The organism is Paenibacillus sp. 2RAB27, from assembly GCF_052115445.1.
In the GTDB taxonomy this organism is placed as follows: Bacteria; Bacillota; Bacilli; order Paenibacillales; family NBRC-103111; genus Paenibacillus_E.
In genome coordinates this window covers 1-57,671 of the sequence record NZ_JBFRGR010000015.1, presented here as the reverse complement: position 1 = coordinate 57,671, position 57,671 = coordinate 1, and the positions used below count along the sequence as shown (strand labels likewise).

Annotated in this window: 59 protein-coding genes, 1 tRNA gene, 1 rRNA gene and 1 pseudogene (1 of these 62 running past the window's edge); 16 read left to right on the top strand and 46 right to left on the bottom strand. The window is 44.5% G+C overall.

Annotated elements, in window-relative coordinates:
• From rlmH to AB4114_RS20225, 3 genes and pseudogenes are all read right to left on the bottom strand, one after another.
• Positions 1-121, bottom strand: partial view of a 23S rRNA (pseudouridine(1915)-N(3))-methyltransferase RlmH gene (rlmH, locus tag AB4114_RS20235; protein ID WP_056622595.1) — the 5' portion only. It extends 359 nt beyond the left edge of the window; the window shows 121 of its 480 coding nt (coding positions 1-121); its start codon is at positions 119-121; its stop codon lies off the left edge, out of view.
• Between the two features lie 231 nt (positions 122-352).
• Positions 353-608 (bottom strand): annotated as a pseudogene (locus tag AB4114_RS20230) (SDR family NAD(P)-dependent oxidoreductase); the annotation flags it as partial.
• A 34-nt stretch (positions 609-642) separates the two neighbouring features.
• Complete coding sequence (locus AB4114_RS20225) at positions 643-1,395, bottom strand: SDR family NAD(P)-dependent oxidoreductase (RefSeq protein ID WP_441990060.1); 753 nt, start codon at positions 1,393-1,395, stop codon at positions 643-645.
• Positions 1,396-1,576: 181 nt separating this feature from the next.
• Between AB4114_RS20225 and AB4114_RS20220 the strand changes: the two genes are divergently transcribed.
• On the top strand, positions 1,577-2,221 hold the full coding sequence (locus AB4114_RS20220) for a TetR/AcrR family transcriptional regulator (RefSeq protein WP_441990059.1): 645 nt from the start codon (positions 1,577-1,579) through the stop codon (positions 2,219-2,221).
• Positions 2,222-2,269: 48 nt separating this feature from the next.
• Here the strand turns inward: AB4114_RS20220 and AB4114_RS20215 are convergent, their stop codons facing one another.
• Entirely contained in the window at positions 2,270-3,583 is a 1,314-nt protein-coding gene (locus tag AB4114_RS20215) for a purine/pyrimidine permease (protein WP_441990058.1), read from the bottom strand.
• A 114-nt stretch (positions 3,584-3,697) separates the two neighbouring features.
• Between AB4114_RS20215 and AB4114_RS20210 the strand changes: the two genes are divergently transcribed.
• Positions 3,698-4,573: a LysR family transcriptional regulator gene (locus tag AB4114_RS20210; RefSeq protein ID WP_441990057.1), complete on the top strand. Its 876-nt coding sequence runs from the start codon at positions 3,698-3,700 to the stop codon at positions 4,571-4,573.
• A gap of 96 nt (positions 4,574-4,669) precedes the next feature.
• Here the strand turns inward: AB4114_RS20210 and AB4114_RS20205 are convergent, their stop codons facing one another.
• Positions 4,670-4,837 carry a CxxH/CxxC protein gene (locus AB4114_RS20205; RefSeq protein WP_063795715.1) on the bottom strand — a complete coding sequence of 56 codons (168 nt, stop codon included), beginning with the start codon at positions 4,835-4,837 and terminating at the stop codon, positions 4,670-4,672.
• A gap of 96 nt (positions 4,838-4,933) precedes the next feature.
• Positions 4,934-6,163, bottom strand: coding sequence for a S1C family serine protease (locus AB4114_RS20200; protein WP_441990056.1), 1,230 nt, complete (start codon positions 6,161-6,163; stop codon positions 4,934-4,936).
• 250 nt (positions 6,164-6,413) lie between these two features.
• On the opposite strand from AB4114_RS20200, the gene AB4114_RS20195 reads away from it, so the two are divergent.
• Positions 6,414-6,623 carry a hypothetical protein gene (locus tag AB4114_RS20195; RefSeq protein ID WP_056622608.1) on the top strand — a complete coding sequence of 70 codons (210 nt, stop codon included), beginning with the start codon at positions 6,414-6,416 and terminating at the stop codon, positions 6,621-6,623.
• On the opposite strand, the gene AB4114_RS20190 is transcribed toward AB4114_RS20195, so the two are convergent.
• From AB4114_RS20190 to AB4114_RS20155, 8 genes are all read right to left on the bottom strand, one after another.
• Positions 6,592-7,392 (bottom strand): MBL fold metallo-hydrolase, encoded by an 801-nt coding sequence (locus tag AB4114_RS20190; protein WP_171636271.1) that lies wholly within the window; start codon positions 7,390-7,392, stop codon positions 6,592-6,594. The genes AB4114_RS20195 and AB4114_RS20190 overlap by 32 nt on opposite strands.
• Before the next feature lie 54 nt (positions 7,393-7,446).
• Complete coding sequence (gene yycI, locus AB4114_RS20185; protein WP_441990055.1) at positions 7,447-8,262, bottom strand: two-component system regulatory protein YycI; 816 nt, start codon at positions 8,260-8,262, stop codon at positions 7,447-7,449.
• Positions 8,263-8,292: 30 nt separating this feature from the next.
• Positions 8,293-9,579, bottom strand: coding sequence for a YycH family regulatory protein (locus AB4114_RS20180; protein WP_441990054.1), 1,287 nt, complete (start codon positions 9,577-9,579; stop codon positions 8,293-8,295).
• Positions 9,576-11,411 (bottom strand): cell wall metabolism sensor histidine kinase WalK, encoded by a 1,836-nt coding sequence (gene walK, locus AB4114_RS20175; protein WP_441990053.1) that lies wholly within the window; start codon positions 11,409-11,411, stop codon positions 9,576-9,578. The genes AB4114_RS20180 and walK overlap by 4 nt, the downstream gene beginning before the upstream one ends.
• A 2-nt stretch (positions 11,412-11,413) precedes the next feature.
• Positions 11,414-12,133, bottom strand: coding sequence for a response regulator YycF (gene yycF / locus AB4114_RS20170; protein WP_056622616.1), 720 nt, complete (start codon positions 12,131-12,133; stop codon positions 11,414-11,416).
• Positions 12,134-12,315: 182 nt separating this feature from the next.
• Positions 12,316-13,875: a peptidoglycan DD-metalloendopeptidase family protein gene (locus tag AB4114_RS20165; protein WP_441990052.1), complete on the bottom strand. Its 1,560-nt coding sequence runs from the start codon at positions 13,873-13,875 to the stop codon at positions 12,316-12,318.
• Positions 13,876-14,193: 318 nt separating this feature from the next.
• The gene (locus AB4114_RS20160; protein ID WP_441990051.1) at positions 14,194-14,871 is read right to left on the bottom strand and encodes a hypothetical protein; all 678 of its coding nucleotides are present in this window, start codon (positions 14,869-14,871) and stop codon (positions 14,194-14,196) included.
• A 151-nt stretch (positions 14,872-15,022) separates the two neighbouring features.
• Entirely contained in the window at positions 15,023-16,309 is a 1,287-nt protein-coding gene (locus AB4114_RS20155; RefSeq protein WP_171636278.1) for an adenylosuccinate synthase, read from the bottom strand.
• A gap of 686 nt (positions 16,310-16,995) precedes the next feature.
• Between AB4114_RS20155 and AB4114_RS20150 the strand changes: the two genes are divergently transcribed.
• Both AB4114_RS20150 and AB4114_RS20145 read left to right on the top strand, forming a co-directional pair.
• The gene (locus AB4114_RS20150; RefSeq protein WP_441990050.1) at positions 16,996-17,313 is read left to right on the top strand and encodes a transposase; all 318 of its coding nucleotides are present in this window, start codon (positions 16,996-16,998) and stop codon (positions 17,311-17,313) included.
• A gap of 11 nt (positions 17,314-17,324) precedes the next feature.
• Positions 17,325-18,188, top strand: coding sequence for an IS3 family transposase (locus AB4114_RS20145; RefSeq protein WP_441990153.1), 864 nt, complete (start codon positions 17,325-17,327; stop codon positions 18,186-18,188).
• Positions 18,189-19,101: 913 nt separating this feature from the next.
• On the opposite strand, the gene dnaB is transcribed toward AB4114_RS20145, so the two are convergent.
• The 15 genes from dnaB to rpsF form a co-directional block, all read right to left on the bottom strand.
• Positions 19,102-20,475: a replicative DNA helicase gene (dnaB, locus tag AB4114_RS20140; RefSeq protein WP_056622622.1), complete on the bottom strand. Its 1,374-nt coding sequence runs from the start codon at positions 20,473-20,475 to the stop codon at positions 19,102-19,104.
• Positions 20,476-20,610: 135 nt separating this feature from the next.
• Complete coding sequence (gene rplI / locus AB4114_RS20135) at positions 20,611-21,060, bottom strand: 50S ribosomal protein L9 (RefSeq protein ID WP_056622624.1); 450 nt, start codon at positions 21,058-21,060, stop codon at positions 20,611-20,613.
• Positions 21,057-23,018: a DHH family phosphoesterase gene (locus AB4114_RS20130; RefSeq protein WP_441990049.1), complete on the bottom strand. Its 1,962-nt coding sequence runs from the start codon at positions 23,016-23,018 to the stop codon at positions 21,057-21,059. The genes rplI and AB4114_RS20130 overlap by 4 nt, the downstream gene beginning before the upstream one ends.
• A gap of 18 nt (positions 23,019-23,036) precedes the next feature.
• Entirely contained in the window at positions 23,037-23,951 is a 915-nt protein-coding gene (locus tag AB4114_RS20125; RefSeq protein ID WP_441990048.1) for a DUF2232 domain-containing protein, read from the bottom strand.
• A gap of 6 nt (positions 23,952-23,957) precedes the next feature.
• Positions 23,958-24,269: a MazG-like family protein gene (locus AB4114_RS20120; protein ID WP_441990047.1), complete on the bottom strand. Its 312-nt coding sequence runs from the start codon at positions 24,267-24,269 to the stop codon at positions 23,958-23,960.
• Positions 24,270-24,459: 190 nt separating this feature from the next.
• Entirely contained in the window at positions 24,460-25,200 is a 741-nt protein-coding gene (locus tag AB4114_RS20115; RefSeq protein ID WP_441990046.1) for a tyrosine-protein phosphatase, read from the bottom strand.
• A gap of 36 nt (positions 25,201-25,236) precedes the next feature.
• On the bottom strand, positions 25,237-25,935 hold the full coding sequence (locus AB4114_RS20110; RefSeq protein ID WP_441990045.1) for a GntR family transcriptional regulator: 699 nt from the start codon (positions 25,933-25,935) through the stop codon (positions 25,237-25,239).
• Complete coding sequence (locus tag AB4114_RS20105) at positions 25,935-26,765, bottom strand: carbohydrate ABC transporter permease (protein ID WP_056622638.1); 831 nt, start codon at positions 26,763-26,765, stop codon at positions 25,935-25,937. Before AB4114_RS20105 ends, AB4114_RS20110 begins: the two co-directional genes overlap by 1 nt.
• Positions 26,766-26,777: 12 nt before the next feature.
• Entirely contained in the window at positions 26,778-27,737 is a 960-nt protein-coding gene (locus AB4114_RS20100; RefSeq protein ID WP_441990044.1) for a carbohydrate ABC transporter permease, read from the bottom strand.
• 102 nt (positions 27,738-27,839) lie between these two features.
• Positions 27,840-29,132, bottom strand: a complete 1,293-nt coding sequence (locus tag AB4114_RS20095; RefSeq protein ID WP_441990043.1) for an ABC transporter substrate-binding protein — start codon at positions 29,130-29,132, stop codon at positions 27,840-27,842.
• A gap of 37 nt (positions 29,133-29,169) precedes the next feature.
• Positions 29,170-30,000, bottom strand: a complete 831-nt coding sequence (locus AB4114_RS20090) for a metallophosphoesterase family protein (RefSeq protein ID WP_441990042.1) — start codon at positions 29,998-30,000, stop codon at positions 29,170-29,172.
• Between the two features lies 1 nt (position 30,001).
• Positions 30,002-31,009 carry a metallophosphoesterase family protein gene (locus AB4114_RS20085; protein ID WP_441990041.1) on the bottom strand — a complete coding sequence of 336 codons (1,008 nt, stop codon included), beginning with the start codon at positions 31,007-31,009 and terminating at the stop codon, positions 30,002-30,004.
• A 227-nt stretch (positions 31,010-31,236) separates the two neighbouring features.
• The gene (gene rpsR / locus AB4114_RS20080) at positions 31,237-31,524 is read right to left on the bottom strand and encodes a 30S ribosomal protein S18 (protein WP_028557221.1); all 288 of its coding nucleotides are present in this window, start codon (positions 31,522-31,524) and stop codon (positions 31,237-31,239) included.
• Between the two features lie 25 nt (positions 31,525-31,549).
• The gene (gene ssb, locus AB4114_RS20075) at positions 31,550-32,038 is read right to left on the bottom strand and encodes a single-stranded DNA-binding protein (protein WP_171636291.1); all 489 of its coding nucleotides are present in this window, start codon (positions 32,036-32,038) and stop codon (positions 31,550-31,552) included.
• Positions 32,039-32,072: 34 nt separating this feature from the next.
• The gene (gene rpsF, locus AB4114_RS20070) at positions 32,073-32,360 is read right to left on the bottom strand and encodes a 30S ribosomal protein S6 (protein WP_056622648.1); all 288 of its coding nucleotides are present in this window, start codon (positions 32,358-32,360) and stop codon (positions 32,073-32,075) included.
• Between the two features lie 243 nt (positions 32,361-32,603).
• On the opposite strand from rpsF, the gene AB4114_RS20065 reads away from it, so the two are divergent.
• On the top strand, positions 32,604-32,795 hold the full coding sequence (locus AB4114_RS20065) for a YjzC family protein (protein WP_028557224.1): 192 nt from the start codon (positions 32,604-32,606) through the stop codon (positions 32,793-32,795).
• Between the two features lie 106 nt (positions 32,796-32,901).
• On the opposite strand, the gene AB4114_RS20060 is transcribed toward AB4114_RS20065, so the two are convergent.
• From AB4114_RS20060 to AB4114_RS20040, 5 genes are all read right to left on the bottom strand, one after another.
• Complete coding sequence (locus AB4114_RS20060) at positions 32,902-33,336, bottom strand: hypothetical protein (RefSeq protein ID WP_441990040.1); 435 nt, start codon at positions 33,334-33,336, stop codon at positions 32,902-32,904.
• A 177-nt stretch (positions 33,337-33,513) separates the two neighbouring features.
• Positions 33,514-33,601: transfer RNA gene (locus AB4114_RS20055), tRNA-Ser, on the bottom strand.
• Positions 33,602-33,677: 76 nt separating this feature from the next.
• Positions 33,678-33,893: a DUF951 domain-containing protein gene (locus tag AB4114_RS20050; RefSeq protein ID WP_171636294.1), complete on the bottom strand. Its 216-nt coding sequence runs from the start codon at positions 33,891-33,893 to the stop codon at positions 33,678-33,680.
• A gap of 1 nt (position 33,894) precedes the next feature.
• Positions 33,895-34,749, bottom strand: a complete 855-nt coding sequence (locus AB4114_RS20045; protein ID WP_441990039.1) for a mechanosensitive ion channel family protein — start codon at positions 34,747-34,749, stop codon at positions 33,895-33,897.
• Positions 34,750-34,761: 12 nt separating this feature from the next.
• Positions 34,762-35,004 carry a DUF3343 domain-containing protein gene (locus AB4114_RS20040; RefSeq protein WP_063868179.1) on the bottom strand — a complete coding sequence of 81 codons (243 nt, stop codon included), beginning with the start codon at positions 35,002-35,004 and terminating at the stop codon, positions 34,762-34,764.
• A gap of 96 nt (positions 35,005-35,100) precedes the next feature.
• Here AB4114_RS20040 and yyaC point away from each other — a divergent pair, with 96 nt between their 5' ends.
• Positions 35,101-35,724, top strand: coding sequence for a spore protease YyaC (yyaC, locus tag AB4114_RS20035; protein ID WP_056622658.1), 624 nt, complete (start codon positions 35,101-35,103; stop codon positions 35,722-35,724).
• On the opposite strand, the gene AB4114_RS20030 is transcribed toward yyaC, so the two are convergent.
• From AB4114_RS20030 to rpmH, 12 genes are all read right to left on the bottom strand, one after another.
• A complete protein-coding gene (locus tag AB4114_RS20030) occupies positions 35,699-36,190 on the bottom strand; it encodes a DUF4446 family protein (RefSeq protein WP_441990038.1) in 492 nt (163 codons plus the stop codon). The genes yyaC and AB4114_RS20030 overlap by 26 nt on opposite strands.
• Positions 36,191-36,205: 15 nt before the next feature.
• Positions 36,206-37,366, bottom strand: coding sequence for an aminotransferase class V-fold PLP-dependent enzyme (locus tag AB4114_RS20025; protein ID WP_441990037.1), 1,161 nt, complete (start codon positions 37,364-37,366; stop codon positions 36,206-36,208).
• A gap of 182 nt (positions 37,367-37,548) precedes the next feature.
• Positions 37,549-38,421 carry a ParB/RepB/Spo0J family partition protein gene (locus tag AB4114_RS20020; protein ID WP_056622671.1) on the bottom strand — a complete coding sequence of 291 codons (873 nt, stop codon included), beginning with the start codon at positions 38,419-38,421 and terminating at the stop codon, positions 37,549-37,551.
• Positions 38,418-39,176, bottom strand: coding sequence for a ParA family protein (locus AB4114_RS20015; RefSeq protein WP_056622827.1), 759 nt, complete (start codon positions 39,174-39,176; stop codon positions 38,418-38,420). Before AB4114_RS20015 ends, AB4114_RS20020 begins: the two co-directional genes overlap by 4 nt.
• A 164-nt stretch (positions 39,177-39,340) precedes the next feature.
• The gene (gene noc, locus AB4114_RS20010) at positions 39,341-40,156 is read right to left on the bottom strand and encodes a nucleoid occlusion protein (protein WP_441990036.1); all 816 of its coding nucleotides are present in this window, start codon (positions 40,154-40,156) and stop codon (positions 39,341-39,343) included.
• A 304-nt stretch (positions 40,157-40,460) separates the two neighbouring features.
• Positions 40,461-41,186, bottom strand: a complete 726-nt coding sequence (gene rsmG, locus AB4114_RS20005) for a 16S rRNA (guanine(527)-N(7))-methyltransferase RsmG (protein ID WP_441990035.1) — start codon at positions 41,184-41,186, stop codon at positions 40,461-40,463.
• Positions 41,187-41,190: 4 nt separating this feature from the next.
• Positions 41,191-43,086: a tRNA uridine-5-carboxymethylaminomethyl(34) synthesis enzyme MnmG gene (mnmG, locus tag AB4114_RS20000; protein ID WP_441990034.1), complete on the bottom strand. Its 1,896-nt coding sequence runs from the start codon at positions 43,084-43,086 to the stop codon at positions 41,191-41,193.
• 46 nt (positions 43,087-43,132) lie between these two features.
• Positions 43,133-44,509, bottom strand: coding sequence for a tRNA uridine-5-carboxymethylaminomethyl(34) synthesis GTPase MnmE (gene mnmE, locus AB4114_RS19995; RefSeq protein WP_441990033.1), 1,377 nt, complete (start codon positions 44,507-44,509; stop codon positions 43,133-43,135).
• Between the two features lie 74 nt (positions 44,510-44,583).
• On the bottom strand, positions 44,584-45,201 hold the full coding sequence (jag, locus tag AB4114_RS19990) for an RNA-binding cell elongation regulator Jag/EloR (protein WP_056622682.1): 618 nt from the start codon (positions 45,199-45,201) through the stop codon (positions 44,584-44,586).
• On the bottom strand, positions 45,198-45,971 hold the full coding sequence (gene yidC, locus AB4114_RS19985; RefSeq protein ID WP_246303121.1) for a membrane protein insertase YidC: 774 nt from the start codon (positions 45,969-45,971) through the stop codon (positions 45,198-45,200). The genes jag and yidC overlap by 4 nt, the downstream gene beginning before the upstream one ends.
• A 71-nt stretch (positions 45,972-46,042) precedes the next feature.
• On the bottom strand, positions 46,043-46,402 hold the full coding sequence (gene rnpA, locus AB4114_RS19980; protein ID WP_441990032.1) for a ribonuclease P protein component: 360 nt from the start codon (positions 46,400-46,402) through the stop codon (positions 46,043-46,045).
• 135 nt (positions 46,403-46,537) lie between these two features.
• Positions 46,538-46,672, bottom strand: a complete 135-nt coding sequence (rpmH, locus tag AB4114_RS19975) for a 50S ribosomal protein L34 (protein WP_028557239.1) — start codon at positions 46,670-46,672, stop codon at positions 46,538-46,540.
• 625 nt (positions 46,673-47,297) lie between these two features.
• Between rpmH and dnaA the strand changes: the two genes are divergently transcribed.
• The 9 genes from dnaA to AB4114_RS19930 all read left to right on the top strand — a co-directional run.
• Positions 47,298-48,665, top strand: coding sequence for a chromosomal replication initiator protein DnaA (gene dnaA, locus AB4114_RS19970; RefSeq protein WP_056622690.1), 1,368 nt, complete (start codon positions 47,298-47,300; stop codon positions 48,663-48,665).
• Positions 48,666-48,845: 180 nt separating this feature from the next.
• Positions 48,846-49,988 (top strand): DNA polymerase III subunit beta, encoded by a 1,143-nt coding sequence (gene dnaN, locus AB4114_RS19965; RefSeq protein ID WP_171636310.1) that lies wholly within the window; start codon positions 48,846-48,848, stop codon positions 49,986-49,988.
• A 12-nt stretch (positions 49,989-50,000) separates the two neighbouring features.
• Entirely contained in the window at positions 50,001-50,216 is a 216-nt protein-coding gene (gene yaaA / locus AB4114_RS19960; RefSeq protein WP_056622694.1) for a S4 domain-containing protein YaaA, read from the top strand.
• Positions 50,217-50,243: 27 nt separating this feature from the next.
• Positions 50,244-51,362 (top strand): DNA replication/repair protein RecF, encoded by a 1,119-nt coding sequence (gene recF / locus AB4114_RS19955; RefSeq protein WP_056622696.1) that lies wholly within the window; start codon positions 50,244-50,246, stop codon positions 51,360-51,362.
• A 5-nt stretch (positions 51,363-51,367) separates the two neighbouring features.
• Entirely contained in the window at positions 51,368-51,616 is a 249-nt protein-coding gene (remB, locus tag AB4114_RS19950; RefSeq protein ID WP_173117070.1) for an extracellular matrix regulator RemB, read from the top strand.
• Positions 51,617-51,651: 35 nt separating this feature from the next.
• Positions 51,652-53,568, top strand: a complete 1,917-nt coding sequence (gyrB, locus tag AB4114_RS19945; protein WP_171636314.1) for a DNA topoisomerase (ATP-hydrolyzing) subunit B — start codon at positions 51,652-51,654, stop codon at positions 53,566-53,568.
• 48 nt (positions 53,569-53,616) lie between these two features.
• Positions 53,617-56,109: a DNA gyrase subunit A gene (gyrA, locus tag AB4114_RS19940; RefSeq protein WP_441990031.1), complete on the top strand. Its 2,493-nt coding sequence runs from the start codon at positions 53,617-53,619 to the stop codon at positions 56,107-56,109.
• Positions 56,110-56,190: 81 nt separating this feature from the next.
• Positions 56,191-57,258 carry an HD-GYP domain-containing protein gene (locus AB4114_RS19935; protein WP_441990152.1) on the top strand — a complete coding sequence of 356 codons (1,068 nt, stop codon included), beginning with the start codon at positions 56,191-56,193 and terminating at the stop codon, positions 57,256-57,258.
• A gap of 326 nt (positions 57,259-57,584) precedes the next feature.
• Positions 57,585-57,671: ribosomal RNA gene (locus tag AB4114_RS19930) — 16S ribosomal RNA — on the top strand; the annotation flags it as partial.

Below are 57,671 nucleotides of genomic sequence, written 5' to 3'. Positions count from 1 at the left end.
CATCCGGCACCTCAATCATCTGCATCTTGGCATACGGGCCAAGACGCTTCACATACTCCGCGATCCCATCCACGAGATAGCGCTCTTTTAATTTTCCAACGGTCAGTATCTGTATATGCATAACGTACCCCTTCACTTATCTCAATCATTTTTGTCCCATTCAATCAAATATTCATTCTTTTCTCTCATGTAACCATTCATTCCTCCCATCATACCATTCGATGCATATACGTACCAATAGCTCTCATTCATACCAAAAAGCCCAGAGTTATACCAACTCTAGGCCTTCTTTACTCACTATTTAAATTAAACTTGCGCCAAAAACTGATTAAAGTCCGCTATGCTCGGATTCTGTTAAGGTACTATACTGTGTAACCGTAAAATCGACCGCATGTTTGATCGAGTCCTCATTAGAGGCATCCAAGAATATGCCGACGGCTTCTCCACCCTCGTTAATGATCTTCTCTTGCTGCTTCTTTCGCAGCATCGACATTGAAATCGGTAATAACGAATTTGGCACCTTCTCTGGCCATTAAAGTGGCTGATGATAAGCCAATACCGGAGGCTCCTCCCGTTATTAACGCTACTTTGCCTTCCAGGCGTCTCATATCGAATCCCCCTTCGTTGATCGCATACGAATCTTTATTTAGCTGTAACGCCGCCATCGACAGGCAGTTCAACACCTGTAATATAGGCTGACTCATCAGAAGCCAGGAATAATACAGCTTCGGCTACCTCAGATGCGCGCCCGACTCTTGGCAATGCAGTCTGAGACAAGAACCATTGCAGCATCTGCTTATTATTTACAAATTCAGAGCTCATCGGCGTTTCGATAAAGCCAGGATGAACTGAATTGACACGAATGTGATCCTTGCCAAAATCCACAGCAGCCGCTTTGCTTAGCATGCGGACGCCACCTTTGGAAGCCGTGTACGCACCCGCTCCACTGCTGCCAGTTAGTCCTGCGATAGAGGAAATATTGACGATGGACCCACCCTTATTCACTTGCATATGTGGAATAACGTGCTTCATGCCCAAGAACGTACTCGTCAGGTTAATATTCATGACTTTATTCCATTGTTCAATGGTCGTATCCAGCAATCCAACTGCAAGGGAAATACCCGCATTATTGACCAAGACGTCCACTTTGCCGTAAGTCGCAACAGCTCCCTCGACTACTTTGATCCATTCTTCTTCAGAAACAACATTGTGTGCATAAGCTATGGCTTGACCTCCGGCAGCTTCAATCTCCTTCACAACAGCTTGTACAGCAGCTTCGTTAATGTCTGTTGCTACCACCATAGCCCCTTCTTTGGCAAATAATAGTGCTTCTTCACGGCCCATACCACTGCCTGCTCCGGTAATGATGGCAACTTTATTAGTAAGACGAGTCATTGCGATCTCTCCTTTTATGAAATGAAATTTTTAAATTATTACATAAATGATAGTATTACTATCACTACAATATTTATTATATCACCACGGTATTATGAACTCAACTTCCACTTGCTGAAAGAATACCCAGTCGATATAATACTTGTATTGAAATACCTCAGTTGAAAGGTTAATAACCCTCATGGATCCGAAAGCAAGATACGAGAAAGAACGATTTGACGGCAAGCAGCAACGACTATATCTGATTCTCGACGCAGCTGAGCGTGTATTTACGCTGAAGGGAATCGAAAAAACCACCATGCAGGATATCGCCAGTGACGCGAATATCGGCATCGCAACCTTATTTCGGTATTTTCCCAAAAAAGAAAAACTGATCGTTGCCGTAGCTACCAAATTGCTTGAACCGATGCTTCATCGTTTTCAATATGTCGCTGACCAGCCCCTGTCTTGTCTTGATAAGCTTGAACGTTTATTCGATGCCTTTATCGAAGATCAGAACGATTCGAGCATCAAATTCATGGTCGATTTTGAAAGCTACGCGTCGCACTCACTGGAACCGTTGGAGGGTATTCTCGACTTCAATGCCTTAAACCGGAAGATCTCACGTGAGTATGGCAGGATTATTCAAAATGGCATCGAAGACGGGTCAATTCGATCAGACCTTCCGGTCAAGGAGACCTTGACTACGATCATTAACACGTTCGGTCTCTTTTCCAAAAAACTGTCACTGCAGAAAAACATTCTCCTACTGGAGTCCGATCTGGACAACGAGCAGCAGTTGACTATTCTCAAGAACATTCTGATTGATTACCTGAAAGCTCGATAAACAGAACAAAGAGCCAGTTTCCTCCCTAGAGGAACTTGGCTCTTTCTTTTAGTTCGAAACGATCAATTTCGGGTCCGTCTGCCAGAACCGCTCAAGGGCCATGACCACTACAGTGGCAACTAATAGCCCGTTACCAAACGCATACTGCATGACTACAGGAAGCTCAGGCATTGGTGAAGCCGCGATGAGGGTGAATCCGGCACCGACCAGAATTCCGATTCCCAGAATCGTCAACTGGCGCTGTGTTTGAACGACGCGCGATAAGGAAGAGAATGAGTTACTGGTCATTTGCACGAAAGTCGCTAACGAGACCGCACTAGCTACGGACGTAGGCAGCTGAGCAAGGAAATGAACGATCGAAGGGACAAGAGCAATGGCCGAGAGCGCCACGCAGGCGATGAGGAACGGCATTCTTCTCGTTTGCCCCGTCATTCTGATAAAACTCGCCGTAACCGGAAGCGAAACGACACCGACAGCGGAAAACAAAGCCGAAAGTCCGTGAGATACGCCTGCAATGAGGCTAGCCCGGTTGTAGACATTCTTGCCAGGAAGCTCCTTCCGCGGGACAGCCTGCTGAGCCGCTGTAATAGCGGCAACAAGATTTGAAACAAGGATCAGCGTAAATAGCGCGGCCGTTAGAGCCATGCCTGGATTCAACTGGGGTAATCCCCATGCCCAAATATCGGGAAGCTTGATCCATGCACCGGAAGCCGAGCCAGAAGTAGAGACCCCTCCGACGGCCAATGCTTGAAGCACCCAACCGCCGGTAATCCCTAGCAGTACGGCGTAGTTGCGCGTCCATCCTTTCCCTTTTACATTCAGGAACACCACGCCACCGAACACCGCTAACGAGATCAGAATCGTTCCATAATCTACGGCCCCTTGCCCTGCTTTCAAGCCGAACATGCCTTTCAGAAACACACCACTCAGCTGCAAAGACAAGATGAACAAGAATAAATTCGTCACGAGTGGTGTAAATAGATTAAGGAGTTTATAAAAGAGGCCTGTTATGCCCAGTAAAAACAACAGCACACCGGCCATTAGCAGTCCGCCTTCTAGAACTTGCAGTGCTTCTTTGGCCGTGTGACCTTGGTTCGCGGAGATACCGGCCATCATGACAAACACGCTTACCCATGAACCCGCTGGACCATCCACGATCGGGAATCGATGCCCGAGTGCTGCTTGCAGCATTGAACTAAGTCCAACTACGAAAAATGTACGCTGCATCAACGAGGCAATTTCGTCCTGAGACAAATGAAAAAGACCACCAATTACGATAGGAAGTGCCACGGAACTAGCGGTCATAAAAATAAACCATTGTAGAACATGTAGATACGGATTGGAATGATACTTCCGAAGCATAAAGGCTCCCCCTTTTCTGTCGGTTTCTATGGTATCATATCGTTAAGTATACGAAAAATATCTATATCCTTTGGTTTTCATACTTTTATCGTTTGGAAAGGAATCGTCACTACGATGGATATTCGCCAACTTCGTTATTTCATCGCAATCGCTGAAGAGAAGCAAATTACGGCTGCCGCCCAAAGACTGCACATGACGCAGCCCCCGCTAGGACAACAATTGAAGCTCATGGAGCAAGAGTTGGGTGTCGAGCTCATTCTACGAACAGGTAAAGTCATCGAACTGACCGAAGCCGGACAGGCGTTATATAAACACGCCCTATATTTGACGAAGCTTATAGAGGAAGCCGAGAATGATGTAAAAGAGATCGGCAAGGGTACGCGCGGCAAGTTACGAATAGGCGTTAACACACTGTCCTCGGCCCAACTGCCGCAATTGCTACGTATTTTCAAAACCCGCTACCCAGAGGTTACGTATAAAATACAACAGAATGAATCCGCACAGCTGCTCCGGCTTATTCGAGAACATACCATCGAGCTTGCTATCATCCGGCTCCCGATGGAATTAAGTGATTTTGAAGTCATCCAGCTGCAATCTGAACCTTTTTATTTCGTTACAGCTAAATCCTTCGCGTCGGAATCACAGGCATTCACTTACGCTGATATTCAACGTTATCCGCTCATTTTGCCTAGTACAGAGGGTCTTGGGTTGTATCATAGTATCATCGATCGATTCAACGAACGCGGTTTGCAGCCTAACGTAATCGGGGAATGTTCCGATATGGTCACGCTATTGGACTGGGTATCCTCTGGAGATGCAACAACGATTGTACCCGAGTCCATTATTAAATTGCATCGCGAATATGCGTTCCAAGCTTATGAAATCGCAGATAGTCAGCTCAAATTAGCAACCGGATTAATATGGCTGAAGGATCGCCATGTATCCAAAGCAGCCCAGCATTTTATCGAGCTTATGCAAGAAAACCAATAACATTAGTGTGTTTATTTGGGGCGGTTCCGACTTCCCCTCCCACATACCCCACAACTTATAAATTCTGCACAGAAAAAAGAGGCCCTTAGGCCTCCCTCACACGATAAGAAAACGTGATAATGACTGGCAATGCTCGCAGTGCTCAGGCGGTGCCCAGTGGGCGAAGTGGGTTTTCTGCAAATCCACCACGTCTGGCGCTTCCTCATACTCATCAACAAATTCATCTATGGCTATTTCCACATGATCTTTACAAACGACATGCATGTTTAGTACCTCTCATCCGCAACGGTTCTGTAGATTTCTAATCTATCACTAGTTCTTGCACTAGTTCTTGCACTAGTTCTTGCACTTACACTTCCACTACTTATCCGTCGCCTCAACCAGCGTCAGCACCGTCGTCAGCTTCTTCCCGCCGCGATAGTACACCACGTTGATCTTATCGCCGATTTTCTTTTCATTGTAAAGGTACTTCCTCAGCCCAATCGTGCTCTCAATCTTGCGATCGTCCAGCTGCACGATAACATCCTGAGCCTTCAGTCCCGCTTCTTTCGCAGGGCCAGAGACGTCGAAGACAATAACTCCAGTTTTGACATCCGCAGGCAGCTTTAATACATCCGTCCCCTTAAAAGCTTGCAGCTCCTGCGTCGACACCCCAATCAACGGTCGTTTCACCTTGTGGTCCTTGATGAGACTATCAATAATCGGTGTCACACTATTAATGGGAATCGCAAAGCCTAAACCTTCAACGCCTGTGTCCGAAATCTTCATCGAATTGATGCCGATCACTTTGCCTTCGATATTGACCAGCGGTCCTCCGCTGTTGCCTTGATTAATCGCGGCATCCGTTTGGATGACGTCCATTTCCCAGTCATAGTCGGTACCTTCGCGTGAAAGTGAGACAGGTATCGTCCGCTTCGGTGAAGAAACGATGCCTTGCGTCACGGTTGGTGAGAAGCCAAGGCCTAGCGGATTACCCACGGCTATCGCCATCTCGCCCGCTCTTAGCTTATCGGAATCGCCAAACTCAGCAAGTATTTTCACATCTTTGCCATCTGCCTCTAGTACAGCCAAATCGGTAATCCGATCGCGGCCAACCAACGTAGCTTTGCGATGCTCGCCTTCGAAGTTCACGATTTCGAACTGGTTTCCATTCTCCACAACATGGCTATTCGTCACAATGCGAACTTTATCACCGCTGCGTGCGAACATGACACCTGACCCGATACCAATGCCTGTTTCCTGCCCCGCATCGTCCTTCTTCGAAGAGATGACACTGACTACGGCTGGTTTTATTCTCTCCGTCGCTGCAACAACCGAGTCATTGCTATTCATCGGATGCACATCCGCTTTGGCTACCACAGGAATCGCAAGTGCGTTTCCTGATGAGTTACTTCCTCCAATAGCGTGGACAATTCCTACCATGATGAGCATGCCTAGTGCCCCAATGAGTCCTGCGATGAGGGCTACATACCGTCTTCGACCAGCGAAGCTTGTGAAACTCGTGAAATTCCCTGTCCCTTTGGGACGCCAGACCGGCTCGCGCCTTCTGGACCTTTTGGTCGAATAAAAATCATCATCAAACAAACTCATTTCAGGTCCCTCCTCGCTGACGGGGTTTGAAGCTCACTCGCCTTGCTTTATTTCAATCCATGGATGGGGTCACGAAGACATCACCCTGCGATTGTTTTTTCACAAAATATAGGAATGTTTCGCTCGCTTCTTGCCTACAATAATAGTAAACCAAATCTCTCACCGAATTACTAGAGTGTTACGAAATTTTTCCACATAGGCTTCGATAGAAATTTTTCTCACTAGACCTTATTTAAAGGAGAATGCCACTATGAACCGTATTCCATCCCATTTTGAAGAAATTAATATGATCGGCAAGCTTGCTGACCTTAAGGAAAGCCACTATCACCAATCGCTCGTTCTCTCATCTCTTATTCAGGTCTTGATTGATAAAGGTCTTATTACCGCGCAAGAAATCCAGCTCAAGTCCCAGGAACTCGACGCTGCACTTACTCCGAATCCAATACATCCCATTTCGTAGAACGGTCAAAATATGTATCCATCAGCCGCAGCTGTTTCGCCTCAGGCGCTCGCTCCTGTACTATGTTATTCACGGTTAGCCTGGCCAAATCCATTAAGTTATGATCACGGCTAAGGTGCGCCATATAGACAGATTTCGTCTTATTCGTCATGATATCACAGAGCGCTTCCCCTGCGGCTTCGTTGGATAAATGTCCCTTGTCTCCGAGAATACGTCGCTTAATGCTCCATGGATAATGCCCCACGCGCAGCATGTCCACATCATGATTGGTTTCGAGAACCAAGGCATCCGAATCCGAGATCTTTTCTTTCACTTTTTCGCTCATATACCCGAGATCCGTTACGACACTTAATTTCTGTTCGCCTTCATAAAAGACGTAACCCACCGGCTCCGCCGCATCATGAGATATCCCGAAGGATTCCACCTTCAATGAGCCGAACTCCTCTACGCCGCCTGTATCCATCACACGCTTGTTGCCTTCGGCGATCACGCCAATTTGGCGATCTAACTCAACCCACGTCTTTTCATTGGCGTATATCGGCACATCATATTTCCGAGCGAACGCACCGAGTCCCTTAATATGATCAGAATGCTCGTGCGTGACGAGAATACCGTCAATACTACTCGCGGCGAGCTCCCGCTCCTTCATGAGCAGCTCCATCTTCTTCGCACTGAAGCCTACGTCAATCAGCAGCTTAACTTCACCGTTATCGACAACTGTTGCATTCCCCGTTGAACCACTTGATAACACCGTAAATCGAATTCCCATCTTCCCTACTCCTCTATGCCTACCTGTGTGCCAGTTGGTTATTCCTTGCTAGTGTTACTTCTTCGGTGTGTTCTTTGCACCTGGAGCTGGAGAACCAGTGGATGTCTCTCCATCAACCTTCAAGCCAAATGGGGTAAGTGCTGCCCCCTTCTCCACCGCGCCATTGAAAGCTTGTAAATAATAAATATCTCCGTTATCAATCGTTATGCGCCAGTGCGGATACATCGGCTGTGTTTGCGAGTTATAAGGTTGTCCGTGATACCCCAACCGAACCTCGGTAATAATAGAGCCATCGCTTAAATAATTGTCCACTAAGCTGCGGACCGCTAATTGGGCCGAAATCATCTTCTGCTCCGTCTGTTCTACCTCTGATTCTACTTCAACGAAAGCTTGACGGTAACTGGTAATTTCTCCATTTTTCTCATTCAGCTCGACCATCACATCAAATAGTGGAATCTTGCTATACAATTGGGAAAATACATAGATTCCGTCTCGACTAATCGCTGAGTCTAGCTGATACATCGTAAAGTTTGGAATCTCCGACAGCGACTGAACCTCTTTGCTTGCGCCTTTACCGAGCAGTGCGCTCATGTAAAGTGGCGTTTTGAGCGTTCTCTCCTCGCCTGGCTTAATACTATCATCATATTTCACCGTGATGACTTTCAACTTAGGCGGATCAGTTGGAAGCTCGTCCGCAAGCCGAATATTTTTGTTGCGGAGCGCACGGTTCAAATCCTCCACAGTACTAGATGGATCCAAGGATACGCCAGTCTGATTGGAACGATTGGTGGACCACAGCTGGAAGCCGAGAATCATATTCAACAGTAAAAATGAAGCGATCAAAATCGACTTTGCCCTACTCCAATTCATAATCTCACCAACCCTTCCTTGTCATCCTGTCTATTCAATAAAATCATAGGTTCCGTCACGCAGCTCGATTGCCCACGTACTCGTTAATGTTAATGTCTTCTCCATAATAACCGGACGATACGCTGGGAATATAGAAACGATGCTGGATCGACGTTGATAATACTGTAATCGTTGCTCTATGGCTTCGCCCGACATCAACTCATTCTCTTTGCGTTGCCCCGACTTCAAATCGGGAATCACCATCGATCGTTCGAATCCTGAAATAACACCTTTCTGTACTTGCATATTCATCGTTCCAAAGCCTTCTGGCTGTGCGGTCACAATCGGAAGTGATTCATAGTACTGGCGGAATATGAAGGTCTGGTTGTCCAACTGCTTTTCTGGCGTGCGGGCTACCATATATTTCCCATCCCAACCAATATGTTGATTGATAAATTTAATGCCAGCCATCAAATCTTCCAACACCTCGGTTTTACTAGCCGCTGGTGCTACCGGATCGAAATACGTCACCCACCGCTGGTCTCGATTCAGTTGGAAACCGCGCTTGCTATCCGTGTAGATCTCCGAGCCATCCCGTTCTTTCAGATAGCGTGTAATGCCGGGGTCTACGAACAAGCTTTGCTTCAATTGATCCGCCGTAAGCTGCGTATAAGTAAATGTATAGCTAGGTAGATGCAGCGTCTTCAACGGTAGATAATAATCTCCGCTATTCGTGGTCTTATATAAATTGCTTGGTTCCCCGTAGGCCACGAAATTCTCAACGTCCTTGCTCGTGAAATCCGCTCCAATGACTTCATAACCAACACCTGGCGAATCCGTGAAGAAGAACGCACGAACCTCATCATTTGTCCCCTTGGAGTAGATCCAAATCTTCGTAATTTTATCATTCTCAACGGGAATTTCACCTTCAATTCGGAACAGCTGCTGAAGAATGGTGAAGGGAATTCCTTCCCTGAATCGAATCTCCACGCCCAGCTGCTTGGTCCGAACTTCTTCCCAATTCACATTGACGAGATACATGGACGTCTTACGGAAGCCTCTGAAGCTACGTTGCTTAATATTATCCAGCAATCTGGTGTAGTAGTAATTGCTTGGGTACAACACGGAATGCTGTTGATTTCCTAGGTGAATGATGAGTTGATCAGGAAATAGCATATCAGCTAGCTCCGCTTGCTTACCGAGCGTTTCTGTCTGCACATAGTTGCTTTGCTTAATGGGCTCAATCTTCGGAGGACTATATGAAGCTAGGATAAAGCTCTGATACAAGCTTGTTCCAATCAATAGAACGAGCAAGACCGATTTCAGACTCTCTATCATACTTCCCCCTCCTCTTCCTGCCTAATTGGCAATGTAAATAGGACGCGTGTTCCTTGACCCAACTCTGACTCTAATGCAATTGTTCCACCATGTGCTTTCACTATTTCCCGGGCAATGGACAGACCTAATCCTGTGCCTCCCATGTTGCGAGAGCGTGCTTTATCTACGCGATAGAAACGATCGAAAATCCGCGAAAGGTCTTTCTTCGGAATCCCCATTCCGTTATCTTGTACGGATATTTCCAGTATCTCTTTATCAATCTTGCGAGCTTCCAAGCGAATCGTACCTTCGTCGCCGGTATATTTAATCGCATTGGATACCAAATTATCGAGCACCTGATCAATTTTATCACGATCAAGCAAGAGACTCGTTACGCCATATTCCACGTGTAACATAATTTGAATTTTCCGTTGCTGCAGCTGAAAAGAAAACCGGTCCGCGACCTCCTCCAGCATCTCGCTGACGAGCGTCGAGGACTTGCTCATCATCGACTGTTTCGAATCTAGTCGCGAGAGATGCAAGAGATCCGTCACCAAGCGGATCATCCGCTCGGTTTCGCTGCGCGTCACGCTGATGAAGCGTGACGCCAGCTGCGGCTCTTCAATCGCTCCGTCATCGAGCGCCTCGAGGTAGCTCTTGATCGTCGTCAGCGGCGTGCGCAGCTCATGAGAGACGTTAGCCACGAACTCTCGTCTGGCTTGCTCCAGCTTCTCCTGATCCGTTACGTCCTGCAGCACCGCAATGATCCCGTGCTGGCCCTCACCACGCTTATGAATCGGCGTAAACGTAATACGAACCGACAGCTTTTCATCCTCGTCATCTGGCAGCTGAATATCCAGCAGCGTCGTATTGACTTGCCCCGTCACTAAGCCGCGGATCGTATCTATCGGAATCCCGATGACTTCGGATATATCCAATCCCAGCGTTGTTTCCTCTTCCACTTGCAAGATCTGCTTCGCCCGGCGATTCAATACGATTACTTGTCCTCTATCATCCGTAGCAATAACGCCGTCATTCATATTCGTTAGAATGGACGCTAGCTTCTCCTTCTCTTCTTCATTGAGCGAGAGCGCCTCTTTCAGTCGATTCATCATGAAATTAAAGGTCTGCCCCAGCTGACCGATCTCGTCGGTCCCTTGAATGATGACCTGTTGATCAAAATTCCCCTCAGCTACAGCTGTTGCCTGCTTCGTAATCTCTTTAATAGGGTTCGTAATCGTGCTCGTTAAGAGAACACCTAATAAAGCAGTTAACCCCAGCGCAATCAACGTCGCCGAAATGAGAATTCGGTTAATCGAACGAATCGTCTTGTACACATCTTCCATGGAGGCGATGATGTACACCGCCCCTAAGACACGGGCCCCGCTGCCGACTGGCTTTGCGATAATAACCTTCCGATACCCATCCTCGTCCGTGAAGATCCGTTGATTATCCTTAATCCCTTGCAAGGCACGAATGACTTCTGGCTGTGTATTTTTTTGCTTCAAATGACTCGCGACCGACGTGCTAATCACGTTACCATTCGCATCAATGATTTGAATTTCCGCATTATTAATGGAAAAAAGATTGCTCACGAATTCATTCAAATCCGCGTAGGTTTTCTTACCCTCTGTCRCATTCTTGCTCTCCTGATCCCCCGTCAAATACGATTCAACGAAGCCAGCAAGCAGCGTGACCTGACTATTGCGGGATGCTAGGAAATCATTCTTAAAATATGTTTCTACCGTCTTATAGAAATACACCCCAATGAGCTGCATCGCGATCAGAATCAGCAGAACATAAATAATAATTAGCTTCGCTTGAATCGATTGAAAGAAGCGGATGCCCTTCATGTTTAGAAGCCTCCGGCTTTCGGACTGCGCATCAAATAGCCGAGACCCCTGCGCGTCATGATATATTCTGGACGACTTGGATCCGTCTCCAGCTTCTCGCGCAGGCGGCGAATCGTCACATCGACAGTTCGTACGTCGCCGAAATATTCAAAGCCCCACACCGCTTGCAGCAGGTGCTCACGAGTCATTACTTTGCCGGAGTTTTTGGCCAAATATTGAATGAGCTCGAACTCCCGATGTGTCAGATCAAGGGGTGTTCCATCCTTGTAAACCATGTACATGTCGTTATCGATAAAAAGCGCATGAATGCGCATCCCATTCCGCTGTGCCTCCGGCTCGTTCGGTGCCGTTTGCACCTTCGTCTGTCTGCGCAGATGCGCCTTCACACGGGCGAGCAGCTCCCTGGTGCCGAATGGCTTCGTCACATAGTCGTCTGCGCCCATCTCTAAGCCCAAGACCTTGTCCAGCTCTGTATCCTTCGCTGTCAGCATAATAATCGGCGTATTGAGCTTAGAGCGCACCTCACGGCATACATCCATGCCATCCTTCACAGGCAGCATGAGATCGAGCAGGATGAGATCCGGCTGTTCCGAGAACGCAAGCTCTACAGCGCTTCCACCATCGTACGCACAGATGACCTGATAGCCCTCTTTCTCTAGGTTAAACTTCAAAATATCTGCAATTGGTTGTTCGTCATCCACCACGAGAATTTTCCCAAACATACGACCACCGCCTACTATAAAGTAACTGACGCTGACACGCCTGAACGCGTGCAACTGCCAGAGTTAGATCCGTTTTTCAGACAGTAATTTCCTACATACTCTTCTTCATTTTAACATACATTGATTGAAAAAGAGACAAGGCCCCCCGAGTTGTTCGGATCGACCTTGCCTCTTATCTCATCTTAACGGTTCAAATATTTCAAAGGATTTTCCAAGTTACCGCTGCTGTGTATTTCAAAATGCAAATGCACACCAGTAGAGTCGCCTGTGCTCCCCATAATTCCAATTTTTTCGCCCTTTTCGACGATGGTGCCTGACTTCGTAGTAATTTGGCTTAAATGTCCATATAGTGTTTCATATCCATTCAAGTGGTTAATAATAATATAATTGCCGTAATCTGACTTGTAGCCCGTTTCGATGACTTTGCCGTTATCTGCTGCCATAATATTTCTGTTACCTGTGATGTCGATGCCCTTATGTAATTTGCCCCAACGATAACCGAATGTACTTGAGATACTAGGAGAAATAACAGGCCATGCGAACTTCCCTGTACCTTCACCTTTAATAACTTTTGTCCCTTTTTTCACCTTGGCAGTGACGGGCTGATCAATGATTTCTTCATTTACGACTTGCTCTTCGGTCATTAAACCATCGACCTTCGTTACTTGAATGGTTACTTTCTTAAGCCCATTCTTTCCTGGCGAAATCGGTTGGACGACGCCTAAGCGCATCGAATCGTCTTTCACATACTCGGTATCATACTGAATCTCTTGATTCTTTACGATTTTCTCCGTCGTTTTCACAGAAAGCGTTGGCTTCAGCACGGTAACTTCCAACTGATTCCCAATTTTAAGCTTATCATCTTGAAGCCCTGGGTTATTATCATAAATAAATTGCTTGGTGATGCCTAATTTCTTCGCAATACAAGAAACGCAGTCACCTTCAACAACGGTGTACTTCGCTGGTGCAACATCCCCAGTTTGCAGGGTCTTCACGACATCCTCTGGCTTAGCTAAATCCGTTGGATCGATAGGCACTTCCTCTTTTTCGACCTTTTGAACGAATTCCACCTTTTCAAGCTCAGATGGTGCTGTTGAGATATCCTCACCTAGACCGGTAGATAAGGCAGCTACTTTTTCGCTATTTTTCCCTTTAGGTGTAAATGGTTCGCTGACTTGATTTAGAATTTGATCGGCTGTTGCCTGATCCTTCACAATCGCTATCGTCTTGCCATCCACTTTCAGTGCCACACCCACAGGTTGCGGTATGAGTAATTGATCCAACGAGGAAATAACAGCAGAATCGTCCGTTTTCATATTGTAAGCCCTTTCAGACGTGTAGGTGATTCCGTCTGTTTTGAGTACGACATGAACATCTGGGAAATTCTTCTGAACATCTAACGGTTTGTTCTTCTTATATTCATCAATTATCTTATTATCGCTTACGATACCCACTTCTTGGTTGTTAAGCATCACATGATACACTTCATCCATGCCAGCTTCTACATACTGATGTCCGGTGAACGTAATCGCTCCCGTAAGTGCAATAACACCTACGCCTACTGCAAGAGACCATTTATGTCGTTTGATTACCGTTAGTGTCGTGGATGTCTGAACATCGGCTGGTTGAACTTCCTCTAGCTGCTTGTCTGATAATGATTCATTTCCGGTCAAGCTTTCTCGCTTAGGCGTGAATCTCTTAACGAGATCCATGACAAAACGCATTCCCCTGAAACCTGTCATGATCTTCTCCCTTTGAACGGTTTTGCATCCCTAGAGTAAACACTCGTAGATACATAAATAAACCTTGATTAGACATAATATCCATTATGCTATCTTTCTTTTGTTAAATTTAACACACTTTCCGTGCCTATTTCAACAAAATACTCGATCACCATGTGATAGATTCGTGTCCACCACCAAAAGAAGTCGCTAAAAGTCTATTTTTTTGTTCGAAATCCCAACTGTTTTGCCTGCAAGTTAAGAGAAATGACGAAAAGGCATGAAACTTAGAAGGGAAGCTACGGATTGAGATCCATTGGTCAGCAACTTCCCCTGAGCCTAGTACTTATTTAATATATCTGTTAATTGTGATAGCTCTTTGTCACTCAAATACTTCTTAAGTGTCGCGTTTACTTCATCAAGTTCTTGCGTAGTAATCCCATCTTCCAGGATCGCGGATAGTGTCTGCACCTCGGTCTGCGGGAGCTTAGCGACAACAAGTGAAAATATTTTCATTTTATCATCGCTTGAGAGGGCTTCTTTCTTTTTCGCAAAATCCTCTGTGGACATAACAAGATCCTTCTTCTCGCTCTCCTCCGTTCGAGCGCTTCCCATCACGGCTACCGCATCGTCTTGATTCACAGTCGATGTGTCTACACCGCGGCTTGACGAACTAATTCCGCCCACAGGTTGTTGATCATTCGGATTTGGACTTGAACTCGGGCTTGGAAAGGCCCCTGACGAGCCCCGACTAGGAGTTGGCGAAGGCTTCGTTGTTGGGGTTACTTCTACTGCAGCCTTCTTCCCCTCGTCTTTCCCCTTAACTATATTCAGCTCTCCCGCCAATCTTGACGCAAATTCACCAAATTGAATCTTTTTACCCATCGCTGGTAGCTGATATTGTCGAAATATATCCTCCACGTACATGTTCACCACGTACCATGTTGTAAACATCGTAATTGATGTAATAAGGACGGTACTTATGACGATTTTACTTAACCAAGTTAATAGTTTCATACGATTTATATCACTCCTAACATTGCTTACAGCTAGATATCCTTCTCCTCCCAGTATGGACGAAAACCCTGCCATTATATCCCTGTAGGCAAAAAGAAAAATCCCCTAAGCTGCGAGAGCAGCCTAGAGGATTGTTTAGGTTATCTATGATTTAAGCGTAGATAGGACGAACCAAATTCGTTTGTTCACGGTTACGGCCTACGGAGAAGATCGCGATCGGGATGCCTGTAAGCTGAGATACACGCTCTACATAGTGTCTTGCGTTCTCTGGCAAATCACTCAACGTACGAGCTTCAGAAACATCTTCTGTCCAACCTGGAAGCTCTTCGTATACCGCTTCACACTCGGAGATAGCTTTCAAGCTCGCTGGGTAGTGCTCAATCAACTCACCGCGGTACATGTAGCCTGTGCAAATTTTGACCGTTTCTAGACCTGTCAGAACGTCAATGGAGTTCAAGGACAAGCCCGTGATGCCGCTAACGCGTCTTGCGTGACGCACAACAACACTGTCGAACCAGCCAACACGACGAGGGCGACCCGTTACTGTACCGTATTCGAAGCCTTTTTCACGAATCCAAGCACCGATTTCATTGTCCAATTCCGTTGGGAAAGGACCGTCTCCGACACGTGTCGTATAGGCTTTAGCCACACCGATGATGTTGTGAATCTTCGTTGGGCCTACGCCTGAACCGATACACACACCGCCAGCTGTTGGGTTGGAAGAAGTAACATACGGGTATGTCCCTTGGTCGATATCCAACATAACGCCTTGCGCGCCTTCGAACAACACTCTGCGACCTTGGTCGATATATTCGTTCAAGATAACGGACGTATCCTTCACGTATGGACGAATGATTTCTGCATACGCAAGGTACTCTCTGAGGATTGGCTCCACATCAAGACCTGTCGAACCGTAGACTTGCTCGATCAATACGTTTTTCTCAGCAACGATACGACGAAGCTTCAATTCGAACTCTTCTGCATCCATCAAATCCGCGATACGAATCCCGTTACGTGCTGCTTTATCCATATAACAAGGGCCGATCCCTTTGCGGGTCGTACCGATTTTGCTATCACCTTTGCGATCTTCTTCCAGACCATCAAGCACCAAATGATACGGCATAATGACATGCGCGCGATCACTGATATTCAGGTTCGTTGTTGTAAAACCATTATCATGAATGTAATTAATTTCTTCAATGAGTGCAGCCGGATTAATAACCATCCCATTCCCGATCACACAAGCTTTATCTCTGTAAAAAATACCGGAAGGAATCATCGTCAGCTTGTACTTTTTCCCGCTGATAATGATCGTATGGCCTGCATTGTTACCACCTTGGTAACGCGCAACAACCTCAGCAGATTCCGCTAAGAAATCCGTGATTTTACCTTTCCCTTCATCTCCCCATTGCGTACCGACAACAACAACCGTTGACATATGCACTTACCTCCGTACGGTGACTAGTCACCCATAATGAGCCGTTATGGCTGTAAGACCACAGAGGAAAGTTGGACTTCATTAAAGCGCTAAAGCGTTCAGCGTCCATTGCACTTTCTCTCTGGCGATTCTGGTGATGCAACTACCTCTATTCACTGCTACACGCGGCAACAGACAAGAGAGCTAACTCTCACTTACTCACCGCAAAGGAATACTGGGTCTCTTTCGGCAGTGATCTGCAGGAAGGAAACCTACCCTTCGGCATGAAAAAACGACCTTATTTCGAGTTACCTGCCTGGGGCCGGCTTGTCGATCAAGGTTTTTTCACCGTCTTTAGTTTAGCAGTCCCCCTTGCCAAAGTCAATGAAAAACGAACGATTATAGGGGTGTCTGTATAATTGTTCGGAATTTACGCAAACTATTTCATTGCTGCCGCTTAAAGAAGGGAAACCTCTGTCTTTGCCAGTTTCACATGCATTCTGTTCCCCATAAGATTCCTCTTGAGGGCATTTTTTATGTCTGTTGCTGGAGAAAAACGCAGACCTCAGCTGTAACGGTGTTTTTCATCACTATTGCGGTGCTTTCTCGGATTCCGCTTACTGTAGTGATGATTTTGCAACTAGAATAAAAAGTGGACACCTCGTTAACAAATTTAAGATAATAGACATAACGAGGAGGTGTTCACAATGGGTGAACAACGGCAAAGGTACAATGATGAATTTAAACAACAAACGGTGAGATTTATCCAAGAACAAACGAAAACGGTGGCGGAAATCGCTGAGGAGCTAAACATTCCAGCGGGAACTCTTCATCAATGGGTAGCGAAGTACCGTCAATTTGAAAGTGAGTCCCTTGCGAGTCCAGAGAAAATTCGTCAATTGGAGCAGCTCTTAAAGGAGAAGGAACGTGAACTCGCAGAGAAAGATCGCCGGATAACTGAAGCTGAAGAAGAACTAGCGATTGTAAAAAAGGCCGTGCACATCTTCAGCAGACCAAGGAACTAAGGTTCCAGTTCATTGAAGATCATCGCTCTGAATTTTCAGTGGAGAAGATGTGCCAGACACTTGAGGTGTCCCGGAGTGGTTATTACAAATGGTTGCACGGAAAAGCCTTAATGAACAGCTACCAGAAGCGCAGAGCAGCTCTATTAGCACGAATTACATTCATCTTCCATGACCATTTTGGACGGTATGGAAGTCCTAAAATCACAGAGACTTTGCAGCGTGAAGGCTGGACGGTATCAGAGCGTTTGGTAGGAAAACTCATGAAAGCTGCTGGACTTCGCTCCTGTGTATCCAGGAAGTTTCGAGTTCAAACAACTGATTCCAAGCACGATTCTCCCATTGCGCCTAACGTGCTGAATCAAAACTTCCAAACAACGGCGCCAAACAAAGTCTGGGTCACGGATATTACCTACGTTCCGTGCCGTCAAGGCCGTTTGTATCTTGCTAGTGTTTTAGACATATATACACGTAAAATTGTAGGTTGGAAGCTCGGAGACCGTATGACGACCGACTTAGTTTTGGCTGCCTTAGATCAAGCCTATGAGGCTCAAAAACCGCCTAAGGGACTGCTGCATCACTCCGATCGTGGTTCACAATATGCATCAGAAGAATACCGCGCAAGACTTAAGAAATACCATATGCGAGCTAGCATGAGTCGGAAAGGCAACTGTTATGACAATGCTTGCATCGAATCTTTTCACAGCGTGCTAAAGAAAGAGTTTATTTACTGTACGAGATTTTTGACCAAAGTCCAAGCACAACAAGATATGTTCGAGTACATTGAACTTTTTTACAATCGTAAAAGAATCCATGGTTCTTTAGGTTACCTTTCACCAGTTAAATTTGAAGAAAACTATTACAAAAAAGTTAGTTAATTCACTTAACAGGTGTCTACTTTCTTGACAGAGGTCCATTTTCAATCTTACAGTGTCTGTAACCGACGCATTCGACCTGATACTCAGCTGTAACGATGTTTTTCATCATTATTGCGGTGCTTTCTCGGATTCCGCCGACTTTAGTGATGTTTTTCACGCTTACTGCCTACGTAACCGACAAATCCTACCTGAAACTCAGATGTAACGATGTTTTTCATCACTATTGTGACAATTTCTCGGATTTCGTCTGCAGTAGTGATGGTTTTCATGCTTACTGCCTACGTAACCGACAAATCCGACCTGAAACTCAGCTGTAGCGATATTTTTCATCACTATTGCCGCGTAACTCCTACTGTAGTGATGTTTTTCATCCTTACAGCGCATCGAACGCTCCCCTGCCCCGACACTCCCCCCMCAATAATATGAGTAGTGAGTAATAGGACAGTAATGAGTGTAATTGGAGAGTTATGAGTGTTATGGATTGTAACTGGAGAGTAGTGCGGATAACGAGAAAAACGTGCGGAAAAGTGGGGTAATATAAAGGAGGAGACTGTGGAGTAATGTAGCGAGCTAGTGGAGGCAACAAATGTATTGCTCGATGGAGCAAGGTTGTTGATTTTCTATGAACTCTTGTTCAAGTCCTCTACCCCTGTCAAACATGCAAAAGAGCACTTTTCGAATGGATTCCCCCTCCGATAATGGAAATTGATGCAAATAGGCATCAATTTTCATCAATTTCAAGAGATTATCTTGAACTATGTTAAAAAGGTTGCCTATTTGCACGCATTTACCATTACCAACCATAAATCAGTGAAAAAGGTTGTCTTTTTGCATTTTTGAGAGATGGGAGAGGAAGTGGAAGTGGAATTGCTCATCCGCCGGAATACCACCCTCTAACAACAAAAAACAGCCGTTAATACTGCGCGGCTGCTGCTTCTTGATGACTTCGATCCATATTAACGAATTTATTGAATTGCTTCAGAAAGGCCAGCTCGACGGTACCTACGGGACCATTCCGCTGCTTGGCAATAATAATCTCGATAATGTTCTTCTTCTCGGACTCCTTATCGTAGTAATCGTCCCGGTAGAGGAACGCTACGATGTCGGCATCTTGCTCAATGGAACCGGATTCCCGAAGGTCAGACATCATCGGACGCTTGTCCTGACGCTGCTCAACGCCCCGGCTCAGCTGCGAGAGCGCGATGACCGGTACATTCAGCTCACGGGCAATCTGCTTCAGCGTACGGGAGATCTCAGAGACCTCCTGCTGACGGTTGTCGCCACCCTTACCGCCCCGGCCGGCAATCAGCTGCAAATAGTCGATGAGGATCATGCCGAGCCCCTTCTCCTGCTGCAAACGACGGCATTTTGCACGAATATCCGCGACCGTAATCGTCGGGGTATCGTCGATATAAATATTCGCCTCTGACAAGGCACCAATCGCCATCGTCAGCTTCTCCCAGTCGTCGCCTTCGAGATAACCCGTCCGCATGCGGTTCGCGTCGACGTTGGCCTCGGCGCAGATCATACGTTGTACGAGCTGCGCGGCACCCATCTCGAGCGAGAAGATCGCGACGGTCTCTTTGGCCCGAACGCCGACATTCTGCGCCACGTTCAGGGCAAACGCGGTTTTACCAACAGAAGGTCGGGCGGCCAGAATGACTAAGTCTGAACGCTGGAAGCCAGACGTCATCTTGTCGAGGTCAATGAAGCCCGAAGGGATTCCCGTTGACCCGCCCTTGTTCGAGTAGAGGTTTTCAACCTTCTCGAACACTTCCATCAGCACGTCGCGAATAACGACGAAACCGCTGGAACTGCGACGCTGCGAAATTTCGAGGATCTTCGCCTCCGCCTCACTGAGCATCGCCCCAACATTATCCTCATTGGCATATCCATTGGTGACGATCTGCGTCGCGGTCCGGATCAAACGACGAAGCATCGACTTCTCCTCGACAATCGCCGCGTAGTAGTCGATGTTAGCAGCGGTTGGCACTGCATTCGCCAGCTCCGATAAATACGTAACACCGCCGATCTCCTCAAGCTGCTGCTTGTTTTGGAGAAGCGCTGTTAGTGTAATAAGATCGACAGGCTCTTGATCCTCTGCGAGCTCAACGATCGCTTCGAAAATGCGCTGATGAGCGCCGCGATAGAAATCATCGCTAGTTATCCGCTCCATCGCAGTGATCAAGGCATCCGCATTAATCAGAATCGCACCGAGGACGGCTTGCTCAGCTTCTATATTTTGAGGCGGAACACGATCCACAAACATATTATCTCCGTTGCTCATGCTACTGTGCCCGCCTTTCATTTTCACAATTGATAGTTTACTAGCTGGTTTATGTCTACAAGAGAGAAGAGCCCCATCAGGGACTCTCGTTCTACTGCTTGCTATTCAAATCTTCATATCCTATGTGGCTGAAACTTACTTTTCTTCCGTTACTTGAACGTTCAAACTAGCTGTTACTTCTGCATGTAGCTTAACTGGAACTTTCGTTACGCCTAGGGTACGAATCGGCTCTTCCAGCACGATTTTACGCTTATCAATTACGATTTTATACTGCTTCTCAAGTACTTCTGCAATCTGCTTACTAGGAATGGCTCCGAACAAACGGCCGCCTTCACCAGACTTCGCTTTAATTTGAACGGTCATTTCACTAAGCTTCTCGCCTAACGCCTGCGCATCTGCCTTTTCTTGATCTTTGCGGCGCTGCTCGGCTTTCTTTTGATTATCTAACACTTTGACTGTGCCCTGAGTAGCTGGAGCTGCAAGTCCTTGTGCGATTAGGAAATTCTGTGCGTACCCTTCGGATACTTCTTTCACTTCGCCCTTCTTACCTTGGCCTTTAACGTCTTTGAGTAAAATTACTTTCATTCGAAAAGTCCCTCCTCTTCCTGCATATCGGCTAGTACTTGTTTTAAGCGGTTCGTTGCTTCTTCTAATGTGCCCTCTGTTTGCGTCGCAGCATTGGTTAAATGCCCGCCGCCGCCTAGACGCTCCATCACGACTTGGACGTTCATTTGGCCGAGCGATCTCGCGCTGATCCCAATTAATCCATCCGGTCGTTCGGCAATTACGAAGGAAGCCATAATATTCGTCATATTTAACAATGTATCAGCAACTTGCGCGATCATCAACTGAGAATATTTACGTGATGGCTCAGCAACTGCCAGAGCCACGTGTTCATAGATGGTTTCGGTGTGCTTAATAATCTCGGAACGCTCAATATAAGAATCCAAATCTTCCTTCATCAACTTCTGAATGAGAGCCGAATCTGCCCCATTGCGTCGCAGGTACGACGCGGCTTCGAAGGTTCTTGCCCCAGTCCGAAGACTAAAGCTCTTCGTATCTACAACAATTCCTGCGAGCAGCATCGTGGCCTCTAGAACCTCCATCGATAGCTTCTCGTTGATGTACTGCAGCAGCTCGGTCACTAGCTCACACGTAGAGGACGCGTAGGGCTCCATATAGACGAGTGTAGCATCATGGATGAACTCCTCACTTCTACGGTGATGATCGACCACCACGACCCTGTGTGTCAGCTGTAGCAGCTTAGGCTCAGCGACCATGGATGCCTTGTGCGTATCCACGACGACAGCAAGTGTACGCTGCGTCGTAATCTGCATGCCCTGCTCAGGCGTAATGAACCAACGATGCAACCGCTCATCAGCGGAAATCGTCTCCATCACCTTCTGAATGGCTGGATTCACGCCTTCCAGTACAATATAGCCTTCTTTGCCGACGACTTGGACAGCCTTGAGCACACCAATCGCCGCGCCGATGGAATCCATATCTGCAAATCGATGACCCATGATGATGACTTTATCACTATCTTTCATCAGATCACGCAGTGCATGCGAGATCACCCGAGCTCTAACTCGTGTACGTTTCTCGACCGCGTTCGTTCTCCCACCGTAGAAAGACAATCGCTGTCCAACCTTCACTGTTACCTGGTCACCACCGCGGCCGAGCGACATGTCCAGCCCCATTTGTGCCATTTGACCAAGTTCAGTGAGCTGTTCAGCCCCTGATGCAATCCCGATACTAAGCGTTAGAGGCAGCTTATTCTCAATCGTAAGATCACGAACATCGTCTAGAAGTTCAAAACGTGTTTGTTCTAACTGGCGTAATGCCTTCTGATCCATCAAGATTAGGAAGCGGTCTGATGAAGTCCGACGTAAGTACAGCTGATTCTTCTGAGCCCACTCGGTAATTTCACCAGTGACCTTTGCCAGCATAAGGCTGCGTGTCTGATCATCCAGTCCCTGTGTCGCCTCTTCCAAATTATCCATCATAACGATACCAATCGCCGTTTTACTATCTTCGTATTTCTTCGCTAGCATGGCTTGCTCCGTAATTTCACGCAGATAGAGGAGTCTCTCCTCGGGTTTGGACCAGACTTGATAAATAAATTGGCCAACTTTAAGCTCGAGTGTTTCGGCCTTGTCTTTCTTATTCTTGAGATCGGGGAAATAATCAAAGAGCGACTCACCAATCACCGAGTCTTGCCCTAGCATTTTCGCTACAAAAGGATTGTGCCACTCTATGCGCTTCTCTTCATTATATAAAATAATGCCGATGGGCAGCCCGCTCATGACTTCATTGCCGGCTTTTTTCACCCGATGAGTTATCGTTCCGACATACGTATTCAATTCTCGACGAAAAGCTGTCTCCGCTTGCAGCGTGAAATACGCCATTACTCCGCAGAGTAAGAGAGCCGTTAGGCCAAGCCACCATTTGAACATATAGATAATGGCTGTCAAGGCGATGAGCAGAACGAACATCCACACAATATGTTGACCGTGCCACCGCTTCAAAAGGAACTTCGGCATTCGAACTAGCTCCTAATCCTATAAATTTTTCTTGAACCGTTCACGGATTGGAAACGCAACATCAAATACCCCTAATAAGCTATACACAATAAATAGTGGCGGCATAAAGATGAGGATGATAATGGCCACAATTGGCAGGATCGGTTTCCACTTATTCGCATGCGCCACAAAGAACAGAAAGCCTATCGCTTGAACTGCAAATACGAGCATTAACAACGGCATCGCATTCATCAGCAGTGTTGAAATGAGTGAACTTGAATCAGGCTTTGAGAATAAATCTAAAACAAAAGCCACTAAATAAATCCAGACAAGTGATCTTTGCAGCTTCCACTCTCGCATTGGGCGCAATCCAGGAATACCTTCTCCTGTTTTGTTCAAGAACCACCGCGTTACGCCATGTGTCACAAAGGTAATAAACAACGCCACGAAAATCAAATACAACGGTATCACTTGCACGATGAATCCAACGTACCAGTCCTGATCTTTAGGTAAAATCTCCTGAATGCTACTCGGCATCGTTGCAATACTATCTATCATGAATTGCTTGAACTTAGTCACCGGGTCAAGACCTAAAGCAAAGCCTAGAAGCAGGCTTAATAATGACTCAGCCAAGACGGTAACGATACCCGCAGTTAATACGGATCTTGCTGCCGCTTTGCGTTTGTACAGGTTCCCCATCACTAACACTGGTGGTAATATGAACAACGCAATCGTTATTAAATAAAGACCTATCCACTGGGTAAGTATGTAGACAACGAGTAGACTGAGTACATAACTTATGACGAAGCGCTTCGTACTTGTTTTGACGTAAAGCATTAGAACGGGTACCAACAGAAAACTACATGTAAAAATAATAAATGGTGTCATCAGCGATAGCAATGAAATAATCATAACAACGCTCCAAATGACACTCTGCCAACTTCGATTCCCCAACCGGGCTCACCTCTTACGTAAATGTTCTTCGAGCGATGAAATGTCGCCGTACCAGTCCTCAAGTTGATGGCCCTCTTGGCGGTGCTTCTTCATTTTCTCAATAATAGCTTCGTCCAAACTGCGATAAGAAATCCCCAGTCTTCGGCCTAAAATATAGCCACTCGAAATCAAACTGGCTAATCCATCGACCATTTTTACATGACTACCTTCCCACATGCCTTTAAGCAAGTGAGCTACATGATCTACGACTTCTGTTTTGAGCCACTCAATGACTTTGGCCCGTCTGGCTAGGTCAACTTCTTTATCCCTATTCAGCAACCGTCATCACTCCTCATATCAGCAGAAACGATATTGATCAATTATACCACAAATAGGTACTAGAAAAGAAAGCCTCTAATCGAGCCCTCCGATGCCATAGAAAAAGACAGCTGATCTGGACAGCTGCCTTGTTGGGGAATTGTATTCTTTTAGGAAAAATACCTCGAGATTGGGAATCTAAATTACTCCCTTAATTTGTAATTAACTGCTCCTTCAACGCTAGAATCTGCCCTTCCGTTATACCAATCGTTAGTAAATAGCGCTCCGCATTGCCGTACCGAAGCTCCAAGTGGGATAGCAGTGCCGCCATATAAGCGGGGTCACAACCTAAGAAGCTCTCGTACACTTCATCAGGCACATTCACCGGTTTCCCCTTACGCAATTCATCCATGATCGGCGTAATACAGGCATTCGTTAGCACATAGTCTTCCAAAATTGTTCCATGTGGAACATTTGCAAGGTCTAACAAGAGGGCTGAAACGACACCAGTACGGTCTTTACCTGCCGCGCAATGGAAGAGACTTCCGTGTATGGCTCCCTCAGCAATCAAACTGAAAACACGTAACAATTCGGCTTGCGAAGTTTCAAGCAAGTTAATATATAAATCACCTAGATTGCGAATTTGTGTCAGACTTGATGTCGCTGGATTGATCAAACTTACATTATGATAGCTCACTTGCTCGGAATCTGCGAACACGTTCTTACTCTCCACAAGCTCATGCGCATTTCGCAAATCAATAATCGTCCGTACACCTCTGTTCACTAAATCTTGTTGGCTATCCGTACTAAGTTTGTGCAAGCCATCCGCTCGAAACAGTACGCCCCAACGCGTCATTCGCCCGTCCTTCGTCTTGTACCCTCCTAGATCACGCAAGTTATATGCGCCTTCAACCTGTAGAACGCGCTGCTCATTGGCCATATGTGTTGTCATGGTTATTCATCCGCCTCTATTCAAATTTGGTGTAAGTCAAATATCGAATTGCTTCAATTGCTGATGCAAAATCTCATTCGCTTCATAGATCGCTTCTTTCGCATCTTGGATGTTCCCTTGCTTAAAAGCCTCATAGATGCGGGAGTTGATCCTTCTCCCCTGTCTCGGATTGGATAGAGACTGCGGATTCATTGTTCGATAGGAAACAACTTTGCACATATATTTACCTTTTATTTGTTCCAGAATCTGCATCATGTTCTGATTGTGAACTGTAGTTAGAATCGTCTCAATAAATAGCAGCGAACTTTCATAATAGAGCCAGTGATCACCGTCATCCGCCGCTTGAATTTGACGATCCAGATGGCCTCGTAACGACGTCAAATCGAAGGAAAGTCCTCGCTTATCAGCAACATCGAATGCATAAATCTGCATAGAAACCAATACTTCAAACATGTCACAAAACTCTTTGAACGAAATATTTTTAACAAAAACGCCCCGGCCCCTTATCGACTCCACGAATCCTTCTTGCTCCAGTAAGGAAATAGCCGCCCGAATCGGCGTTCGACTCATGTTCAGTTGATCCGCCAATTCATTCTCTGATAAAAGGGTGCCAGGCAAATAATTCGCATGAATAATGTGATTCCGAATTTCTTGGTAGGCTTTCTTTTCTAGCGATGGTTTGGCCTCGCTTTTTGTTTGAAGAAGATGTCGTTGCTGTGTAAATAATGAACTCATTAACGCAAACCGCCTTTGACGAACGAATCGATAATTTGACGCTGTAGAATAAAATAAAGCAGAAGAATCGGCAAGCTTGCCATGGTTGTCGCCGCCATCATCGGGCCCCACAGATTAGCGTCTGTGGACATAAACGACTGCAACCCGATTTGGAGCGTGGCATGCTCCGGTTTGTTTGTGACCAGTAACGGCCAGAAGTAGTCATTCCATGAGGAAATGAATAGTAGTACGCCTATAGAGGCAATCGATGCACGTAAATTCGGGAAAATCGTCCGCCACAACACGCTCCAGTCGGATGCCCCGTCCAAATGAGCTGCTTCAATTAACGTTCGCGGGAACGATTTGAAGGTGTTGTACAGCTGGAGCACCGCGAATGCTGACACAATGTTAGGGATGATTAACCCCATCAAGGAATTTCGCAGCCCCCAACCGCTAATGACCACATAGTTAGGAATCATGATGACCTGAAACGGAACCAGCCATGTCAATGAAATTAAGCCGTAGAAGAAACCTTTGCCGCGAAAATCCCAGCGCGTGAACGCATAAGCCGCCAGAATGCTTGTGAGCAATTGGGCTGCTGTTTGACTAACAGCAACAATAATCGAGTTCGTCATCATACGGGCCATAGGAATGGCGTGCCATGCCTGCACGTAGTTATCGAACGTCCAGTGCGTGGGAAGCAGTGACGTGGAGTACACTTCACCTGCTGGTTTAAAGGATGTGTTTAACATCCAGTAGAATGGGAAAATCGCAAGAAAGCTAAGCAATATCAACACGGTATGCTTACCGACGGTTGCGCTGCGGGATCCATTCAATCGCGGATTCTTCATGCTGATCCTCCTTTAGTTGTCGTAAAACGAGAGCTTTTTCGAGAGTTTCATGAAGCCTAATGAAATAAGTCCAGAACCAATAAACACGCACACAGCGGCTGCTGAGCTCCAACCTACGGAGAACGTTTTAAACCCGTACGTCCATAGCAAGTAATAAATGTTTGTTGTTGAATTTAATGGCCCTCCCTGCGTCAATACATTGACATAGGAGAAGCTCCACTCTGCAGCAAACAACGTACTGAGCATCGCCATAAACATAATCGTAGGCGACAACAATGGCAGCAGCACGTGCCAAATGATCTGCCACCGATTCGCTCGATCGATTCTAGCGGCTTCTATATAATCTTTATTGATCCCCGTCATCGCTGCCGAAAAAATAAACGTACTGAAGCTGAGCAGCTTCCAACCCGTGATGAACGTTATCGACCAGATCGCCCACCGCTCATCGGAGAAGAAGCGTATCGGTTCCTGAATATGCAGTACAGCCTGCAACGTTTTATTGAGAATACCGCCCATTGGGTTCATAATCCAGTTCCACACAGCCGATACCGCAACAGGTGCCATGATCATGGGTACGAAAATTAACGCACGGTACGCATTGCGGGTACGCTGCCCAATGTTGTCCGTGGCAATCGCAATCAGTAGCGGCAAAAGTAGCGAAAATGGCATAACGCCCACTGTGTAAAACAAGGTGTTCAATAAAGCTCTACTCRTTTCGGGCAGCGTAACCAGCTTCTCAAAGTTATCCAATCCCATGAATTCCTTCGGGGATGTCGGCAGCATGTTCCACTCGTAGAAGCTGAGCTGAAATGTCTCGATTAAAGGACGATAGATCCAGAAGCCAATCGAAATCATCACCGGCAACAAATATAAATAAGGGATCAACTTTTTATAGGGGAACGGTCTTTTTACCTTCTGCACCGACTTCGGACGAGCCTTAGAAACTGTCCTCGTGATTGCATTGCTATTCATGGTATCCCTCCTGAATGTCTAGAACGGTCTCTCGGCGATCATCGAATGACCGATTCATGGCAGAAGACAGAAGGAAATGACTACCTCCTGTCTTCACACCCATTATGGCATTAGTGATTGTGCACGTTTCTGAGCATCCTGCATGATGGACGTGGTATCTCCCGAACTCTGAATCGACTTCTGCACGCCTTCAAGCAAGATCGTCTCTATTTGGCTCCATTTCGAACCTGGATAGGATACCCAATGCTGCAAGCGAGTAAGCTGGTCTAGATTTGGTTTCACCAACGGATTGGCTGCCACCCAGTCCTTCAAATACTTCGGATCATCCACAATAGCTGGGCGAAGCGGCAGGTACCCGATTTTGGACGTAATGATCGTGTAGCCCCGCTCACTAGTGACAAACTTGAGGAATTCCCAAGCTGCCTGCTGTTTCGCTTTATCATCAGATAACACGAACAAGGCACTTCCTGAGTTCACTGGTGTTGTAGGTTTACTTCCGAATGATGGCATCTGGACAGCTTTCAGATCCCAGCCTCCAGCTTTAGAGGCGCTAAGCAAGGCGCTCTGTAATGCGCTTGTATACAGCAGCATCCCAACCTTCGATTCGCTGAACGCTTGGATCACTTCCGTGTCGTTCATCTTGTCGCTTGCGCCACTTTGAACGAGATCCTGCCACATCTTGATTGCACCAATCGCTGCAGGTTCACCGAACTGGATCGTTTTGCGGTCATCTGATAGCACCTTACCGCCGTTACTGCCGATCAAGGCCTGAACAATCCAGTCCGCTCCGGCTGCACCACCTAAATGCACACCAGAAGCTTTCGTTTTGGCTGCGATCTGTAGGGCATAGGTCTTCACTTCCTCCCACGTTTTCGGAGGGTTTTCTGGGTCAAGACCCGCATCCTTGAATAGCTTTGCATTATAAAATAAGACCGGTGTACTGAATGTAAAAGGAAGTCCATATGTTTTGCCTTTCAATTGGCCCAATTTCAATCCATTCGGTGAGAAGCCTTCGAAATTCTTCTTCAGCTCGTCAGCAGGCACAATATCTTCCAATGCCTTTGCGTTGTAGTTCTGAACGGCATAATCCAACCCATCGAATACGAGCTGGGCAACGTCAGGTCGCGAACCAGCCGCGATATCTGCTTGTACCTTCGTATTAATTTCCGTTGAAGTAACCGGAATCGCATCGATCTTAATGTTCGGATGAGCTGCCTCGAATTCCGTAATCAGTTGCTGCGTGCCTTCCTTTTGACTAGCGATCGCTAAGTTGTAGCTATAGAAAGAAATCGTAACTGGCCCAGTTGATGCACTCTCCTTGCCATTTCCACAGGCTGCTGTTACCAGTGCAGTTAATGAAAGCAACATCATGATCTTTGTTTTGGTTCGTGACATGTCACAGCTCCTTCTTATTATCGATCTATGGGTAGGATTAGGCCTCAGCATGAATCTTGGATACATTCATTTCATAGAGCAAGCGTTGTTCACCAGGTAGGGTCATGGGTTGTACGATCATTTGTCCGTTCTTCACCGTGATCATGTTGTAACCAGATCTATCGATGAATCGCATGTTCGTCGAAGCTGAAGGATCCAGACCGAAGGCAAGTCCATCTGCGGCTGCACACAAAATACCATTAAAAACACCGACATTATGATAATGAATGTGCCCCGACAATAAGCCAATCACGTCCGTTCCTTCGATGACGTTTGCCAGGTCCTGCGGGTTTTCCAATAGATGATCATCCATTATTACCGTAGGTGTCTTCACAACCGGATGATGGTGCACAATAATCGTTCCAGATGGTGCCGGCTCAGCTAGCACTTGCTTTAGCCAGGCGAGTTGTACATCATCGAGTCTACCGCCATGGGTTCCTGGTACTTGTGTATTTAACATCACGATACGGAGGCCATCGGCCATAAAGCTATAGTAATAGGACTCGTTCGATGGCTCTTCCTCTAGGAAACCTTCGCGAAATGGCTCGCGGAAATCATGGTTGCCCAGCGCGACATGAATCGGAATTCCGAGAAGCTCTATTTGTTCATCTATCAGCTTTTTGAGGAAACGATAGTCTTCCAAATTGCCATCGTGCGTCAAATCACCACTAATCACTACGAAGGATGGTTTCGCCTCCAAGGTGCGAATTTCAGCACAAGCAGTGCGAAACTTATCTGACATTTCTAGGCCGAACAATGGTTTCTTTCCTGGTGTGCTGATGTGAATATCCGTTAATTGTATGAAGAAAATCGGTTCCTTCGTCGTCATGTTAGACACTCTCCCCGTGAACGTGTTGATGAGGCTGATAAGCTGTTAATTCATTGACACCATCCAGATGAATAACGCGATATGTAGGCATTCCTCCGCGCATGGTGACCCATAACACGACATTCTCGTCACTAGGATTCGTGCCATCCCCATGTGCAAGACCACCTGTTCTACCCAGCTGTATGAACTCTGCCTTACCTTTCCGAGTGTACTCCATCGCATGCAAATGCCCAGCAAAAATGGTGTATGAGCGATTCCCTAGCATTTGAATGAGCTCTTGATATTCTTCGCTTTCTGATTTCCAACCTGGCTTATGCATGTTGACGAACGTCCATTTGACATCTGCATTGTTGGCCAATACGCGTCTAAAGTAAGCAAGTTGCTCCTCACCAAGACTCAGTTTTATCTTGCCAAAACCTTGTAGTTCCTCAGGTGAAAGTTGCCCTTTCAGTTCATCAACAAAAGCACTCATGTGTTCATTGGCGCGTTCAGGTTCGCGTTTCACGTCCGCTGTTACCCGTTTGATGATGTCGATAAATGCATCTGAGAACTCATCCGGTGTATGCTCCGTATTTAAAGAAAGGAAGAGTGTATCCCCTACACGAAACGCGTAGTAGTCCAAGCCTTTGCGCTCGCGCCATACCTCTGCCATCGTTAGATTGCCATAGTCGTGATTGCCGATTACTGGAAAGAAAGGTAGTCCCATCGCTGTAATTTTGCCGTCAATGTCATCCCATTCCTGATGTGTGTCCGCGGCGTTATTCCAATAGCCTTCGATCAAATCACCAACCGCCAAGACAAAGTCAGGCTTCAAATCCTTCACCATGTCCAGCGCCTTCTCAAAAACCCTCTCCGTCGCCATCCCGCAACGGTCCCCCATCACAACAAACGAAAAGTCTTCTCCCAGTTGACTAGGCATGCTCCCAAACCAAGGGCGTTTCTCTGTGTTCACTTGCTGATCCTCAAAGATCGTTACGTTCTTCTTTTCATCGAGCTGTACAGTTTGCATGGTTCCTATCTCCCTTCTATTGGTGAAAGCTTGTTCTTATCCTTAGTATGCAGGTTGTATGTAAGCAGAATATTAGCTTGATTTATAGTTATTATTAATCTAGTTGTCCTTGGGTCTGGCTGCGGCAAAAGAAAGCCAACGCCAAAAAAGCGAGCCCGCGGGGGCTCGCTTCTCAACATAAATATAAAAAGAGCAACCGGTTGCCCGATTGCTCTTTATTCCGAAACCTATTCCGTTGTGTAAGGAAGCAACGCGATTGTACGGGAACGCTTGATAGCGATCGTCAAAGCACGTTGGTACTTAGCGGAAGTTCCAGTTACACGTCTAGGAAGAATCTTCCCGCGCTCACTGATGAACTTTTTAAGAGTCTCGATATCTTTATAATCAATATGCTTGATTTTGTTTACAGTGAAGTAACAAACCTTACGGCGTTTGCCTTTACCGCCTTTGCCACGAGGAGCAAATTTGCGATCAGCACGATCATCACCATTATTGTCTCTTTTTTGGAAAGCCATTGTGTCTCTTCAGTCCTTTCTACGTTTAAAATGGCAAATCATCATCGGAAATATCGATCGGTTTCCCGTCATCTATGAAAGGATCCTGCTGCTCGCGCGATCCACCGCCACGATTGCTGCTTCCGCTTCCGCCGCCGTAGCCTGCATTCGCGTTTGCATTAGATGATCCGCCCTCTTCGCGATTTCCGCCGCCGCTAGATTCAAGGAAACGTACATTGTCGGCAATAATTTCGGTCACGTAAACACGTTTTCCTTCATTGTTGTCGTAGTTACGCACTTGAATGCGTCCTTCAACTGCTGTTAAACGACCCTTACGCAAGTAATTCGCGCATGTTTCGGCAAGCTGCCTCCACGTGACGATATTGATAAAGTCCGCTTCACGTTCTTTCGAGCCACCGCTCGTGAAAGGACGGTCTACAGCAAGTGTGAATTGGGTAACTGCTACCCCAGCAGGTGTATAACGAAGTTCTGGATCTCTGGTCAATCGACCGATAAGAATGACACGGTTCAACATGGAATAACCCTCCTGACGAAAATACTGGCATTGATTAAGCTACGTCGTTTACGATTAAGTGACGAATAACTTCGTCCGAAATCTTAAGTACGCGATCAAGTTCAGTTACAACAGCAGGTTCTGCGTTGAAGTGTACAAGCACGTAGTGCCCGTCACGGAACTTCTTGATCTCATACGCAAGACGGCGTTTACCCATCAGGTCATGTTTGGAGATTTCTCCCCCACCGTTCGAGATGATGCCTTGAAATTTTTCTACCGTAGATTGAACAACTTCTTGCTCAACGTCAGTACGAATGATGTACATCAATTCATATTTGCGCATGTATTTCACCTCCTTTTGGACTAAGCGGCTCCTATTCTAACTTGCTAGGCAAGCGAAGGAGCAAGGAGCGAGGATTCTTATTCAAAACTCGCACCTGAATACTATAGCAAATCATGCGGCAAATTACAAGTTTTTATCACACGCTTCGCACAGGTGGAAGCTGGAAGCTCATCAGGTACATGCTTCCCTCTCTTGCGGGCATTCTAATTATGATTGTTATTCTTACAAAGAGGTGATTCAATCGTGGGTGAATGGACACATTTTAATGAAGGCGATCATGTTCCTAACGACGGTGAATATATGGAAATTGGCGAGAACGCCTTCCATATGGGGATTAACAATCCCAAGACAGTTACCCTCCGCAAAGGTGACACCTTTCCAGCAACAAGCAATCATAATCGCAAATGGCACAAAAAGGGCGGCAAGAGGATGTAGGTCTACTATATGAAAAGAAAGGAACACCCCTCCAGCTTTATGGAGAGGTGTTCCTTTCTTCTACATTCTTTTACATCCACATCGTCATCTTTACTACTTAAATCCCCTACTTCTGGAACACACGCTTCTCTGAAATCTTCCMATCGTTAAAATAGACGATTTCCGCATAATACCCTGCTTGATTAGAGATCGCAAATTCATAGGTCCGTTTGCCATTCTCCTCTTTCACTAGCTTCCCTTTGGATCCCGTCTGCTTAACCAAATCATCGTAGGTACTCGTCAACGTGATTTTCTCCACTTGTTCCTTCGTTAACGTGGAAGGTGTCTCTGCTGCTCCGCCACCTGTTGTTCCCTTTGGTGTAGATGTAGGTGTCGCTGTTACAGCGCCTCCTGCACTCGTCCCACTAGGCGTCGCTGAAGCCCCTGCTGAGGGCTGTACCGTCACACCTGCTGATGGACTAACTGTCGACGTATCATCCTTCTTAGAGCAGCCTGAGGCCACTACAGCAAGCATTGCTAGGGATAGTATCCATTTATTCATTTATCTCGTCCTCCTACGTAACTATTTGCCATAACCTAACTGTTAGGTTGCTTCGGATCTTTACTTTTTATCCCTTCTCTTCATATAAACCATTATCACGATCTCGAAACAGGACAATAAAAAAGCCGCCCATATCCCCGAAGGATATAAACGGCTTTCATCTGGTGTGTTCTAGTACGGAAAGAGTGGGAGTCGAACCCACGCACGCCTCGCGACGCCTAACTGATTTCGAGTCAGCCCCCTTGGACCACTTGGGTACCTTTCCAAGAAAATGAGAACAGGACTTATTGTATCAAAAAAGTCTGTCTCTCGCAAGTGTTTTACTAATATTTATGGAAAAGCTAATTGGACTCTTCCTCTGCTGCCGCATTGCTGCGCAATATTTTTTTGAGCTTGCTTTCGAACTTCGTTCTCGGCACTAAGACGCTGTGCTTACAGCCCACACATTTAATCCGGATGTCCATCCCCATTCGAATAATTTCCATTTCATTTGTACCGCATGGATGGGGCTTTTTCATCTGTACAACGTCGCCAAGTTGGTATTCCTTCTTCTCCATCTTAGTTCCCCTCCACCTTTTCCTGTTTAATGCCATGGGTATCTAAATACTTCTTAATCTCTGCATTTAGAATTCGCCCGACTTCCCCTTGTTTGTTCGGCTTACATTCTGCAATAACTCGTATCTTCAAATCCGTGTTTCCAATCATTTGCACACCTAGCACCTGTGGCGCTTTAACGATATTCTCTGTGCGCTCATGCACTTCAGCAACAACTTCATTTAATAAAACCATCGCACGATCAATGTCAGCGTCATAAGCGATAGATACATCGACGATAGCAATCGAATTATAGGTGGAAAAGTTCGTCACTTGCTTGATGTTTCCGTTAGGGATGATGTGAACCTCACCGGTCCAACTTTTGATCCGAGTCACACGAATACCAATTTCCTCAACGGTCCCTTTGAACTGGTCAATTTGAATGACATCACCAACACCAAATTGATCTTCGAATATAATAAAGAACCCTGTAATGACATCCTTCACCAAACTCTGTGCTCCGAAACCTATCGCCAATCCAAGAACACCTGCACCCGCTAGTAAGGGGCCTAAATTCAATCCTACTTGACCGAGGATCAACATGATAGCAACTAGATTTACCGTATAGGCAATAAGATTATGTACGAGAATTGAAATGGTATTCGATCTTCGTCTATCAATTTTAAGTGGTGACTTCTCTCTCGCAATTACCATGTGAGCGATAGTTTTGTCAGCAATTTTGATAATAACTCTAGCAATGACATAGATAAGTACAATTTTGATAGTGATCCAGAATATTGAGGCAATGATTTCAGGTTTACTGATATGCTCCCGAATCCAATGCATCAAATCTTCGAAATATTGTGTTTCAAAAGACACTAGTAAGCCTCCTTACTTTTCTACTATGGTACCATATCCATCTTCTTTTTTAAAATAAATGCCTCTAATCTCAACATTCTCGCTCTCTATAATCTCTTGAACTCGCACAAGATCTGCTCCTGGAAATTCAATAGAAAGAGCGCATCCTGCTGTAATCTCTTTCGGCGTAGGCCTGATATCGATCTCAATATCCGCGTATTCTAGCAGCATCTCAGCTCTTAGTGCTTGTTGGGTAGAATCGAAAGCTAGCAACATGATAGAAAATTCCAGAGAAAGCTCTCCTCTCTACGTATAAATGTACCTCTCTCTCCATATACTAGTAAAAAAGATTTACTACTTTGGAGGGATATCATGAAATTCCATTTCGGATTCGACGGCGATAAAACCCCAGTGCAAGAACCTTTGAAAATTCAACATACCGATTCCAATACACCTCATCTGCTCGCCAAGCATTTGCAATCGATTTTTAGTAAACTACCAACCTATCAACCTATCGTCGTCATTTGCGTAGGAACGGATCGTTCTACAGGGGATGCGCTCGGTCCTCTCGTTGGCTCCCATCTTAATCGTACGACCACACTCCGCAATCTTCATTTGTTTGGTACCTTGGATGAGCCTGTCCACGCGATGAACTTAGCCGAAACCGTTGAAACCATTCACAAGCAATTTCAGAACCCTTTCATCGTCGCGGTTGATGCTTGTTTAGGGCAAGTTGCCAGTGTCGGCTGCATTCAAGTCGCGCATGGACCACTTAAGCCAGGTGCCGGTGTCAATAAAGATCTGCCTCCTGTTGGTGATATTCATGTAACTGGTATCGTGAATGTTGGCGGCTTCATGGAATACTTCGTCTTGCAAAATACGCGGCTCAGCCTCGTCATGAATATGGCTACCGTCATTGGTGATGCCCTCTACGCTTCGATCAGACGGACGCAATCCTTTGCACCGAGTGCTACGACTGCTTTAAAGTTTGAGTAAGTGTTTCCTTTTCTTCTGGGCTTAACGTGTAACTGGATTGCCCCTTTGCGACCGGCTTCGCATATACATACATTTGCTCTCGACTATGTATTCCTGTAATGATCACACCATCTTGCTCTTCGTTCAGCATCGCCAACGAGAAACTGAGATCACTACCACCTTCATTAAATGCATTGTAGCGACGAACTTTGATGTTCGATGTCATCTTCTTCATGGACTGATGAATACCAGATATTTGGGTCGAAGCCTTAACGGATTCGGCCTTTTGCTCGTTCAAGGAGTTCTGCATCTCAATAAGTAATTGTTCCATATTCTCAGCGCTTGTACCATTGATCATCCGGTTATATCGTTTCCGCAAGGATGACAATCGAATTGAAATAATGATGACCATAACCAATAACACAAGAATGAATGCGAAACAAACTAACATCACGTATTCTGCATTCAAGCCAAACAGTTCCCCCATGCCTTATCCCTCTTTCTACTTCGCATATTGCGCTTGAATCTCTTTGACAGCTTCAATGAGTGCCGTTACCTCTTCGTCCGTGGTAAAATACCCGATGCTCGACCGTACTGCTCCCTTGGCCAACGTACCGGCAACTTCATGTGCAAGCGGTGTACAATGATAACCCGCTCGCACGGCAATTTGAAACGAATGGTCGAGGATAAAAGCAACCTCCGATGAATCCACATTTTGAATGTTAAAGGAAACGATTCCTGTTTTATTTTGTCCAAGCTTTGGCCCTAGAATCGTAACTCCTTCAATTCCCAGTAGCTCTTCCATTAATTGCTGGGTATGTGCCCACTCTTTCGCATGAATCTTGTCCACGGTTTCCGCTAGGACGAATTTCACACCTTCATTCAATCCAGCGATGCCTGGTGTGTTCTGCGTCCCTGCTTCATAGCGATCTGGCCGTACTGTCGGCTGGTGGATGGCCTCCGACTGACTGCCCGTCCCACCATGCAGCAACGGTTCCAAATCAATGTCCGGATGGATGTATAATCCACCCGTTCCTTGAGGCCCCAGGAGCCCCTTGTGGCCTGGGAAGGCGAGCATGTCGATATTCATATCAACGACATGAATAGGCAGAACACCGGCGCTCTGAGCCGCGTCTACAAGCAGCTTCACGCCGCGGCTTCTGCAGAGCTCTCCAATTTCTCCAATTGGCATAATGGTGCCAAGTAAATTGGAACTGTGATTCACCACAACGAGTGTCGTATTCGCGCGAAACGCTTCTTTCAAATCATTGATTTGCATATTCCCCTGCTCATCGTGTTGCAAATAGGTAAGCTCGACGCCAACTGAGGCTTTTAAATATTCTAGCGGTCTTCTCACCGAATTGTGTTCAACATTCGTACAGATTACATGATCGCCCGGCTTTACAAAGCCTTTGATCGCTTGGTTTAGTGCATGTGTCGTATTTAATGCGAATGAAATATCGTTAGGGTTTCTGACACCGAATAACTTGGCTAGATTCTTTCTCGTTTCGAACAATGTGCGGCTTGCCTTCACAGCCATTTGATGGCTGCCTCTACCAGGATTCGCTGCATACTCCTGCATGCATTGCATCATCGCATCCATCACGGATGGCGGCTTCGGCCACGAGGATGCTGCTTGGTCGAAATACATAACGTCTTTCATATGTCCAGCCCCTTTCGAGAAGTCCCTACTCTACCTGCATTACTTAAAAATACCTTATTCAATTATATATGGTCAAAAATATAGCATACCTTAGTTTGTTCCTTCTGTTCGAAAGAAAAACATAGGAGACAGTCCGTTCACAATTAATGAACAGACAGCCTCCATAGGTACGCTAGCAATTTCTAAGAGATTTTACCTTGCAATAATTCTAGCAGTCGGTTGAGATCGTCTTTTGAATAGTAGAGCAACTCGATCTTGCCTTTATCCTGCTGACTCTTAATTTTCACGGATGTCCGATAAATGTCTCGCAATTGCTCTTCTGCTTGATTGATATACGGATCTCTATTTTTTTCTTTTTGTTTTGCCTTTTCCTTTTCAGGGCCAGGTGGTTCTTCTAGCATCTTAATTGCTTCTTCAAGTTCTCTAACACTCCATTGTTTAGAGATCGTTGACTCTGCAAGTTCTTTCTTAATCTTATCGTCCTTCACACCAACAATTGCTCTCGCATGACCCATGGATAATGTTCCACGTGAAACATATTGTTTAATCGATTCAGGCAGGGAAAGCAATCTTAGGAAATTGGCAATATGAGATCTACTCTTACCAACCTTCGCTGAAAGTTCTTCTTGTGTTAATGAGAACTGATCAATGATGCCTTGATATGCAAAAGCGATCTCCAGCGCATTAAGATCCTCACGTTGCACGTTCTCGATCAATGCGATTTCCATTACCTGTTGATCAGAGAGAATTCTTTCTACAGCTGGAATGGTTGGCGTTCCAGCAACTTGTGATGCACGGAAACGACGTTCGCCCGCAATGATCTCGTAGCCCTTAAGTACCTTCCGAACAATGATAGGCTGAATGACGCCATGCTCTTTGATCGATTCTGAAAGTTCCTTAATACTATCTTCATTAAAATGCTTTCTAGGCTGATACGGATTGGCTCTCAATTGAGCCAGTGGAATCTGAATGACTTTATCGCTCTCATCAATATGCAAGGACGTAATTAATGCGTCTAATCCTTTACCTAAACCTTTAGAGAGGCCTTTGGTCATACTGAGATCACTTCCTTAGCAAGTTCTAAATAAACTTCCGCGCCCTTTGATCTAGGATCATACGTAATAATGGATTGCCCATGACTCGGCGCTTCACTCAAACGTACATTACGAGGAATAATCGTTTGATAAACCTTTGTTTGGAAGTACTTTTTAACTTCTTCAATGACCTGAATACCTAAGTTCGTTCTTGCATCAAACATCGTCAATAGGACACCTTCAATTTGAAGTCCTGTATTTAAATGCTTTTGCACCAATCGCACCGTGTTCAGAAGTTGGCTTAAACCTTCTAATGCGTAGTATTCACATTGAATAGGAATGATTACGGAATCCGCGGCAGTTAAAGAATTGATCGTTAAAAGGCCAAGTGATGGAGGGCAATCTATCAAAATATAATCATATAAGTGTTTGACAAGTTGAAGTGACTTCTTTAATCGAACTTCTCTTGAAATGGTTGGAACCAATTCAATTTCTGCACCAGCCAATTGAATCGTTGCCGGTACAATTTTAAGATTCGGTACATTTGTTTCAACTGTTGCATCTTTCGGATGTACGTCATTAATCAATACATCATAAATGCAATTTGTTACATCAGCTTTATTCACACCAATACCACTTGTTGTGTTCCCTTGAGGGTCAATATCAACCAAAAGGACGCGTTTACCAAGCGAAGCTAATGAAGCGCCTAGATTCACAGAAGTCGTCGTCTTGCCGACGCCACCCTTCTGATTCGTTATTGCAATAATTTTAGACAAAACCATTTCACCTCTATCGCTTATGTTCCATAATGCTATTTAACAAGCAGTAGTACTATCTTACCATATCTATCAACCAGTTACCTTATGAATATTTGATAGATTCGTGCCATTAGATGCAAAAAAAACGGCTTGCGCCGTTTTAGGTAGCAGTAATGCCTAAATTATCGCTTAGGAATCTTAATTATAATTTCGTAATGATCTTCATGATCTTGTTCTGAGGTATTAATATGTAATCCCGAGCTTGATACCATCTCAACGGATTGTCGAATTGTATTCAGAGCAAGCCTAACATCTTTCGTAAAAGATACACGGCGTGTCTTCTTAAGCTTGGCTGCTTCCTTTAGGAAACTAATTTTAATCTCCGTTTGTTTTACGTTTAATTCTTTGGTTATGATTTCTTCTAACAATTTCACCTGTTGCTCTTCTTGATCCAGAGCTAGTAAAGCTCGTGCATGGCGTTCCGTAATCTTGCGCTCCATCAATGCCATTTTGACAGGTTCGCATAATTGCAATAAACGAATCTTATTGGCGATTGTGGATTGGCTTTTGCCCAAACGCTGTGCAAGGCTTTCCTGCGTGAGATCATGCATCTCGATCAATTGGTGATAAGCTGCCGCCTCTTCAATCGCAGTAAGTCCTTCACGCTGCAGATTTTCAATTAGCGCAATAGATGCCGCTTGTGAATCGTTGAAATCCCGAACAATAGCTGGAATTGTATCAAGACCTAACTTTTTAACAGCACGCAAGCGTCGTTCGCCAGCAATTAATTCAAATGTATTATTTTTGACTCGAACAACGATCGGTTGAATAATACCATGTGTTCGAATGGTTTGGCATAATTCATCAATACGATCATCATCGAATAACGTTCTTGGCTGATAGGGACTTGGAATAATACTATTTACGGGTATGTTTTTGACCTCATCCGTCGTCGAACGATCTGCAAGGCCAAATAGCTTCGATATTTGTTCTTTCATAGGAAAACTTACCACCAACTCTTCCCGTAGTTTAAGCGATCAGTACAGTTTCAATAAACGGATACAACGCCCTGTACAAGGTGCAAAGATCTTTTCGCCATTCCGAGACGATGTCATTCATGCTGTCTGATTCTAGTAAATTTAATCTATCAATTGCGAATATCCAACCACAACATCACAAATAAAAGGTAAGGCGAAGCCAGTATATGACGGGCTTTCACCTTATATAGGTATTCTCCATCGAAGGCCATAATCCTTCTCTACAATAGGTAAGCTGGCAAATGTTTCACGTGAAACAATTCTATCATTTGAAAAGTGGTTCCTTTAAAGGGATCCCCGCTTTCCTAGGATATTTAGCTGGTGTAGCAGCTGTCTTCTTAATCTCTACAAAATGTCTTACAGATTCTTCGATGGGCAAAATCATGCGATTAACCTTCGTAACTTTCCCTCGCAGCTCTACTAAACTAAAAGAAGAATCTTTAATCTCATCATCCACTTCGGAACCCTTCATCGCAATGAAAGTTCCACCACTCTTGGCAAAAGGAAGACAGAACTCATTCAGCACTTGCAGTTTCGCAACAGCTCTAGCTGTAACGAGGTCAAAGTGATCACGATAGCGAGGAAGCCTAGCAATATCCTCTGCCCTACCGTGCACACAATCCATCTCCATTAGAGCAAGTTGAGAAACAATTTCATTTAAGAATAAAATCCGTTTATTCAAGGAATCAACAATGGTAACTTGAAGATGAGGAAATGCAATTTTAAGAGGTATGCTTGGGAATCCAGCGCCTGAACCGATATCAGCAAGAGATTTAACCTTCCCCATATCGTAATTGAAAGCCACAGAAAGAGAATCATAGAAATGTTTAAGATACACTTGGTCTCTCTCTGTGATACCTGTTAAATTCATTTTCTCATTCCACTCTACAAGAGTCTTGTAGTACTGTTCAAACTGAGCTAACTGTTCCGTAGAAAGAGTGATGTTCTCTTGGGCTAATAACTCTGCGAATTGTTGCTGTATAGCATCCATATCTTTAACCTCTAGCCGCTATGACTCTATTGTAATGTTCGAGATAAACAAGCAAGATCGAAATATCCGAAGGTGTAACCCCGCTAATCCGAGATGCTTGGCCAATTGAGATTGGACGGATTTTCGCGAGCTTCTGTTTCGCCTCTGTGGCAATTCCATGGATCTCGCTATACTCAATATCATCCGGAATCTTCTTCTTTTCCATTTTTCGCAAACGATCAACTTGATTGCTTTGCTTTTCAATATAACCAGCATATTTCACTTGAATACCAACTTGCTCCTTCATATCTTCATCTAAGTCAAAAGGAGACATCGTCATTTGCTCAATATGTTTATATTCAATCTCCGGACGACGCAGTAAGGAAATCGCTGGTACCGAATTCGTCAATTCCACGCTTTCCAAGCTTCGAAGCAATTCTTGAACGTGAGGCTCAGGTCTCACCTTCACTTCAGATAAACGTTCAATTTCTTGCTCTACTAGCGATTTTTTGTTCGAAAATCTCGCATAGCGTTCTTCAGAAATTAATCCAATTTCATGACCAATCGGCGTCAAGCGGAGATCAGCATTATCATGACGAAGCAACAAGCGATATTCTGCGCGTGAAGTTAGTAAGCGGTACGGCTCACTAGTTCCCTTGGTCACAAGATCATCAATAAGAACTCCGATATATCCTTCCGAACGATCCAATACAATTGCTTCCTTCTCTTGTACTTTACGCGCGGCATTAATTCCAGCCATAACCCCTTGACCAGCAGCCTCTTCGTAGCCTGATGTTCCGTTGATTTGTCCAGCTGTGAAAAGTCCGCTAACCAACTTTGTCTCCAACGATGGCTTCAATTGTGTAGGTACAACTGCATCGTATTCGATCGCATAGCCGGTACGCATCATTTCAACTTTTTCTAACCCCGGTATGGAACGTAAAATCCCCAACTGCACATCTTCCGGCATACTCGTAGAAAGACCTTGAACATAATACTCCGACGTACTGTGACCTTCTGGCTCTAGGAAGATTTGATGCTTTGCCTTATCAGCGAAACGAACAATTTTATCTTCTATAGAAGGACAATACCTCGGTCCAGTCCCTTCGATAGCACCAGAGAACATCGGAGCGCGATGGAGATTATCATTAATAATTTGGTGAGTTTCTGCAGACGTATAAGTTAACCAGCAAGGCAATTGTTGATTATGATTGGAACCATACTTCGTTTCGAACGAGAAAAACTTTGGTTGCTCATCGCCAGGCTGAATTTCTGTTTTGCTAAAATCAATCGTATCTCCATGAACGCGCGGTGGCGTTCCTGTTTTAAATCGAACTAAGTCAAAGCCTAGCTTACGCAAGGACTCCGATAATTTAACCGAGGGTTGTTGATTATTGGGCCCGCTCTCGTACATCAGTTCGCCCATGATGACCTTACCGCGCAAATACGTACCGGTGGTCAAAACGACAGATTTTGCATAATACTCAGCGCCTGTCTTTGTAATCAAACCTTTGCAAACACCATTCTCAACGATAAGCTCCTCTGCCATTCCTTGACGGAGTGTCAAATTAGGTGTAGCTTCAATCGTTTCTTTCATTTTGTGCTGATACGAAAATTTATCGGCTTGAGCGCGCAGCGCATGAACAGCTGGTCCCTTACCTGTATTCAACATACGAAGTTGAATGTAAGTTTTATCAATATTGCGACCCATCTCACCGCCAAGCGCGTCGATCTCACGAACAACGTGTCCTTTCGCTGGACCACCGATAGATGGGTTACAAGGCATGAAAGCAACCATGTCCAAATTGATCGTTAATAACAACGTATTACAACCCATGCGAGCTGAAGCTAATGCTGCCTCGCAACCTGCATGTCCGGCACCGATAACGATAACGTCATAATTCCCTGCGTGATATCCCATAGAAACGTCCCTCCCTCTTTTATGAAAACGCAAATGCTGTCGATTTTCATTTTCCTAAGCAGAATTGTGTAAAAATTTGATCGATTAAGGATTCCCCTACAGAATCTCCGATAATCTCCCCTAGCTGCTCCCAAGCAGCCCGGATATCAATTTGAATCATATCAATCGGCACATATTGTTCATTGGCATCCAACGCATCCTGCAAGGAACGCTTAGCCTGCTTCAACAAAGAAATATGACGAACATTACTCACATATGTTAAATCACTGGATTCGAGCTTTCCTTCAAAGAAAATCGCCGCGATCGCTTTTTCCAAATCCTCAATACCTTTATTCTCAATCAGGGACAGTTCCACAATACGCTCATGCGGGAAATAACTGAGTACCTGTTCCACATCTAATTTGCGATCCAAATCAATCTTATTCAAAATAACGATCGTTTGTTTATCCGCTAACTGCTTCATCAACGCAATCTCGTCGAGTTGAAGCTCATCGTTACTATTCAGTACCAGTAAAATGAGATCAGCCTCGGCTAAGGCAGTCTTAGAGCGCTCCACACCAATCTGTTCGACAATATCCGAAGTTTCACGAATACCAGCTGTATCAAGCAGCTTCAATGGGATACCGCCAATATTAACGAACTCCTCAATGACATCTCGCGTAGTTCCTGGAATATCCGTAACAATGGCCCGATTCTCTTGGGCTAATTCATTCAACAAGGAAGACTTCCCAACATTAGGTTTGCCGACAATGGCCGTCTCAATGCCCTCGCGCAATATTTTACCTTGTTCTGCGGTCACCAATAAACGATCAATATCTAACATGACCGTATCACACTTCGTCTTGATGAATGCATTTGTCATTTCCTCTACATCATGTTCCGGGTAATCAATATTCACTTCAACATGAGCCATTAACTCCACCAGAATGTATCGTAAATGCTTAATCTGTTTCGATAAATTGCCTTCCACTTGCTTCAAAGCTACCTTGAATGCTCGATCGGATTTAGCCCGAATTAAATCTATAACCGCTTCTGCTTGCGTTAAGTCAATACGACCATTCAAGAAAGCTCGCTTCGTAAACTCACCTGGCTCAGCTAAGCGAACCCCTTGTATTAGCAGTAAATCAAGTACTTTCTTAACGGAGACAATCCCACCGTGACAACTAATTTCAACAACATCCTCCATAGTGAAGGATCGCGGAGCTTTCATTAACGTAACTAGAACCTCCTCTACCTTTTCGGCGGAAGCAGGTTCTATAATGAATCCATAATGTACCGTATGCGTGTCAGCAACAGATAATTTCGTTTTGGAGCGGAAAATACGTTCAACGTATGTGACAGAATCCTCGCCGCTCACACGAATAACCGCTATCCCACCCTCACCAAGCGGTGTAGAAATAGCAGCAATCGTATCATTTAACATAGTATTTGCACCTCGAATTTACCTCATCTTAAAGAAAAAGCAATGACATATGAACCCAGTCATTGCGATCTGTGTTATTTAACAGCGATGACAACCCGACGATTCGGTTCTTCGCCTTTACTGTACGTTTTGATAACTGGGTGCCCTTGTAATTCCGCATGAATAATTTTACGTTCTTGCGAATTCATTGGCTCCAAAATAACTTCTTTTTTCGACTTGATCACGCGATTAGCTAGTCTTAACGCCAGCTCTTCCAACGTTTTCTTCCGTCGATCACGGAAATTTTCCGCATCTAAGATGATACGGAAATGAGAATTCGCATATCGATTACCAACAATATTGACTAAATACTGAAGCGCATCCAGTGTTTGTCCTCTTTTTCCGATCAAAATACCTAATTCCGAGCCACTCATGTTTAAGATATAGCCTTCACGATCTTTATGTGTATCTATGGTGATGGAAATTTGCATCGCTTCGAACATATCTTGTAAGAAAGCTATCGCTTCCTCAAGTGGATCGGGTATCAATTCGAGCTCAACCTTCGCAACTCTGGAGCCAATAAACCCGAACAACCCTCGTGAGGGCTGTTCCAAAATATGAATTTGTACACGATCCTCCGAAACTTGCCATTGATCTAGACCAGATTTAACTGCTAGTTCAATTGTCTTTCCAGTCACCACGATTTTCTTCATTTCGACAGGCCACCCTTATTATTTTGAGATCCAGGCTTTTTTTGTGAACCAGGAGCACCATAGATGAAATAAGACTGAACGATTGTGAAAATGTTACCGTAAATCCAGTAAAGCGGAAGTGCCGACGCAAAATTCATGGACATAACGAAAATCATGACCGGGAAAATGTACATCAAGCTTTTCATTTGTTGATTCATCTGGGAAGACATAAACATTTGTTGAATGAACGTCGTAGCCGCGGCAATCAACGGTAAGATGTAAAGGTGATCCGGCTTACCAAGATTCAACCATAGGAACGTGTGCTCATGAATTTCTTGATTACGCATAATCGCTTGATAAAGTGCGATTAGAATTGGCATTTGGACAATGATTGGAAAACAACCAGCTAACGGATTTACACCATTTTGTTGAAATAGTTTCATCGTTTCTTCTTGTTGCTTTTTCGCATCATCTTTATATTTCTCTTTAAGCTTTTTCATTTCAGGCTGCAGATCCTGCATCCGTTTGGAGCTTTTGTATTGCTTAAGCGTAAGCGGCAAAATAATCAATCGAATAATCAGTGTAACAACCAAGATGGATAATCCATATTGACCCCATAGATGATCGGCGAACCAGTCAAGCGTTTTTGAAAGCGGGTACGTAAAGTACTTAGTGAAAAAATTAGCCGTGTTCGGGTCGATTGGCGCTGATGCTGCACTTGACGGGCTACATCCGGACAAAAGTAAAATCACCGAAGACAGTGCTACTAGCATATAAATTCGACGAGTCAAAATGAGATCCTCCTAAATGTCTTTTCCAAGATAAACTATAACACATCTTCAGTCCGCAAGGAAATATTGCGTCACTTTTTTGTGGCGTCATTTTTTTTATATAAAGAAGCTTTACGAATGACATGCCAGATACTCTTCTCCATGTCTGCGTAAGCCATATCAACAACAGGTTTTCTAGCTAGCAGAATGTAATCATATTGAGGCGTCATGTTTTCTTTTTTCAACCGAATAATTTCTTTCATCATTCTTCTCAAACGATTACGTACAACGGCATTTCCAATTTTCTTGGAAACCGATACACCGAAACGAAAATCTTCTGCTTTCGGCTGCGGCAAATAGTATAGAACGAATTGCTGATTGGCCATCGATTTGCCATAGCGATACACCTTACTAAAGTCTTCTCTTTTTGTTAACCGATATTGTTTCTCCACACCCATGTACACTCCAGACAGATCACATTCATTAGTTGAAAGAACACTACATATCTAATCTAGTTTTAACAAAACCAGCTCGATGTAAACCGAACAACAAAATGCAAAAAAAAAAGCCCCTTTCGGAGCCTCTTCTTACGCGCTAAGAACTTTTCTTCCTTTAAGACGACGAGCTTGTAGAACTTTACGACCGTTCTTCGTGCTCATTCTTTTACGGAAACCATGGTTCTTCTTACGCTTTCTCGTATTCGGGTTAAATGTTGGACCCATCTATAGCACCTCCCTACCTGGCTGAGGATATCCATCCTACAAAATTTCTACTACTCATTAAATCATTTTCACAGAAGAAAGTCAACCTACCCAAGTGTGCAGTATTTAGATGGCAGAATACCTCGAGAACGACAAAAAGAATAAGCTGTGCATAAAGTTTTGACGAGAAAGAACAAACTTTGTCGAAAATCAACAGAATATCAACAATATCTTGTGTTGTGAACAATTTCTACCCACAAGTTGTTGTTATTGTGGATAATACGAAACAATCCGTTGATTAACAAGGTATCTTTTGTTAAGATAGTAATGTTTCTGCTGTGGATATACACCACTAATCCTCCGAGTTATCAACACCCTGTGGATAATAATGTGCACAAACTTCCCTCTACAAGAATAAGTCATTTCTGCGGATCCTTAGTAATGTGGATAAAACCGACAAAAGTCATCCTTTTTTGACCCCACCAGACACTAGATTCTTTTAGACGATATTTGGGCACACTACATGCTAACTACCAATTCTTCAAGATTCCAACGTGAGTTGTTTATTTTCACGTTTTATTCATAAATCATAACCAAGTTTCCCCTGGCCTATGCCACATGTTTGATTCAAAAGGAGTGAAGTACTGTGGAAGGCCATTCTACGGACCTTTGGCAACAAATTTTAACGATTATTCAAACGAAGCTCAGTAAACCAAGTTTTGACACCTGGCTCAAATCGACGAAGGCCACTGTATTCAACGATTCAACAGTCATTATTTGCGCACCTAATAATTTTGCGCAGGAGTGGCTTGAGAGTAGATACACGAAACTAATCGAAGGAACAATCTACGATTTTACGGGAAAGCATGTATCCGTTAAATTCATCATCGAAACTGAAGATCAGAAGTCACAATCGATGCAAGCCATTCAACCCGTTGTCATTCCTCCCAAAGGTCCAGCCATTGTTGCTGGTGAAGAAAACTTTACAAGTATGATGAACGCTAGGTACACATTTGATACCTTCGTTATCGGATCTGGCAATCGTTTTGCTCACGCTGCTTCCCTCGCCGTAGCTGAAGCGCCGGCGAAAGCGTATAATCCCCTCTTTTTATATGGGGGTGTTGGACTAGGTAAAACTCATCTCATGCATGCGATCGGACATTATGTACTCGAACATAACCCTGGCTCTCGGGTTCTATATATATCCTCCGAAAAGTTTACGAATGAATTTATCAATGCAGTCCGTGATAACCGCGGGGAAGGCTTTCGTAACAAGTATCGAACCATTGATGTACTGCTCATCGATGATATTCAATTCCTTGCGGGGAAAGAAGGAACACAGGAAGAGTTTTTCCACACATTTAACGCGCTTCATGAGGAAGGAAAACAAATTATTATCTCAAGTGACCGCCCGCCCAAAGAGATTCCAACCCTTGAAGATCGGTTACGCTCACGATTTGAATGGGGACTTATCACAGATATTCAACCGCCAGATCTCGAAACACGTATCGCTATTTTACGCAAAAAGGCTAAAGCCGAGAATCTAGAGATTCCGAATGAGGCCATGATCTATATCGCGAACCAAATTGATACGAATATCCGAGAACTGGAGGGTGCTTTAATACGCGTTGTCGCGTACTCGTCCCTTATTAATCAAGATATTAGCGTTCATTTAACGGCTGAAGCGTTGAAGGATATCATCCCATCAAACCGACCAAGAGTCATTACGATACAGGATATTCAAGCGCGAGTTGGAGAATTCTATGGCTTAAAGCTCGAGGATTTCAAAGCTCGTAAACGAACGAAAGCCGTGGCTTTCCCAAGGCAAGTAGCCATGTACCTTGCACGGGAGCTCACAGACTTCTCATTGCCGAAAATCGGAGATAATTTTGGGGGTCGTGATCATACGACTGTCATACATGCGCATGAGAAAATTGTGCAGCAGCTCAAAGTGGATCAAGAATTATATAAGATTGTCCATAACTTAACGGAACGCATCAAAAACCCCTCTTAATAACATCACTTTTTCCATAAGCCTATGCACAATCTATTCACATGTGGATAGGCTTGCTCTATCTCAGGTTCATCCACATATCCACATATCCAGAGCCCCTACTGCTATTACTAATAAAGAATGTTATTATATAATGATTATGCTAACGCACCGTAAAAAAAGAACTGCAGGAGTGAAGTCATGAAATTAACTATCCTAAAAGACCATTTAATCGAATCCATTGGTCACGTTTCCAAAGCCATATCCTCTCGAACAACGATACCCATTCTTACAGGGATCAAAATAGATGCAACCTTAAGCGGTGTTACGCTAACAGCTAGTGACACCGACATTTCTATTCAAAGCTTTACAGCAAGTGAAAACAGCACAATTAAAATTATTGAACTTATTCAAGCTGGGAGTGTTGTCCTTCCCGCTAAATTTTTCGTTGAAATCATTCGCAAGCTGCCAGCACAGCTAATCGAAATTGAAGTAAAAGCCAACTTCCAAACGATTATTCGTTCAGGTTCTTCCGAAATTCAAATCATGGGCTTAGACCCAGATGAGTATCCACTGCTTCCTGAAATCGAAGAAAGCAAAATGCTTCGCCTTCCAAGTGATTTGCTTAAAACAATGATTAAACAAACGTCCTATGCCGTATCAACCAATGAATCCACGCCTATTCTTACAGGGGTTCTTTGGAACATTACAGGTGATAAGTTGAAATTTATCGCATGCGATCGTCATCGCCTGGCAAGTAGAGAAGTCACCGTTGATAACGAACAAGCACAAAACCTGCCTAATATCGTTATTTCAGGACGTACACTGAATGAGTTAAGCAAAATTTTGCCTGATCAAAACACCCTTATAGATATAGTTATTGCGGACAACCAGGTTTTATTCAAAATTCAAAACATTTTATTTTATTCGCGTATTTTAGATGGCACTTACCCAGATACGTCTAAGCTAATTCCGCAATCCTTTCAAACGGAAATGGTTGTTCCAACGAAAGAATTGGCAGAAGCGATCGATCGTGCCTACCTTCTCTCCAAAGAAGACAAAACGAATATTGTTAAAATGATGATGCTTGAAGACAAAACCATCGAAATCTCATCCAGCTCCTCCGAGCTAGGTAAAGTAACCGAACAAATTGCCCTGCAGCATATTGTTGGTGATTTACTTAAGATTTCGTTTAACTCCAAATATATGTTGGATGCACTGAAGGTACTCGACTCCGAATTTATTCAAATTGGATTTACGGGAGCTATGCAGCCGATCATTATGAAACCGCAAGATTCGACGAATATTTTGCAGTTAATTTTGCCATATCGAACAACGAATTAAGGGAGCGCTCGTATGAAACAAATAGTTATCAACACTGCATATATTACACTTGGTCAGTTTCTGAAATTATCGGACTGTATATCCACAGGTGGACAAGCTAAATTTTTTGTTGTGGAAACCAAAATCGAAGTGAACGGGCAAGCTGAAAATCGCAGAGGTCGGAAACTTGTGCCGCAGGATATCGTCAAGGTAGAAGGTTTTGGACAATTCGAGGTCATAAGCTCCTGATCGAAATAACCAGGGGGATGATCGGCCATGTTTCTGAACAAACTCGTACTCAGTCATTATAGAAATTACGATCATGTTGAATTAACAACATCGAATAACGTGAATATTTTCGTTGGGCCCAACGCACAAGGTAAAACGAACTTGCTGGAATCCATCTACGTGATGGCAATGACCAAATCACATCGTACCCACCAGGACAAAGAACTGATTGGCTGGAACGGTGAGCAAACACTACTGCATGCTGAGATTCAGAAATTGTACGGGAACTGTAAGTTGGATCTCTCCATCTCTTCAAAGGGGAAAAAAGCGAAGATTAATGGTCTTGAGCAGAAAAAACTCAGTAATTTTATTGGTGCACTGAACGTTGTGATGTTTGCGCCGGAGGATTTAGAGATCGTCAAAGGAACACCTGGCATAAGACGACGTTTTCTTGATATGGAAATCGGCCAAGTACAGCCCTCCTATATTCACGACTTATCTCAGTATCAGAAAATCTTGGTGCAACGAAATAATTATTTAAAGCAAAATTACCCCGGAAAAAGCACACCTGATGCCATGTTAGACATCTGGAATGAACAATTAGCACAGTATGGTGTTAAAATTATGAAAAAGCGTCAAAACTTCATAAAGAAGCTTCAAAAATGGGCGGAGAATATCCACAGAGGGATAACGAACGACAGTGAATCGTTAGTGATTCGCTACTCCCCTTCTTTTGACATGGAGCCATTTGAAGATGAATCTGTTTTATTAAACCAATTTATGATAAAGTTATCTTTGGTGAAAGATCAGGAATTCCGAAGAGGCGTAACTTTAGTAGGCCCTCATCGTGACGATCTTCTCTTTTTCATAAATGACAAAGAAGTCCAAACGTACGGTTCCCAAGGCCAGCAGCGTACAACCGCGCTATCACTCAAGCTAGCAGAAATTGAGCTCATTCATGAAGAAGTTGGCGAGTATCCTCTGCTATTGCTAGATGATGTCCTATCGGAACTGGATGAATATAGACAGACACAGTTAATTCGCACGTTTCAGCAGAAAGTCCAAACGTTTATTACGACAACAGGTCTAGAGAGTGTTCATTTGGACCAACTGGATCATGCTTCCGTGTTTCATGTTTTGAAAGGAAATGTAAGCGGCAGGAGCTGAGAAGCATGTTTATTCATTTGGGTGGAGAGAAAATCATTAGAGCGTCTGAATTGATTGCTATATTTGATATTTCGATTGAGAAGTCATCCAAAATATCAAAGCAATTCATTCAACAAGCATTAAAGGATAAAAGAACGGAGCAAATTGGTGAGGAAGATTGCAAATCACTAGTCGTTACCAAAAGTAAAGTCTACTATTCCCCCATTTCCTCAACCACGCTCAAGAAAAGAGCTAATCAGTTATTGACGAATTAACTTCTTTTAATATAAAAAAGCAGGTGAAGAGTAGCATGTCTGTGAATCAAAATGCGTACGATGACAGTCAGATTCAGGTTCTGGAAGGTTTAGAAGCCGTTCGCAAAAGACCGGGTATGTATATTGGTTCAACCAGTGCCCGAGGACTGCACCATCTCGTTTGGGAAGCTGTAGATAACAGTATCGATGAAGCCCTGGCCGGTTTTTGTACAAAGATCGATGTGATTGTCCATAAAAATAATAGCATATCCGTTATCGATAACGGACGTGGGATTCCTGTCGGTGAGAATGCCAAACTGAAAAGACCGACACTCGAAGTTGTTCTTACCGTGCTTCATGCTGGTGGGAAATTCGGTGGGGACGATTCTGGTTATAAAGTTTCAGGCGGACTTCACGGGGTTGGTATCTCTGTTGTAAATGCGTTGTCAGAGCTGCTTTTGGTTCAAGTTAAGCGTGAAGGCCAAATTCATCAACAAGAATATCGCCGCGGTGTGCCTCAATATGATGTGAAAATCATCGGAGAAACGGAAGAAACAGGTACGACAGTTACGTTCCAACCGGATCCAGAGATTTTCAAAGAAACGACAGAATATGATTTCGATACGCTGCAATCCAGAATTCGCGAACTTGCTTTCTTGAATAAAGGCATCGAGATTAACTTAATAGATGAGCGTACGGATACGGTGGCAACGCATATGTACGAAGGCGGTATTGTGTCCTTTGTACAGCATTTAAATCGCAACCGTGAAGTCGTCAATGAATTGCCGATCTATGTTGAAGGTGCTAAAGACAATATTTCGATCGAGATTGCACTACAGTACAACGATAGCTATACCGAAAACATTTACTCTTTTGCTAACAATATCAACACACACGAGGGTGGAACGCATGAATCAGGATTCAAGAGCGCACTGACGCGGATCCTGAATGACTACGCCCGTAAAAATAATTCGATCAAAGAAAGCGACTCGAATCTTTCTGGGGATGACGTGCGCGAGGGTCTTGCTGCGATTATTTCCGTGAAAATTCCAGAGCCTCAGTTCGAAGGTCAAACGAAGACGAAACTTGGTAACAGTGAAGTTCGTGGTATTGTGGAATCCCTTTTCGCAGAGAAACTGCAAGAATTCCTGGAAGAGAACCCAGCCGTAGCTCGCAAAATCCTTGAAAAAGGTATTCAAGCTGCTAGAGCCAGAGAAGCTGCGCGTAAAGCTAGAGAATTGACTCGCCGCAAAAGTGCGCTTGAAGTTAGTGCCCTGCCAGGTAAACTAGCAGATTGCTCTTCCAAAGACGCTTCAATCAGTGAGATTTACATTGTAGAAGGTGACTCTGCAGGTGGTTCAGCTAAGCAAGGACGTGATCGTCACTTTCAAGCGATTCTGCCTCTGCGTGGTAAAATTTTGAATGTAGAGAAAGCACGCTTGGATCGTATCTTATCCAATACTGAAATCCGTGCTATGATTACAGCTTTCGGGACAGGAATCAGCGATGATTTTGATATTACCAAAGCACGTTATCACAAAATTATCCTCATGACGGATGCAGATGTGGATGGTGCGCATATTCGTACCTTGCTGCTTACCTTCTTATACCGTTACATGAAAAAACTAATTGAGACTGGCTATGTGTATATTGCACAACCACCACTCTTTAAGCTTGAGCGTAATAAAACGATTCGATATGCGTATAACGAGAAGCAACGTGAAATCATTATGCAAGAGTTTGGTGAAGGCGTGAAAGTCAATGTCCAACGTTACAAAGGACTTGGCGAGATGAATCCGGGGCAGCTTTGGGAAACAACTATGGATCCGGAAAGCCGTACACTTCTGCAAGTGACGATCGAAGATGCTATAGAAGCAGATACACTCTTTGATTCATTGATGGGCGATAATGTAGAGCCTAGACGTGATTTTATCGAGGAACATGCGAAATACGTGAAAAATTTAGATATCTAACGTCGTCCGTGACGTTGCAAACGATGTAAGCTTTCAGGAGGAACATTCATGAGCGAAGAATTACATTCGCAAGTCAAAGAAATTGACATTTCGACCGAAATGCGTACATCCTTCTTAGACTATGCGATGAGTATCATTGTCAGTCGCGCACTGCCAGATGTTAGAGACGGTCTGAAGCCGGTTCATCGCCGTATCTTGTTTGCGATGTCTGAACTAGGTATGTCTCCAGATAAGCCACATAAGAAATCAGCGAGAATCGTTGGTGAAGTTATCGGTAAATATCATCCACATGGTGATACCGCTGTTTACGAAACCATGGTTCGGATGGCACAAGATTTCTCCCTGCGTTATATGCTGGTTGATGGGCATGGGAACTTTGGATCCATCGACGGTGATATGGCAGCAGCCATGCGTTATACCGAGGCTCGTTTGTCGAAGATTGCTATGGAGCTTCTTCGTGATATTAACCGAGAGACAATCGATTATAAACCAAACTACGATGGCGAAGAAAATGAGCCCGTCGTTCTCCCTTCTCGTTTCCCGAACTTACTCGTTAACGGTAGTTCAGGGATCGCCGTAGGTATGGCAACGAATATTCCTCCACATAACCTAAGAGAGGTTATCGAGGGTATTCAGATGATGATTGAGAATCCAGATGTCACGCCTATGGAATTAATGCAAGCGATCAAAGGACCTGATTTCCCAACGGCCGGATTCATTCTTGGACGCGAAGGTATCAGATCAGCCTATACCACAGGTAGAGGCTCCGTTACGATGAGAGCTAGAACGGTCATTGAAGAGAATAATAATAAGGCTAGAATCATTGTGAATGAGCTGCCTTATCAAGTAAATAAAGCAAGATTAGTAGAGAAAATCGCTGAGCTTGTGCGCGAGAAGAAGATCGACGGAATCACAGATCTTCGAGATGAGTCAGACCGCAACGGGATGCGTGTGGTTATTGAGCTGCGACGCGATGTTAATCCTAACGTTGTTCTGAACAACTTGTTCAAACAGACAGCCATGCAATCCAATTTTGGAATCATTATGCTCGCTCTCGTCAACGGAGAACCAAAAGTTTTGAATCTTCGTGAGATGCTGCATTATTATCTTAAACATCAACAAGAAGTCATTCGTCGTAGAACCGAATTTGATTTGCGTAAAGCGGAAGCTAGAGCGCACATTTTAGAAGGTTTACGTATTGCACTTGATCACCTGGATCAAGTTATTGCATTAATTCGCTCTTCTCGTACAACGGATGAGGCGAGAGAAGGACTCATGACGACATTTAGTCTGAGCCTGGATCAAGCACAAGCCATTCTTGATATGCGTTTACAGCGTTTGACTGGTTTGGAACGTGAGAAGATTGAAGCGGAATATGTGGAACTCATGAAGAGAATTGCTGAGCTTAAAGCGATTCTTGCCGATGAGCAGCTGATTCTTGCGATCATTAGCGAAGAACTGAATGAAATTAAAGAAAAGTTCGGTGATGACCGACGTTCTGAGATTACAGTTGGTGAAGAAAGCATTGAAGATGAAGACCTTATCCCACGTGAAGATGTCGTTATTACGATAACGCACACTGGCTACATTAAGCGCCTACCGGTTACGACGTATCGGAACCAGAAGCGTGGAGGACGTGGTGTCGTCGGTATGGATACGAAAGATAATGACTTCGTGGAACATTTGTTCGTAACGAATACACATCATTATCTGATGTTCTTTACGAATAAAGGTAAAGTCTATCGTTTGAAAGCTTATGAGATTCCAGATTTGAGCCGTACAGCTCGTGGAACACCAATTATTAACTTGATTCAAATCGAACAAGGGGAAACCGTCAATGCGGTCATTCCTGTTGAAAGCTTTGAAACAGAGCAGTATCTGTTCTTTGCAACTAAGCAAGGGGTTGTTAAGAAAACACCAATTGATGATTATTCAAACATTCGTAAAGGCGGTTTAATCGCCATTAATTTACGAGAAGATGATGATCTCATTGGTGTGAAGCTTACGGACGGTAACCAGGGCATTATTATGGGGACCAAGCTAGGAATGTCCATTCACTTCCCAGAGAGTGATGTGCGTTCAATGGGCAGATCGGCTACGGGAGTAAAAGGTATTCACTTGGATGATGAAGATGCTGTCATCGATATGGACGTTGTTCATGAAGATAATAGTGTACTAATCGTAACATCCAAAGGCTTCGGTAAACGGACACCTGTTTCCGAGTATCGGATTCAATCACGTGGCGGTAAAGGGATCAAAACTTTAAATGTCACGGAGAAGAACGGTCCGATTGTCGGTCTTAAAGTGGTGCAAGAAGATGAGGATCTGATGATTATTTCCGCATCGGGTACTGTCATACGTACAAGCATGGACGGCATTTCTGTTATGGGTCGTAATACGCAAGGTGTTCGTCTGATTAACATACGTGAAGATGACGAAGTAGGGACGTTGGCTCGCGTTCAGAAGAATGAAGAACAGAACGAGTCTGAGGATGACGGCGACTGGGAAGAGTCAGCAGAAGCAACAGAGTCAGAAGAATAAAATGTAGGGATGGGGCTTACAAACCCATCCCTTTTACTTTACAATAAGAAGTATACGAAATAGTAAGGTGAGTGAATGACCGTGCCGACAGTAGCCGTTTCGCAATTAAAATATGGTGAAAGATTAGGCGATATTGTAATAACCAAGATGGGCAATACGCTTTTTCACAAAGGAAGAATCATTCAGGAGAGAGAACTCGAAATTCTGAAAGCATTTCTCATTCCTTCTGTTTATATTGAAGTTAAGAACGGCAATGAAGTGGAGCAAGTGAGTGAAGAGCCCAAAGTGAAAGAAGTTGAGGCTGTTCATCCGTTTTATGTGGAATATCATAATATGGTGAAACTGCTGAAGAGAGTTTTTCTTCTTGCTAATGGCGGACAACAGCTTCCTATTTTAGAAATACGGACAGGTCTCGAAACGCTAATTCGACATATTGATGCTTATAAAGTGCTCACCTTCACACCTAAGAATCGGAATCTACATGAGTATATTTATCATAAAAGCATTTTAGTGAGCTTAGCCTCGTACTCCTTAGCAAAATGGGCAGGTCTTCCGCAGAAGGATTTACTTCAAATTGCAATGGCAGGTTTACTTCACGATATTGGTACCAGCAAAGTGGATCGCACACTTCTGGAGAAGAAGACGCCTTTAAATGCTTCAGAAATGGACGAGATTAAGCAACATACACTGATTGGCTACCAGATTCTTAAGAATATGTCTGGCATTAATGAAGGTGTGAAATTAACAGCCCTTCAACATCATGAAAGAGAAGATGGTTCAGGCTATCCGCTCGGTGTAAAGTCAGATAAGATTCATATGTATGCCAAAATTGTTGCTATTGCTGATATCTATAACGCGATGACAAATGAGCGTTATTACAAAGGTGCTCTGTCGCCCTATGTAGTATTAGAGCAGTTGTTGAACGAATCCTTCGGTAAAGTAGATCCTACACTCGTTCAAGTCTTTATGAACAAATCTACGCAAATTAGTAACGGAACACTTGTGAAACTAAGTGACAACCGTGTAGGCGAGATCGTGTTCTCTGATCGCTCACATCCTACAAGACCATGGGTTAATGTCAATGGTACAATCGTTAACTTAACCGTCGAAAGAAATCTATTCATTCAAGATGTGATCGGCCATATTTAAAATACTCTAGTCAACCTTCACTCGCTGAGAGTGGAGGTTTTTTTTATATTGTAAATAAAACTTGCAATCCTTTCAGGTATTTGTTATATTACTCCTTGTCGCTTCGGCGGTCGAACGAAAGAACGAAAGAAATTTAAAAAAACTTCTTGCAATCGAGTAGGCCGATGTGGTATATTGATCAAGTCGCCTTTGAGGGGCGAAGGATTGATAAGGAAATAATTGATCTTTGAAAACTGAACAACGAGTGAGTAAGCACAGTCGGGCAATCGACTATAAAAGAGATTGCAAAATCTCGCTAGCATCAAAATGAGCATTTCAGCTTTTCTATTATGGAGAGTTTGATCCTGGCTCAGGACGAACGCTGGCGGCGTGCCTAATACATGCAAGTCGAGCGGGTTTATCCTTCGGGGTAA

Bases quoted from the DNA above. Each gene is read 5' to 3' on its own strand.
- AB4114_RS20220 (WP_441990059.1), top strand. From the start codon at position 1,577: ATGGATCCGAAAGCAAGATACGAGAAAGAACGATTTGACGGCAAGCAG.
- AB4114_RS20200 (WP_441990056.1), bottom strand. From the start codon at position 6,163: ATGAGTTTGTTTGATGATGATTTTTATTCGACCAAAAGGTCCAGAAGG.
- AB4114_RS20215 (WP_441990058.1), bottom strand. From the start codon at position 3,583: ATGCTTCGGAAGTATCATTCCAATCCGTATCTACATGTTCTACAATGG.
- remB (WP_173117070.1), top strand. From the start codon at position 51,368: ATGTTTATTCATTTGGGTGGAGAGAAAATCATTAGAGCGTCTGAATTG.
- rplI (WP_056622624.1), bottom strand. From the start codon at position 21,060: ATGAAAGTAATTTTACTCAAAGACGTTAAAGGCCAAGGTAAGAAGGGC.
- rpsR (WP_028557221.1), bottom strand. From the start codon at position 31,524: ATGGCTTTCCAAAAAAGAGACAATAATGGTGATGATCGTGCTGATCGC.
- recF (WP_056622696.1), top strand. From the start codon at position 50,244: ATGTTTCTGAACAAACTCGTACTCAGTCATTATAGAAATTACGATCAT.
- rpmH (WP_028557239.1), bottom strand. From the start codon at position 46,672: ATGGGTCCAACATTTAACCCGAATACGAGAAAGCGTAAGAAGAACCAT.
- dnaB (WP_056622622.1), bottom strand. From the start codon at position 20,475: ATGAGCAACGGAGATAATATGTTTGTGGATCGTGTTCCGCCTCAAAAT.
- AB4114_RS20095 (WP_441990043.1), bottom strand. From the start codon at position 29,132: ATGTCACGAACCAAAACAAAGATCATGATGTTGCTTTCATTAACTGCA.
- AB4114_RS20090 (WP_441990042.1), bottom strand. From the start codon at position 30,000: ATGACGACGAAGGAACCGATTTTCTTCATACAATTAACGGATATTCAC.
- AB4114_RS20105 (WP_056622638.1), bottom strand. From the start codon at position 26,765: ATGAAGAATCCGCGATTGAATGGATCCCGCAGCGCAACCGTCGGTAAG.
- AB4114_RS20190 (WP_171636271.1), bottom strand. From the start codon at position 7,392: ATGGGAATTCGATTTACGGTGTTATCAAGTGGTTCAACGGGGAATGCA.
- rpsF (WP_056622648.1), bottom strand. From the start codon at position 32,360: ATGCGCAAATATGAATTGATGTACATCATTCGTACTGACGTTGAGCAA.
- AB4114_RS20150 (WP_441990050.1), top strand. From the start codon at position 16,996: ATGGGTGAACAACGGCAAAGGTACAATGATGAATTTAAACAACAAACG.
- AB4114_RS20130 (WP_441990049.1), bottom strand. From the start codon at position 23,018: ATGCCGAAGTTCCTTTTGAAGCGGTGGCACGGTCAACATATTGTGTGG.
- AB4114_RS20110 (WP_441990045.1), bottom strand. From the start codon at position 25,935: ATGAGTTCATTATTTACACAGCAACGACATCTTCTTCAAACAAAAAGC.
- yycF (WP_056622616.1), bottom strand. From the start codon at position 12,133: ATGTTTGGGAAAATTCTCGTGGTGGATGACGAACAACCAATTGCAGAT.
- jag (WP_056622682.1), bottom strand. From the start codon at position 45,201: ATGAAGAAAATCGTGGTGACTGGAAAGACAATTGAACTAGCAGTTAAA.
- AB4114_RS20050 (WP_171636294.1), bottom strand. From the start codon at position 33,893: ATGGAGAAGAAGGAATACCAACTTGGCGACGTTGTACAGATGAAAAAG.
- AB4114_RS20165 (WP_441990052.1), bottom strand. From the start codon at position 13,875: ATGACAGGTTTCAGGGGAATGCGTTTTGTCATGGATCTCGTTAAGAGA.
- yyaC (WP_056622658.1), top strand. From the start codon at position 35,101: ATGAAATTCCATTTCGGATTCGACGGCGATAAAACCCCAGTGCAAGAA.
- yycI (WP_441990055.1), bottom strand. From the start codon at position 8,262: ATGAATTGGAGTAGGGCAAAGTCGATTTTGATCGCTTCATTTTTACTG.
- AB4114_RS20225 (WP_441990060.1), bottom strand. From the start codon at position 1,395: ATGACTCGTCTTACTAATAAAGTTGCCATCATTACCGGAGCAGGCAGT.
- mnmG (WP_441990034.1), bottom strand. From the start codon at position 43,086: ATGGGATATCACGCAGGGAATTATGACGTTATCGTTATCGGTGCCGGA.
- AB4114_RS20160 (WP_441990051.1), bottom strand. From the start codon at position 14,871: ATGAAACTATTAACTTGGTTAAGTAAAATCGTCATAAGTACCGTCCTT.
- AB4114_RS20195 (WP_056622608.1), top strand. From the start codon at position 6,414: ATGAACCGTATTCCATCCCATTTTGAAGAAATTAATATGATCGGCAAG.
- AB4114_RS20040 (WP_063868179.1), bottom strand. From the start codon at position 35,004: ATGTTGCTAGCTTTCGATTCTACCCAACAAGCACTAAGAGCTGAGATG.
- gyrB (WP_171636314.1), top strand. From the start codon at position 51,652: ATGTCTGTGAATCAAAATGCGTACGATGACAGTCAGATTCAGGTTCTG.
- AB4114_RS20025 (WP_441990037.1), bottom strand. From the start codon at position 37,366: ATGAAAGACGTTATGTATTTCGACCAAGCAGCATCCTCGTGGCCGAAG.
- gyrA (WP_441990031.1), top strand. From the start codon at position 53,617: ATGAGCGAAGAATTACATTCGCAAGTCAAAGAAATTGACATTTCGACC.
- AB4114_RS20205 (WP_063795715.1), bottom strand. From the start codon at position 4,837: ATGCATGTCGTTTGTAAAGATCATGTGGAAATAGCCATAGATGAATTT.
- mnmE (WP_441990033.1), bottom strand. From the start codon at position 44,509: ATGTTAAATGATACGATTGCTGCTATTTCTACACCGCTTGGTGAGGGT.
- dnaN (WP_171636310.1), top strand. From the start codon at position 48,846: ATGAAATTAACTATCCTAAAAGACCATTTAATCGAATCCATTGGTCAC.
- yaaA (WP_056622694.1), top strand. From the start codon at position 50,001: ATGAAACAAATAGTTATCAACACTGCATATATTACACTTGGTCAGTTT.
- AB4114_RS20115 (WP_441990046.1), bottom strand. From the start codon at position 25,200: ATGACAACACATATGGCCAATGAGCAGCGCGTTCTACAGGTTGAAGGC.
- ssb (WP_171636291.1), bottom strand. From the start codon at position 32,038: ATGTTGAACCGTGTCATTCTTATCGGTCGATTGACCAGAGATCCAGAA.
- rsmG (WP_441990035.1), bottom strand. From the start codon at position 41,186: ATGGATGCTATACAGCAACAATTCGCAGAGTTATTAGCCCAAGAGAAC.
- AB4114_RS20030 (WP_441990038.1), bottom strand. From the start codon at position 36,190: ATGGGGGAACTGTTTGGCTTGAATGCAGAATACGTGATGTTAGTTTGT.
- AB4114_RS20210 (WP_441990057.1), top strand. From the start codon at position 3,698: ATGGATATTCGCCAACTTCGTTATTTCATCGCAATCGCTGAAGAGAAG.
- AB4114_RS20085 (WP_441990041.1), bottom strand. From the start codon at position 31,009: ATGCAAACTGTACAGCTCGATGAAAAGAAGAACGTAACGATCTTTGAG.
- AB4114_RS20180 (WP_441990054.1), bottom strand. From the start codon at position 9,579: ATGATAGAGAGTCTGAAATCGGTCTTGCTCGTTCTATTGATTGGAACA.
- AB4114_RS20155 (WP_171636278.1), bottom strand. From the start codon at position 16,309: ATGTCAACGGTTGTTGTTGTCGGTACGCAATGGGGAGATGAAGGGAAA.
- noc (WP_441990036.1), bottom strand. From the start codon at position 40,156: ATGAAAGAACAAATATCGAAGCTATTTGGCCTTGCAGATCGTTCGACG.
- AB4114_RS20020 (WP_056622671.1), bottom strand. From the start codon at position 38,421: ATGACCAAAGGCCTCTCTAAAGGTTTAGGTAAAGGATTAGACGCATTA.